At 71.2% G+C, this 47724-nt stretch carries 41 protein-coding genes and 3 pseudogenes; 25 read left to right on the top strand and 19 right to left on the bottom strand.

Features of this window, described 5'->3' with window-relative positions:
* Positions 1-3: 3 nt before the first annotated feature.
* The coding region (locus tag MW084_RS06055; RefSeq protein ID WP_275563503.1) for a lysophospholipid acyltransferase family protein at positions 4-872 on the top strand (869 nt) is incomplete at its 5' end.
* A 219-nt stretch (positions 873-1091) separates the two neighbouring features.
* Here the strand turns inward: MW084_RS06055 and MW084_RS06050 are convergent.
* From MW084_RS06050 to MW084_RS06040, 3 genes are all read right to left on the bottom strand, one after another.
* The coding region (locus MW084_RS06050; protein WP_275563502.1) for a DUF5667 domain-containing protein at positions 1092-2183 on the bottom strand (1092 nt) is incomplete at its 3' end.
* 237 nt (positions 2184-2420) lie between these two features.
* A complete protein-coding gene (locus tag MW084_RS06045) occupies positions 2421-3203 on the bottom strand; it encodes an ECF subfamily RNA polymerase sigma factor, BldN family (protein ID WP_010470010.1) in 783 nt (260 codons plus the stop codon).
* Between the two features lie 385 nt (positions 3204-3588).
* The gene (locus MW084_RS06040; protein ID WP_029553432.1) at positions 3589-4521 is read right to left on the bottom strand and encodes an HAD family hydrolase; all 933 of its coding nucleotides are present in this window, start codon (positions 4519-4521) and stop codon (positions 3589-3591) included.
* Positions 4522-4624: 103 nt separating this feature from the next.
* Between MW084_RS06040 and MW084_RS06035 the strand changes: the two genes are divergently transcribed.
* The 6 genes from MW084_RS06035 to MW084_RS06010 all read left to right on the top strand — a co-directional run bounded on the left by MW084_RS06035 (position 4625) and on the right by MW084_RS06010 (position 11018).
* On the top strand, positions 4625-4903 hold the full coding sequence (locus tag MW084_RS06035) for a glutaredoxin family protein (protein ID WP_029553431.1): 279 nt from the start codon (positions 4625-4627) through the stop codon (positions 4901-4903).
* Between the two features lie 318 nt (positions 4904-5221).
* The gene (locus MW084_RS06030) at positions 5222-6025 is read left to right on the top strand and encodes a redox-sensing transcriptional repressor Rex (protein ID WP_010470002.1); all 804 of its coding nucleotides are present in this window, start codon (positions 5222-5224) and stop codon (positions 6023-6025) included.
* A complete protein-coding gene (locus MW084_RS06025; RefSeq protein WP_010470001.1) occupies positions 6022-7377 on the top strand; it encodes a glutamyl-tRNA reductase in 1356 nt (451 codons plus the stop codon). The genes MW084_RS06030 and MW084_RS06025 overlap by 4 nt, the downstream gene beginning before the upstream one ends.
* Complete coding sequence (gene hemC / locus MW084_RS06020) at positions 7374-8366, top strand: hydroxymethylbilane synthase (RefSeq protein ID WP_029553430.1); 993 nt, start codon at positions 7374-7376, stop codon at positions 8364-8366. Before MW084_RS06025 ends, hemC begins: the two co-directional genes overlap by 4 nt.
* Complete coding sequence (locus tag MW084_RS06015; protein WP_010469996.1) at positions 8363-10030, top strand: bifunctional uroporphyrinogen-III C-methyltransferase/uroporphyrinogen-III synthase; 1668 nt, start codon at positions 8363-8365, stop codon at positions 10028-10030. Before hemC ends, MW084_RS06015 begins: the two co-directional genes overlap by 4 nt.
* A gap of 403 nt (positions 10031-10433) precedes the next feature.
* Entirely contained in the window at positions 10434-11018 is a 585-nt protein-coding gene (locus MW084_RS06010) for a hypothetical protein (RefSeq protein WP_010469993.1), read from the top strand.
* Positions 11019-11331: 313 nt separating this feature from the next.
* On the opposite strand, the gene MW084_RS06005 is transcribed toward MW084_RS06010, so the two are convergent.
* Both MW084_RS06005 and MW084_RS06000 read right to left on the bottom strand, forming a co-directional pair.
* Positions 11332-12381 (bottom strand): serine hydrolase domain-containing protein, encoded by a 1050-nt coding sequence (locus MW084_RS06005; RefSeq protein WP_010469991.1) that lies wholly within the window; start codon positions 12379-12381, stop codon positions 11332-11334.
* Positions 12378-12608 carry a hypothetical protein gene (locus MW084_RS06000; RefSeq protein WP_010469990.1) on the bottom strand — a complete coding sequence of 77 codons (231 nt, stop codon included), beginning with the start codon at positions 12606-12608 and terminating at the stop codon, positions 12378-12380. The genes MW084_RS06005 and MW084_RS06000 overlap by 4 nt, the downstream gene beginning before the upstream one ends.
* A gap of 48 nt (positions 12609-12656) precedes the next feature.
* On the opposite strand from MW084_RS06000, the pseudogene MW084_RS24310 reads away from it, so the two are divergent.
* The 4 genes and pseudogenes from MW084_RS24310 to MW084_RS05980 all read left to right on the top strand — a co-directional run.
* Positions 12657-14156: pseudogene (locus MW084_RS24310) on the top strand (type I restriction endonuclease); the annotation flags it as partial.
* Between the two features lie 91 nt (positions 14157-14247).
* Positions 14248-16641 (top strand): DEAD/DEAH box helicase family protein, encoded by a 2394-nt coding sequence (locus tag MW084_RS05990; protein ID WP_010469984.1) that lies wholly within the window; start codon positions 14248-14250, stop codon positions 16639-16641.
* Positions 16638-18107, top strand: coding sequence for a restriction endonuclease subunit S (locus MW084_RS05985; protein ID WP_078571529.1), 1470 nt, complete (start codon positions 16638-16640; stop codon positions 18105-18107). Before MW084_RS05990 ends, MW084_RS05985 begins: the two co-directional genes overlap by 4 nt.
* On the top strand, positions 18104-19663 hold the full coding sequence (locus tag MW084_RS05980; protein ID WP_010469980.1) for a class I SAM-dependent DNA methyltransferase: 1560 nt from the start codon (positions 18104-18106) through the stop codon (positions 19661-19663). The genes MW084_RS05985 and MW084_RS05980 overlap by 4 nt, the downstream gene beginning before the upstream one ends.
* Positions 19664-19718: 55 nt before the next feature.
* Here MW084_RS05980 and MW084_RS05975 read toward each other — a convergent pair.
* Both MW084_RS05975 and MW084_RS05970 read right to left on the bottom strand, forming a co-directional pair.
* A pseudogene (locus MW084_RS05975) lies at positions 19719-19984 on the bottom strand (DUF397 domain-containing protein).
* Complete coding sequence (locus tag MW084_RS05970) at positions 19981-20814, bottom strand: helix-turn-helix domain-containing protein (protein WP_010469975.1); 834 nt, start codon at positions 20812-20814, stop codon at positions 19981-19983. The pseudogene MW084_RS05975 and the gene MW084_RS05970 overlap by 4 nt, the downstream one beginning before the upstream one ends.
* A 252-nt stretch (positions 20815-21066) precedes the next feature.
* Between MW084_RS05970 and MW084_RS05965 the strand changes: the two genes are divergently transcribed.
* On the top strand, positions 21067-21505 hold a 439-nt coding region (locus MW084_RS05965; protein WP_420833730.1), incomplete at its 5' end, for an ATP-binding protein.
* 23 nt (positions 21506-21528) lie between these two features.
* Here MW084_RS05965 and MW084_RS05960 read toward each other — a convergent pair.
* Complete coding sequence (locus tag MW084_RS05960) at positions 21529-21957, bottom strand: pentapeptide repeat-containing protein (RefSeq protein ID WP_010469971.1); 429 nt, start codon at positions 21955-21957, stop codon at positions 21529-21531.
* Positions 21958-22037: 80 nt separating this feature from the next.
* A pseudogene (gene amcA / locus MW084_RS24480) lies at positions 22038-22208 on the bottom strand (multiple cyclophane-containing RiPP AmcA); the annotation flags it as partial.
* Positions 22209-22631: 423 nt separating this feature from the next.
* Between amcA and MW084_RS05955 the strand changes: the two are divergent.
* Together MW084_RS05955 and MW084_RS05950 are read left to right on the top strand one after the other, a co-directional pair.
* Positions 22632-23090 (top strand): lactococcin 972 family bacteriocin, encoded by a 459-nt coding sequence (locus tag MW084_RS05955; protein ID WP_010469969.1) that lies wholly within the window; start codon positions 22632-22634, stop codon positions 23088-23090.
* A 169-nt stretch (positions 23091-23259) separates the two neighbouring features.
* Positions 23260-23886, top strand: a complete 627-nt coding sequence (locus MW084_RS05950) for a hypothetical protein (RefSeq protein WP_010469967.1) — start codon at positions 23260-23262, stop codon at positions 23884-23886.
* 208 nt (positions 23887-24094) lie between these two features.
* Here the strand turns inward: MW084_RS05950 and MW084_RS05945 are convergent, their stop codons facing one another.
* Positions 24095-24934 carry a hypothetical protein gene (locus tag MW084_RS05945; protein ID WP_029553427.1) on the bottom strand — a complete coding sequence of 280 codons (840 nt, stop codon included), beginning with the start codon at positions 24932-24934 and terminating at the stop codon, positions 24095-24097.
* A 1066-nt stretch (positions 24935-26000) separates the two neighbouring features.
* On the opposite strand from MW084_RS05945, the gene MW084_RS05935 reads away from it, so the two are divergent.
* From MW084_RS05935 to MW084_RS05920, 4 genes are all read left to right on the top strand, one after another.
* Positions 26001-26921: a serine hydrolase gene (locus MW084_RS05935; protein WP_029553426.1), complete on the top strand. Its 921-nt coding sequence runs from the start codon at positions 26001-26003 to the stop codon at positions 26919-26921.
* A gap of 363 nt (positions 26922-27284) precedes the next feature.
* Positions 27285-27779, top strand: coding sequence for a hypothetical protein (locus tag MW084_RS05930; RefSeq protein ID WP_338057684.1), 495 nt, complete (start codon positions 27285-27287; stop codon positions 27777-27779).
* A 9-nt stretch (positions 27780-27788) separates the two neighbouring features.
* Complete coding sequence (locus MW084_RS05925; protein WP_010469962.1) at positions 27789-29579, top strand: alpha/beta hydrolase; 1791 nt, start codon at positions 27789-27791, stop codon at positions 29577-29579.
* 69 nt (positions 29580-29648) lie between these two features.
* Entirely contained in the window at positions 29649-30176 is a 528-nt protein-coding gene (locus MW084_RS05920; RefSeq protein WP_010469961.1) for a hypothetical protein, read from the top strand.
* 89 nt (positions 30177-30265) lie between these two features.
* Here MW084_RS05920 and MW084_RS05915 read toward each other — a convergent pair whose 3' ends face one another.
* Positions 30266-31102: a transposase family protein gene (locus MW084_RS05915; protein WP_029553424.1), complete on the bottom strand. Its 837-nt coding sequence runs from the start codon at positions 31100-31102 to the stop codon at positions 30266-30268.
* Between the two features lie 295 nt (positions 31103-31397).
* On the opposite strand from MW084_RS05915, the gene MW084_RS05910 reads away from it, so the two are divergent.
* Positions 31398-31850 (top strand): hypothetical protein, encoded by a 453-nt coding sequence (locus MW084_RS05910; RefSeq protein WP_010469959.1) that lies wholly within the window; start codon positions 31398-31400, stop codon positions 31848-31850.
* A gap of 319 nt (positions 31851-32169) precedes the next feature.
* On the opposite strand, the gene MW084_RS05905 is transcribed toward MW084_RS05910, so the two are convergent.
* The 3 genes from MW084_RS05905 to MW084_RS05895 all read right to left on the bottom strand — a co-directional run bounded on the left by MW084_RS05905 (position 32170) and on the right by MW084_RS05895 (position 35518).
* Entirely contained in the window at positions 32170-34347 is a 2178-nt protein-coding gene (locus MW084_RS05905; protein ID WP_078571545.1) for an FtsX-like permease family protein, read from the bottom strand.
* A gap of 23 nt (positions 34348-34370) precedes the next feature.
* A complete protein-coding gene (locus MW084_RS05900; protein ID WP_275563501.1) occupies positions 34371-35045 on the bottom strand; it encodes an ABC transporter ATP-binding protein in 675 nt (224 codons plus the stop codon).
* Between the two features lie 185 nt (positions 35046-35230).
* On the bottom strand, positions 35231-35518 hold the full coding sequence (locus MW084_RS05895; protein ID WP_010469953.1) for a hypothetical protein: 288 nt from the start codon (positions 35516-35518) through the stop codon (positions 35231-35233).
* 809 nt (positions 35519-36327) lie between these two features.
* Between MW084_RS05895 and MW084_RS05890 the strand changes: the two genes are divergently transcribed.
* From MW084_RS05890 to MW084_RS05875, 4 genes are all read left to right on the top strand, one after another.
* On the top strand, positions 36328-36789 hold the full coding sequence (locus MW084_RS05890) for a hypothetical protein (protein WP_010469951.1): 462 nt from the start codon (positions 36328-36330) through the stop codon (positions 36787-36789).
* A 268-nt stretch (positions 36790-37057) separates the two neighbouring features.
* On the top strand, positions 37058-37267 hold the full coding sequence (locus MW084_RS05885; RefSeq protein ID WP_158684309.1) for a hypothetical protein: 210 nt from the start codon (positions 37058-37060) through the stop codon (positions 37265-37267).
* A 962-nt stretch (positions 37268-38229) separates the two neighbouring features.
* Positions 38230-38652 (top strand): hypothetical protein, encoded by a 423-nt coding sequence (locus MW084_RS05880; protein WP_010469947.1) that lies wholly within the window; start codon positions 38230-38232, stop codon positions 38650-38652.
* A gap of 80 nt (positions 38653-38732) precedes the next feature.
* The gene (locus tag MW084_RS05875; protein ID WP_010469946.1) at positions 38733-39104 is read left to right on the top strand and encodes a VOC family protein; all 372 of its coding nucleotides are present in this window, start codon (positions 38733-38735) and stop codon (positions 39102-39104) included.
* A gap of 415 nt (positions 39105-39519) precedes the next feature.
* On the opposite strand, the gene MW084_RS05870 is transcribed toward MW084_RS05875, so the two are convergent.
* Positions 39520-39912 (bottom strand): hypothetical protein, encoded by a 393-nt coding sequence (locus MW084_RS05870; RefSeq protein ID WP_010469943.1) that lies wholly within the window; start codon positions 39910-39912, stop codon positions 39520-39522.
* A gap of 896 nt (positions 39913-40808) precedes the next feature.
* Positions 40809-41354 (bottom strand): DinB family protein, encoded by a 546-nt coding sequence (locus tag MW084_RS05865; protein ID WP_010469942.1) that lies wholly within the window; start codon positions 41352-41354, stop codon positions 40809-40811.
* A gap of 99 nt (positions 41355-41453) precedes the next feature.
* On the opposite strand from MW084_RS05865, the gene MW084_RS05860 reads away from it, so the two are divergent.
* Entirely contained in the window at positions 41454-42416 is a 963-nt protein-coding gene (locus tag MW084_RS05860; RefSeq protein ID WP_010469940.1) for a helix-turn-helix transcriptional regulator, read from the top strand.
* Positions 42417-42664: 248 nt separating this feature from the next.
* Here MW084_RS05860 and MW084_RS05855 read toward each other — a convergent pair whose 3' ends face one another.
* From MW084_RS05855 to MW084_RS05845, 3 genes are all read right to left on the bottom strand, one after another.
* Positions 42665-43102, bottom strand: a complete 438-nt coding sequence (locus MW084_RS05855; RefSeq protein ID WP_010469939.1) for a hypothetical protein — start codon at positions 43100-43102, stop codon at positions 42665-42667.
* Between the two features lie 652 nt (positions 43103-43754).
* Positions 43755-44726, bottom strand: a complete 972-nt coding sequence (locus MW084_RS05850) for a DUF6891 domain-containing protein (RefSeq protein ID WP_010469937.1) — start codon at positions 44724-44726, stop codon at positions 43755-43757.
* A 142-nt stretch (positions 44727-44868) separates the two neighbouring features.
* On the bottom strand, positions 44869-45357 hold the full coding sequence (locus tag MW084_RS05845; protein ID WP_010469936.1) for a DUF1203 domain-containing protein: 489 nt from the start codon (positions 45355-45357) through the stop codon (positions 44869-44871).
* A gap of 632 nt (positions 45358-45989) precedes the next feature.
* Between MW084_RS05845 and MW084_RS05840 the strand changes: the two genes are divergently transcribed.
* On the top strand, positions 45990-47252 hold the full coding sequence (locus MW084_RS05840) for a helix-turn-helix domain-containing protein (RefSeq protein WP_010469934.1): 1263 nt from the start codon (positions 45990-45992) through the stop codon (positions 47250-47252).
* Positions 47253-47724 lie beyond the last annotated feature (472 nt).

The following is a 47724-nucleotide window of genomic DNA, read 5'->3' as shown; positions in this document are numbered from 1 at the left end:
CGNGTGCCGCGGGGGCGGAGGCGGCCGGGGACGACGGCTGGGAGCGGCGGATCGCGGGCGGGCTGGCGTTCCTGCGGCGCCGCCTCACCGGCGAGTACGAGGTCGACGAGTTCGGCTTCGACGAGGAGCTGACCGACCAGGTCCTGATGTCGTTGCTGCGGCCCCTGTTCGAGAAGTACTTCCGGGTGGAGGTGCGGGGGGTGGAGAACATCCCGTCGGAGGGCGGGGCGCTGGTCGTGGCGAACCACTCGGGCACGCTGCCGCTGGACGCGCTGATGATGCAGGTCGCCGTCCACGACCGCCATCCGGCGGGCCGTCATCTCCGGCTGCTCGCCGCGGATCTGGTGTTCGTGCTGCCCGTCGTCAGCGAGCTGGCCCGGAAGGCCGGGCACACGCTGGCGTGCGCGGAGGACGCGGAGCTGCTGCTCCGGCGCGGCGAGGTCGTCGGGGTGATGCCGGAGGGCTTCAAGGGGATCGGGAAGCCGTTCGGCGAGCGGTACAAGCTCCAGCGGTTCGGGCGGGGCGGTTTCGTGTCGACGGCGCTGCGTGCCGGTGTGCCGATCGTGCCGTGCGCGATCGTCGGCGCGGAGGAGACGTACCCCATGATCGGGAACTCCAGGACGCTGGCGCGGCTGCTGGGTCTGCCGTACTTCCCGATCACGCCGACGTTCCCGTGGCTGGGGCCGCTGGGCGCGCTGCCGCTGCCGACGAAGTGGACGATCCAGTTCGGCGAGCCGATCCCGACGGACGGGTACGCGCCGGAGGCGGCGGAGGACCCGATGCTGATGTTCAACCTGACGGACCGGGTGCGGGAGCAGATCCAGCACACGCTGTACAAGCTGCTGGTGCGTCGGCGTTCGGTCTTCTTCTGACCGTACGGGTGCGGGTGTTTCCGCCCGTATGGGCACGGCGCCGGGCGCCGCTCCGTGGGGAGCGGCGCCCGGCGCCGTGTGGGTGCGGTGGTGTCAGCGGGTGCCGTCGCTGTCGATGTCGAGGCCGGGGAGGAGGCCGGGGAGCAGCGGCGGGAGGGTCACGTCGGGCGTGGGCGCGGGTGCGGGGGTGGTGGACTCCGGGGGGTCGCCCTGGGANNNGGGCGGTGCCGAGGTGGCGGGCCGGTCCGGTTCGAGCAGGCCGCCCGTGCCGCCGCCGAGGAGGCCGTCGCGGGTGGCCTCGCTCGAACCGCCGGACGGGCCGGGGGCGTGGTCCGTGCCGCCCGTGGACGGGACGCGGGGGGTGGGCGGGGCCTGGCCGGACGGGCCAGGGGCGGTCGGGGCGGTGGTGGCGCCGGGTTCGCCGGGGCGGCGGTCGTCCTGGCCGGGGGCGTCGGGCAGTTGCGACTTGAGCGGGGCGACCTGCTGGTCTATGGCGTCGAAGACGGATGTCACCTGATCGCGCACGTCGGTCAGTTGCCGGGGGAGCCTGGCGCGCAGGCCGTCCCATGTGCCGCGGTGGTTACGGGCGAACGAGTCGAGCGTGGCGATGGGGTCGATGCGGCCGTCCCGCTCGTAGGCGAGGCGGAGCAGGCGGTGGCCCTCGGAGACGTCGCGGTGCATGCCGTCGAGCGTGCGGCGGATCTCGCCGAGCGATTCCTGGTCCAGTTCGCCGGACCGGCCGCGTTCCAGCAGGCGCCGGGTTTCGTTGAGCCGGGTGGAGGCGTGGGTGAGGTGGATCTCGCCGCGGTCGGTGTCGTCGTCGGCGAGGCCGAGCTTGAGGTCCTCCATGCCCCGCTTCAGCCCGTACAGGGTGTCACCGGGGAGGGCGTCGGAGCTGGCGGCGGCGACTCCGCCGAACGCGCCCGCCGCGACGCCCACGGTGAGGCCCCCGGCGGCCAGGCCCTTCGTCCAGCGGGTGCGGGGCCGCAGTCTTCGCAGGGCGGTGGCGCGGTGGGCGCCGCGGCCGTTCGGGTTCCGCTGTCCCGGGACCGCGGGGTCGGAGGACGCGCCGCCCGCGGCCGCGTCCTCCTGGGACATCGCTTCCATGGCGGCGACGAGCCGGGCTCGCTGCACCGCCTTCACTTCGGGGTCCAAGGTGGGCTTCGGCAGTTCGCCGAGGTTGTTCGCCAGGGTCAGGAGCCGGTTCTGCTCGCCGGGTTCGGCCGACGCCTCGGGCTGCTGGGCCGCCTGGTCTTCCAGGGCCTGGGCGAAGGCGTTCGCCCGCCGGTGCGCCGATACGTTCGCGATCACTGGCGGCACCTCCTCTCGTCATGACGGTCGACTCCCCAGGGGGTCCGGAAGGTTGCGCACGCCGAACGCATCCACACGAAGGAGTGGACGGGGGTGGACGAGGCGCGACCAGAGGGAGCCTGCAGCCCGCACAACGAGTGTCGCGGCGCCTGGGTTACGGACGGAAGATGATCGGACCAGCGCGTCATGGGGTGGTCACCGGGAGTGGGTCGGAGGGAGGAGGGCGGGCTCGGCGGGTCAGCGGGCGTCTTCGGGGAGGAGCCGGGCGAGCGTGCGCACGGCGCGGTACTGGAGGGTCTTGATCGCCCCTTCGTTCTTGCCCATCACGCGCGCGGTCTCGGCGACGGACATGCCGTGCAGGAACCGGAGCGTGACGCACTCCTGCTGCTGGGGGTTGAGCTTGCGGACGGCTTCGAGGAGGGTGGCGTTGGAGAGGGATTCCAGGACCGAGTCCTCGGGGCTGCGCTCGACCTCGTTGGCGTCGAGCATTTCGCCCGTGGTCACTTCCAGCCGGAACCGGCTCGACTTGAAGTGGTCGGCGACCAGGTTGCGCGCGATCGTGACCAGCCAGGCGCCGAAGTCGCGGCCCTGCCAGGTGAAGGTGGAGATCCGGCGGAGGGCGCGCAGGAAGGTCTCGCTGGTCAGGTCCTCGGCGGTCGCCTTGCCGCCGACGCGGTAGTAGATGTAGCGGTACACGGTGTCGCTGTACTGGTCGTAGAGGCGGCCGAAGGCCTCGGCCTCCCCGGCCTGGGCGCGTTCGACCAGTTCCATCATGCGTCCGCCGTCGCTGTCGGCGGCGGGCCGGCGGGCGGTGGTCGAGGTGCCCGCGCCGCTCCGCCCGCCCCTCCTGGCGACGGCGGCGGCGGCTCCGCCGGCCAGGGCGTAGCAGTGGCCGGCGGTGGCCGGTGCGGCGAGGGCGGGGACGGCGTACGCGGTGGGGACGAAGCCGCGCAGGTGGTCGAGGACCGTCGCGCGCAGCGCAGCCAGGCCCGAGGCGTCAACCCCGACGTGTGGGTACACGGGACTCCCAGAGGCAGAGCTTCCATCACGTGCAGTGCGGGACCGTTCACCCGTCGTGACGACGTGTGGGGGGTTCCGAGTGCGTTTGAGGAGAATAACGCTTTGTGCAGGGAGCGCTACACCGAGTTGCTCAAATCGTCGATTCAGTCGTTTTTGTTACGACTGGACGATGCAATCAGTCACATTCGGTGACCGCTTTTTGTTGAGGTGGTTCGGTTTTTGTTTACCCGGTGCTCTGATCTGCCCGAATGCGGTAGGGGGGACTGGGGTCCCGGCCAGGGGGGTAGGACCCCGTGAATGGCGCCCTCCGCCTCCGCGGACCGCGCGGCCCGGCCGCCGGGGCTACCGGTCGGCTCCCGGTGGGCTTCCGGTGGGCGGCTCCCGGTCAGCGGCGGCGCCGGTGCAGGGCCACCGCGGCGGCCGTGCCGCCCGCCAGCGCGCCCACGCCCGCCGCGGCGGGGATCCCGACCTTCGCGGCCTTGCGGCCCGTCCGGTAGTCGCGCAGCCGCCACTCCCGCTCCTTGGCGTACCGGCGCAGCTTCGCGTCCGGATTGATCGCGTAGGGGTGGCCGACCAGCGACAGCATCGGGATGTCGTTGTGCGAGTCGCTGTACGCCGCGCAGCGGTCCAGCTCCAGCCCCTCGGCGGCGGCCAGGGCCCGTACGGCCTCCGCCTTGGCCGGGCCGTGCAGCGGCTCGCCGACCAGGCGGCCCGTGTACACGCCGTCGATCGACTCGGCGACCGTGCCCAGCGCGCCGGTCAGCCCGAGCCGCCGGGCGATGATCGTCGCCGTCTCCACGGGCGCCGCCGTCACGAGCCAGACCTTCTGCCCGGCGTCCAGGTGGGCCTGGGCGAGGGCGCGGGTGCCGGGCCAGATGCGACCGGCCATGTACTCGTCGTAGATCTCCTCGCCGATGTCCATCAGCTCGGAGACGCGGTGGCCCTTCACGATCGACAGGGCGCTCTCGCGGGCCTCCTGCATGTGCTCCGGGTCCTCGACGCCGGCCAGCCGGAACCACGTCTGCTGCCAGGCGAACCGGGCCAGTTCGCGGCGCTGGAAGAACTTGCGCTTGTACAGGCCGCGGCCGAAGTGGAAGAGGGCCGCGCCCTGCATGACGGTGTTGTCCAGGTCGAAGAAGGCGGCGGCGCGGACGTCGCCGCGCACCGGGAACTCGACCGAGGGCTCCGCCAGTACCCGGTCCAGGAGCTCCAGCTGCCGGGAGGTCTTGCGCGCCGCCTCCGCGGCGGCCTCGCCGGCCAGCACGCTGCGCGCGGTGGCGGGGCGCCTACGGGGTGAGAGCCATGCGAGTGCGGCCATGGCGTGAGCATAGCCAGTACGCCCACCGTCGCCCGACTCGTGGGATGCCGACGTGTGAACCCCTCGCGGCGAAGGTGTGAAGCGGCGTGTCGGAGAGCGGACAATGGGGTGCATGTTCGGACGTGCGAGGAAGAGGCCGGCCGGTCCGCGGACCGTGACGCTCATCGGTAAGCCCGGGTGCCACCTGTGCGACGACGCGCGCGAGGTGGTGAGGCGCGTCTGCGCCGAGACGGGCGCCGTGTGGGAGGAGAAGGACATCACCGAGGACGGGGAGCTGCACCGCGCCTACTGGGAGCAGGTCCCCGTCGTGTTGGTGGACGGGGAGCAGCACACGTTCTGGCGGGTGGACGCGGGGCGGCTGCGGGCGGCGCTGCTGGGGTGACCCGGGCCCGGCCGGGGCCGCCGGGGAGCCGGCGATGGCGGCGGTGGTGGCCGAAGGCGGTTACCATCGGGTGTTTTTTGTTCGGTTTCGGGGGCGTCATCGTAGGGAGTGTGCACGGCTTTGCCCTATCTGGAGATCGAACGCACTGAGGCTCCCTTTGGTTCCACGGTGGCGCGAAGAGTGTGCGTGACCCCGGTCACTTTGAGGGGACAAAACAGACATCATCTTTGTGCACGTGTTCACAAAGACATAGCCTGCTATCGACGGGGCGGCCTTGGGACGGGCCGCCCGCAGCCCCGCTCATCCCGCAGGAGCACCGTGGCAACTGGCCGAACCCACCGACCGGCGACTCGCAGCCGAGGCATTCCCGAGGCCACCGTCGCCCGGCTCCCGCTGTACCTGCGGGCGCTCACCGCCCTGTCGGAGCGCTCCGTCCCCACGGTCTCCTCCGAGGAGCTCGCCGCGGCGGCCGGGGTGAACTCCGCCAAGCTGCGCAAGGACTTCAGCTACCTCGGCTCCTACGGCACGCGCGGCGTCGGCTACGACGTCGAGTACCTCGTGTACCAGATCTCCCGCGAGCTGGGCCTGACCCAGGACTGGCCGATCGTCATGGTCGGCATCGGCAACCTCGGCGCGGCCCTCGCCAACTACGGCGGCTTCGCCTCCCGCGGCTTCCGGGTGGCGGCGCTGCTCGACGCGGACCCGTCGCTGGTCGGCAAGCCCGTCGCGGGCATCCCCGTCCGGCACATCGACGACCTCGAGAGCATCGTCGAGGACAACGGCGTCTCCATCGGCGTCATCGCCACGCCCGCCGGGGCCGCCCAGCAGGTCTGCGACCGGCTCGTCGCCGCCGGGGTCACGTCCATCCTGAACTTCGCGCCGACCGTCCTGTCCGTCCCGGACGGCGTCGACGTGCGCAAGGTCGACCTGTCGATCGAACTCCAGATCCTCGCCTTCCACGAGCAGCGCAAGGCCGGCGAGGACGGTGCCGGGGGCGCGGTCGGTGCCGTTGACGGTGTGGGTCTCCCGGCCGTCGCGTCCGCCGCCGCGCAGGCCGCCCCCGCGACCGCCGCGGGCCGTGAGGGAACGGACGGGGACGTCCCCGCCGTGATGCCGGCATGAGCCTCCTCGTCGTCGGCCTCAGCCACCGCAGCGCCCCGGTCAGCGTGCTGGAGCGGGCCTCCCTCGACTCCGGCACGCAGGGCAAGCTGCTCCAGGACGTCCTGGCCGCCGAGCCGGCCGCCGAGGCCGCGGTCCTGGCGACCTGCAACCGCATCGAGCTCTACGCCGACGTGGACAAGTTCCACGCCGGCGTCGCCGAGCTGTCCACGCTGCTCGCCCGGCACAGCGGCCTCGGCCTGGAGGAGCTGACGCCCTTCCTGTACGTGCACTACGAGGACCGGGCCGTCCACCACCTGTTCTCCGTCGCCTGCGGCCTGGACTCGATGGTCGTCGGCGAGGGCCAGATCCTCGGCCAGATCAAGGACGCCCTCGCCCGCGCCCAGGAGCTGCACACCGCGGGCCGCCTGCTGAACGACCTGTTCCAGCAGGCCCTGCGGGTCGGCAAGCGCGCCCACAGCGAGACCGGGATCGACCGGGCCGGTCAGTCCCTGGTCACCTTCGGCCTGGAGCAGCTCGCCGCCGGCGCCGGGGGCGTGCCGGCGTGGGCGAGGGGCAAGCGCGCCCTGGTCGTCGGCGCCGGTTCCATGTCCTCGCTCGCCGCGGTGACCCTCGCGCGGGTCGGCGTCGGCGAGGTCGTCGTCGCCAACCGCACCGTCGAGCGCGCCGAGCGCCTCGCGCGGTCCCTCGCCGAGCCCGGCGGCACGGGCGTGTCCGCCCGCGCCGTCCGCATGGCCGAGGTCGGCCAGGAGCTGACCCGCGCCGACGTGGTCGTCTCCTGCACGGGGGCGACGGGCCTGGTCCTCACCGGCGTGGCCGTGGAGGCCGCCATGGCGGACCGCACGGCTCCGCTGGACATCCTCGACCTGGCCATGCCCCGCGACGTCGACGCCGCCGTGCACGGCATGGCGGACGTCCGGCTCGTCGACATCGAGTCCCTCGCCGAGGCGTCCGCCGACGCGCCGATGGCCAGCGACGTCGGCCGGGTCCGCACCATCGTCTCCGACGAGGTCGCCGCCTTCGGCGCCGCCCAGCGCGCCGCGCACATCACCCCGACCGTCGTCGCCCTGCGCGCGATGGCCGCCGACGTGGTGGCGACCGAGGTGGCCCGCCTGGAGGGGCGCCTGCCCGGCCTCGACACCAAGCAGCGCGCCGAGATCACCCGGACGGTGCGCCGCGTCGTCGACAAGCTGCTGCACGCGCCGACCGTGCGCGTGAAGGAGCTCGCCGGCGAGCCCGGCGGCGCCGGGTACGCCGACGCGCTGCGCACACTCTTCGACCTCGACCCGGAGGCGGTCGCCGCCGTCTCGCGGGCCGACCTGAATGACGCCGACGTGAACCGAGGGCGAGTATGACCGAGAGGGCCCAGAGCACCCAGAGGGCACTGAGGCTGGGAACCAGGCGCAGCAAGCTCGCCATGGCCCAGTCCGGGCAGGTCGCGGACGCCGTCCGCCGGCTGACCGGCCGCCCCGTGGAGCTCGTCGAGATCACCACGTACGGGGACGTCTCCCGCGAGCACCTCGCGCAGATCGGCGGCACGGGCGTCTTCGTCGCCGCGCTGCGCGACGCGCTGCTCGCCGGGGAGGTGGACTTCGCCGTCCACTCCCTCAAGGACCTGCCGACCACGCAGCACGAGGGCCTCGTGCTCGCCGCGATCCCGGTCCGCGAGGACCCGCGCGACGTGCTCGTCGCCCGCGACGGGCTGCCGCTCGCCGAGCTGGCCGCGTCCGCGCGCGGCGGCACGGCCCGCGTCGGCACCGGCTCGCCGCGGCGCATGGCGCAGCTCAACGCGTACGCCCGCGACCACGGCCTGCGGATCGAGACCGTCCCCATCCGGGGGAACGTCGACACCCGCGTGGGCTACGTCCGCGGCGGCGAGCTCGACGCGGTCGTCCTGGCCGCGGCGGGCCTCAGCCGCCTCGGCCGGATCGGCGAGGTCACCGAGTTCCTGCCGTTCGACACCGTCCTGCCCGCCCCGGGCCAGGGCGCCCTGGCGATCGAATGCGCGTCCGGCGACGACGACCTCGTCGCCGCGCTCGCCCCGCTCGACGACGCGCACACCCGCGCGGCCGTCACCGCCGAGCGGTCCCTGCTCGCCGCCCTGGAGGCCGGCTGCTCCGCCCCCGTGGGCGCGCTCGCCGACCTGCCGGCCGGCGGACAGGATGTTCATGAGATGCGCCTGCGCGGCGTCGTCGGCACGACCGACGGCTCCACGCTGGTGCAGTTGTCCACCACCGGTCCCGTACCCACGTCGCACCACGACGCGGTGGCCCTCGGCCGCGAACTCGCGGAGGAGATGCTCGCCAAGGGCGCGGCCGGTCTTATGGGGGAGCGAGCACTTTGAGCCCCATCACTGCATCCAAGGCTTCCTCGGCGTTCTCCGCGTACGGGCACGTCACCTTCCTCGGCGCCGGACCCGGGGATCCGGGGCTGCTTACTCTCCGCGCCGTCGAGGCGCTGGCGGGCGCGGACGTACTGATCGCCGAGCCCGATGTGCTCGACGTCGTACGCGGCCACGCGCGGGCGGGTGTGAGCACGCCCGAGCTGGCGGTTGTCGACGAGGCGTCACTGACCGCCGGGGTCCCGGTGTTGAGGGACGCCGCCAATCTTGTCATGGAGGCCGCGCGGGGCGGCAAGCGGGTGGTGCGTGCGCTCAGCGGCGACCCGGGCCTCGACGGCGACGCGGCGGCCGAGATGCTCGCCTGCGCCACCGCCGGCATCCCCTTCGAGGTGGTGCCCGGCATCGCCGCCGCGGTCGGCGTGCCCGCGTACGCGGGTGTCCCGCTGCGCGACGAGCGGGGCGCGGACGTCCGGTTCGTGGACGCCCGCACCGCGAGCGACCGCTGCTGGGCCGAGGTCGGCGCGTCCGACGGCACGGTGGTGGTGTCCACGACGCTGGACGCCGTCGCCGCGGCCGCCGGCGAGCTGGTCGCGGCCGGCCGCAAGCCGGAGACGCCGCTGACGGTGACCGTCGCCGGGACCACCACCCGGCAGCGGACGTGGTCCGCGACGCTCGGCACGATCGCGCAGACGCTGAAGCAGGCGAAGGCCCTGCCCTCCCCGGAGGGCCACCGGCCCGTCATAGCCGTGGTCGGGGAGCGCGGTACCGCCGCCCAGCGGGACCAGCTCGCGTGGTTCGAGTCCAAGCCGCTGTTCGGCTGGAAGGTCCTGGTGCCGCGCACCAAGGAGCAGGCGGCGTCGCTCTCCGACCAGCTCAGGTCGTACGGTGCCGTGCCCAGCGAGGTCCCCACCATCGCCGTGGAGCCGCCGCGCACCCCGCAGCAGATGGAGCGCGCGGTCAAGGGCCTGGTCACGGGCCGCTACGAGTGGATCGCCTTCACCTCGGTGAACGCGGTGAAGGCCGTCCGCGAGAAGTTCGAGGAGTACGGGCTCGACGCCCGCGCCTTCGCCGGGATCAAGGTCGCGGCGGTGGGCGAGCAGACCGCGAAGGCCCTGGTCGACTTCGGCGTCAAGCCGGACCTGGTGCCCAGCGGGGAGCAGTCCGCGGCGGGCCTCCTTGAGGACTGGCCGCCGTACGACCCGGTCTTCGACCCGATCGACCGGGTGTTCCTGCCGCGCGCGGACATCGCGACCGAGACGCTGGTGGCCGGGCTGATCGAGCTGGGCTGGGAGGTCGACGACGTCACGGCCTACCGGACGGTACGCGCGTCGCCGCCGCCGGCGGAGACCCGCGAGGCGATCAAGGGCGGCGGTTTCGACGCGGTGCTGTTCACGTCGTCGTCGACGGTGCGGAACCTCGTCGGCATCGCGGGCAAGCCGCACAACGTGACGGTGATCGCCTGCATCGGCCCGGCGACCGCGAAGACCGCCGAGGAGCACGGCCTGCGGGTGGACGTGCTGTCGCCGGAGCCGTCGGTGACCAGGCTGGCGGAGGCCCTGGCGGAGTTCGGCGCGAAGCGCCGGGCGGCGGCGCTGGAGGCGGGCGACCCGGTCACCCGGCCCTCCGAGCGGCGCCCGGGCGCGCGGCGGAGGCGGACGACGACCTGACCGGTCCCGGCCCGGCCGGGCCGGNTCCCGAGCGGTGGCGGGGCGGAGGGGCACCTGGCGGGTGCCCTCCGCCCCGCCGGTGCGTGACCGGGGGAGGCGGCGGCGGGGCCCGCCGTCCGGCACGGGCCCCGTGCGGTCCCCGCGGACCGGCCCCGTGGGTTCGCTCAAGGCGCCGCGGGTCCGCAGGGGCCTCGCGGCCGACCGGTGCCGAGGGGCGCGGCCCGTGGGGGCCGGGCGGGCGAGGCCGCGTCCGGCTCCGGACCGGGGTACTCCTCCGGTAGTACCGCCGTGTCGTCCGCGCGGTGGAGCGGAGTGGCCCGTGGGCCGATGCCCGGCCGCCCCCTCGCCTGCGACCTTGGTGCCGAGGGGCCGGACGGCGGCCCGCCGGAGCCGAGGAGCGCGCATGCGGACGACTCTCCCCCCGCCGGAACCGGCCTCCGCCCGCCCGGGGCGGTTCCGCGCCGCGTGGCGGGCGGCCCACCAGCCCGCCGAGGGGGTGTCCCGGCGGATGCGGCTCATCGCGTACGCCGTGCCGCTGGCGGTCCTCCCGTCCGGTGTCTGGCGGCTGCCCGCCGCGTTCTCCTACGGGGTCCCGCCCGGCGAGTGGGTGTACATCGCCTTCCTGTCGATCGTGTCCGAGGCCCTCGCGTTCACCGCGATCGGGCTGGTCGCCCGCTGGGGCGAGGTGTTCCCGCGCTGGGTCCCCCTCCTGCGCGGCCGCCGGGTCCCGGTGAAGGCGGCCGTCGTGCCCGCCGCCGTCGGGGCCGTGGTCCTCACCCTCCTGTGGACCGTGGCGGTCCCCGTCACCGAGGTCATGGACGTGACGATCCGGGGCGGCGAGGTGCCGTCCGACTACCCGGGCAGGGCCGGGGGCTGGGAGGCCGCGTGGTTCTACCTCTGCTACGCGCCGCTGGTCCTGTGGGGGCCGCTGCTGGGCGTGCTGACCGTCGCCTACGCCAGGCGCCGCCGGGCGGCCCCGAGGAGCTGACCTTCGTTCCGGAGCCTCGCCGCGGCACGTCCGGGGCGCGGGAGTTCCCTGCCCGTGGGCGCCGGGCGCCCCGCGCTCGTCGGGGAACGCGGCCCCCGGCGGGCGGGAAGCGCGGCGCGGCGGCTCCGGGGAGGGCCGCGGGTACGGGCGCCGCGGCCCCGGCGCCCGCCNCCGTCGGCGGCGGGTGCCGTCCCCGCCGACGAGGCGTACGCGTCACACGACGGGCCGGTACGGGACGGGGCAGGCGCCCGTGGCGGCCGGGACGGGGCCGGGGTCCGGGTCCGGGCTCGGGTACGGGTCGGGGCCGCCCCGGTCAGGCGCCGGTGGCGGCCGGGACCGGGTCCGGGCCGGGACCCGGGTCGGGTGCGGAGGCGATGAGCTGGGTGAGCAGGTCGAGGCCGGGGCGGTCCACGGACCGGGCGTTGGCGCTGAGGACGACGACCGCGGCCCGGTGTTCGGGGGCCACGGCCAGCAGGCTGCGGTAGCCGCCGGTGCCGCCGTTGTGGAACAGGATCCGGTGCCGCGTACGGGGCAGGGGGATCGAGAGCCAGCCGGGGTGGACGGTGACCCTGGTGCCGACGCGGTGGGCGGTGGCGCGGGTGAGGGCGACGGCCTCGCCGAGTTCCCCGGGTACCGGGTCGAACTGGGTCCGGGCCAGGGCGAGCAGGTCGGGCACGGTGGAGTGCAGCCCGCCGGCGCCGGCGAGGGCGGCCAGGTGCCAGGGCGGCCGGGGGCGGCCGGTGCGGGAGTGGCCTCCGGCCAGTCGCGCGGCGCGTTCCGGGTCGAGGACGACGCGGGTGTCGGTCATGCCGAGGGGCTCGCAGACCTCGGTCCGTACGAGGGTGTCGTAGTCGGTGCCCGCCCGGCGGGCCAGGGCGAACCCGAGCAGGCCGGCGCCGAGGTTGGAGTAGTGGAAGCGGGTGCCGGGCACCGACCGCAGGCGGGTGCGCCGCAACCCGTCCAGCAGGAACTCGCCCGTGCAGCCCGCGTAGGGGTCCGACCGGAACAGGCCCCGCCACAGAAGGCCCTTGGGCAGCCGGGGCAGGCCGGAGGTGTGGCAGGCCAGGTGCGCCAGGGTGACGGCCGCGCCGCCGCGTTCGGGGACCGTGATGTCGCCGGGCAGCAGGTCGCGCAGCGGCTGGTCCAGCCGTACGGCGCCGCGCGCGGCGAACCGGGCCAGGACCAGCGAGGTGAGTGTCTTGGTGACGGAGCCGATCTCGAACAGCGTGCCCGGGTCCGCGCCGTGCAGGGCGGACCGCCCGCCCAGGACGGCGCCCACCGCGACGGCGCCGCGCTGCCGCGCGCCGAGCCGCTCCGCCGTGCGCCGTACCAGGTCGTCGAGGGATGAGGTCACGGTCGTCACGCCTCCGTCCGGCCGAACAGGCGCCGGCCGCCGTACTTCTTGTGCACGGCCTGCTTCGAGACGCCCAGCGCCTCGGCGATCTGCGTCCACGTCGCCCCCGCCGTCCGCGCCCGGTACACCAGGACTTCCTCCTGGCCCTCCAGGCGGCGGCGCAGCGCGGCCGTCTCGCGCAGCGCTTCGAGGGGGTCGGCGTTCCCGGTGATGGGTGAGAGGTCTACTCCGGTCATGCGTCAACCGTAGTTGACTCTCCTCTCGATCGTCAACAAAGATTGACCATGCTGGTGGGAGTGGTGACGAGGCTCCCGACCGCCCCGCCCCCGACGGCCCCTGTCCGGGTCGCCCGCGTCCCGCCGCCCCGGCTGTCCGGGCTGTCCGGGCCGCCCCCGCTGTCCGGGCTGTCCGGGGCGCAGGATCGGCACCCGGTCGCTCCCGGCCCGGAGGCGTCCGATATTCCGCAAAACCCTTCCCCTGCCCGCCCGTTCATGTATCCTGCAAGGCTTTGCCCGGAGCGATGGCGTCACATCCGGGCGCCACATCCAGGCGTCACATCCAGGCGCCACATTCAGTGGGGGGAGACCACGGTGAGCGGTACAACGGGAAACCGTCCGGGAGAGCCCGGAGAGCCCGGAGAGTCCAAGCAGCCCGGCCAGCCCGGCCAGCCCGGCCAGCCCGGCCAGCCCGGACGGCCCGGACGGCCCGGCGAGTACGACGAGCAGGTCGCGCGTCTGGCCGCGGGCTCGGCCAACTTCGGCCACCTCCTGCGCCACGAGCCTTTACTGGTGACGCTCGGCTGCTCCGCGGAGTCGTACGTCCACACCGACCCGCACGCGGCCATGGTGAAGGCCCGCCTCTTCGGCGAGGTCCTGGCCCGGCACCTGGTCACCCTCCTCGGCGTCACCGTCCCCGGGAACCGGCAGGTCGACCGGATCAACGCCCTGGTCCGGGCCGAGGTGCTGGTCCCGCAGGTGCGCGGCTGGTTCGAGGCGATCCGCGCCACGGGCAACCGCGCGGTCCACGAGTACTACGCCAACGTCCGCGAGGCGCTGCGCTGCGTCGAGACGTGCTTCCGCCTCGGCGACTGGCTCCACCGCGCCTCGGACCCCTCCGACACCGCCCACCGGGTGTTCCTGGCTCCCGCGCCGCCCTCCGCCGCGCCCGTGCCGGCGACCGCCGCCGACCTGCACGAGCTGGAGCAGCTGCGCACCGAGCTCGACGCGTACCGCCGCAGGCTGGAGGAGGCCCGCCTCCGGTACGACGGCAAGCAGAGCCGCCTGGAGCGCGAGCGGGCCGCCCGCGAGCAGGCCGAGGCGGAACTGGCCCGCGCGGAGGCCGAACGGGCCGCGCTGCACGACCTGGTCGCCGAACTGAGCGAGAAGATCACCGAGCTGGCGGCGCCGGACATGGAGTCCCGCTCGGCCGCCCGCCCGCTGGACGGGGCGTCGCGGCGCGACGAGTTCATCGCGCACGCGCAGAAGGCCGCCCGCCCGCCGATGAGCGAGGCCCAGGTCCGGGCCGAGCTGGACCGGACGCTGGAGCGGGCGGGCTGGTCCGTCCAGGACGACGCGACCAAGAACCTTTTCGCGGGCCGGGGCGTCGCCGTCCGGGAGGTCTCCACCGCCGTCGGCCGCGCCGACTACCTCCTCTACGTCGACCAGCGCCTCGTCGGCGTCATAGAGGCCAAGCGGGAGGGCGCCGACCTGGAGGCCGCCATGCGGCAGGCCGCCCGCTACGCCACCGGCCTCACCCGCAGCCAGCAGCTCAGCGCCTGGCGCGCCAGCCTGCCCTTCCGGTACGTCGCCGACGGCAACACCGTCCGCTTCCACAACGCGCTCGACCCCTCCCCCCCGCACCCGCGAGGTCTTCGCCGTGCACCGGCCGGAGACGGTCGCCCGCTGGGTCGAGGAGGCCGAGGCCGACCCGGAGGCGCCCACACTGCGCGCCCGGATGCGCCGCCTGCCGCGGACCTTCCTCGACCCCGCGCCCCTGCGCCCCGCGCAGCTCACCGCCATCACCGGCCTGGAACGCTCCCTCGCCAAGGACGACCCGCGCGCCCTGATCCAGATGGCGACCGGCGCCGGCAAGACGTACACGGTGGTCAGCGAGAGCTACCGGCTCCTGAAGCACGCCGGCGCCCGGCGCATCCTGTTCCTCGTCGACCGCAACAACCTCGGCGGGCAGGCCGCCACCGAGTTCGAGAACTTCGACACCCCCGACGACGGCCGCAAGTTCACCGAGCTGTACGTCGTGCAGCGCCTCGCCGGGGACACCGTCCTGGGCTCCGCGCACGTGGTCGTCTCCACCGTGCAGCGCCTGTGGATGGCGCTGACCGGCCGCGACGTGCCGAGCGCCGACCGCGAGGACGCGGCCCTGGACCGCTACGACCTGGTGAAGGAGCCCGTCCAGGTCGGCTACAACCCGGACCTCCCGCCGGAGACCTTCGACCTCATCGTCGTCGACGAGTGCCACCGCTCCATCTACGGCAAGTGGCGCGCGGTCCTGGAGTACTTCGACGCCCACCTGGTCGGCCTGACCGCCACCCCCGTCAAGCAGACCTTCGGCTTCTTCTACCAGAACCTGGTCAGCGAGTACCCGTACGAGCAGGCCGTCGCCGACCGCGTCAACGTCGACTTCGACGTCTTCCGCATCCGCACCGAACTGGGCGAGAACGGCGGGACCATCCCGGCGGAGACGGTCGTCCCGATGCGGGAGCGCAAGACGCGCCGCGAGCGGTACCAGGAGCTTGAGGAGGACCTGGAGTGGAAGGCGTCCCAGCTCGGCCGGCAGGTCATCAGCAAGGGCCAGTTGAAGCTGGTCGTGGAGACCTTCCGCAAGCACCTGTTCACGGACGTCTTCCCGCCGGTGGGGGAGGGTGAGGCCCGGCGGGCGCGCACCCACGTGCCCAAGACGCTGATCTTCGCCGTGGACGACAACCACGCCGACGAGATCGTGGAGACGGTCCGGCAGGTCTTCGGCGAGAGCGACGACTTCTGCCGGAAGATCACCCACGCGGCGAAGCGGCCCGCCGAGCTGATCAAGGCGTTCCGCAACAGCCCCGAACTGCGCATCGCGGTCACCGTCGACATGATCGCCACCGGTACCGACATCCCGCCGCTGGAGTGCGTGTTCTTCCTGCGGGACGTGAAGAGCTGGGCGTACTTCGAGCAGATGAAGGGGCGCGGTTCGCGCACGGTGGACCCGGCGGAGTTCCAGGCCGTCACCCCCGACGCGCAGGTCAAGGAGCGGTTCGTGATCGTCGACGCGGTCGGCGTGACGGACTCGCCCCGCGTGGACGCCCGCCCCCTCAACCGAATCTCCGAACGGAAGATCCCGCTGGAGCGGCTGATGGCCAAGACGGCGGGCCTGGCGATGACCGAGGACGAGATCGCCACCCTCGCGGGCCGCCTGGCCCGCCTCGACCAGCAGCTCACCGCCGAAGAACGCGAGGAGGTCGCGGAGCTGGCGGGCCGGCCGCTGACGGAGATCGTCGGCGACCTGGTCCGGTCCGTCGACCCCGACCAGCAGGAACGGGCCCGCCGGATCGGCGGCGAGGCACAGGTACGGCGGGAGATGCTGGACGCGCTGAAGCCGATCGCCGCCAACCGCGAACTGCGCGACCGGCTGATGTCCATGCGCCGCGCCCACGACATCGTCATAGACGAGGTGAGCGTGGACGAGGTGAGGGAGGTGCGCGGCATCACGGCGGACGAGCTGGCGATGCGGCGCGTGACCTCCTGGAAGCAGTACCTGGAGGAGCACCGGGACGAGACCACCGCGTTCGAGGTCGCCTTCCGCGAGCGGAAGGACCCCAGGGAGGTCTACCGGCGGCTGAAGGACCTGGCCCGGAGGATCGAGCGGCCCCCGTTCCAGTGGACCCCGGCGCGGCTGTACGACGCGTACGTGCAGCTCGGCAAGGCCGCCCGGCACCCGCGCGGCTCGGCCGGCGTGGTCGACCTGATCGGCCTGCTGCGCTTCGAGCTGGGCCTGGACCATGAGGTACGGCCGTACCGGACGCTGGTGGAGGAACGGTACGCCGCGTGGCGGGCCCGCCAGGAGCAGGCGGGAGCGGTGTTCACGGAGGACCAGACGTGGTGGCTCGACCGCATGGTCGACGTGATCGCCACGGACGCCGCGATCGAACCCGCGCATTTGAAGGACGTACCCTTCATCGAGCGCGGGGGCGTGGACGGATTCCTGAGGGAGTTCGGTCCGGACCGCGCGGCGGAGATTCTGGATGAACTGGGACGGGAGTTGGGCGCGTGAGTTTGGAAGATGACGCCCCTTGGGAGTTGCCGAAGGGCTGGACCTGGGCAAGCTTCGGAGACGTGGCTCATGTAGCCAGCAATCTTGTGTCCCCTCTCGATTATCCTGACCTGCCGCATATTGCGCCGAACCATATCGAGTCAGAGACGGGACGTCTGTTGCCCTTCTCTACTGTGGCTGAGGACGGCGTAAAGAGCCCGAAGCATCGTTTCTTTGAGGGGTGCATCCTCTACTCGAAAATCCGCCCGTATCTTGCCAAGGTGGTCGTAGCAAAATTTGGCGGCCTGTGTAGTGCGGACATGTACCCAGTCTCCACCGAATTGGATCATGGGTATCTTGCTCTTTGGCTGCGTAGTCCGGCGTTTACGGAATTTGCTGCCGGGTGTCAGGGTCGATCCGTTCTGCCCAAGATTAATAAAGAGGCCCTGGTGAAGCTCCCTGTCCCAGTTCCTCCTCTGGAGGAGCAGGGGCGCATCGTCGCCGTGCTCGAAGAGCAGTTGTCGCGACTTGACGCAGCCAGCGAAACTCTTCGCCTCAGTGAGCGTCGCATTGACCGGTACCTCCAGTCGGTTTTGTATCAGATGACTTCCGGTTTTGACACGGCTTGCCTGGGTGATGTTCTAGCTTCTGGCTTGACAAACGGGCGATCCGTTCCAACCCGATCGGGCGGGTTTCCTGTCCTTCGCCTCACAGCCCTGTCTGACTCTTACGTCGATCTGGCGCAACATAAAGAAGGTGACTGGGAGGAATCGGAGGCTTCATCCTTCCTTGTTCAGCGAGGAGATTTCCTCATCGCTCGTGGAAATGGTTCACTCTCTCTCGTTGGCCGTGGCTCGCTTGTTGCCGATGCTGCATTCCCGGTTGCCTATCCTGATACCATGATTCGGGCGCGACCTGACGCCGACGAACTTCTCCCAGAGTATCTGCGCATTATTTGGTCTTCTCTTTCCGTAAGGCGTCAGATTGAGAGCAGGGCGCGCACGACTGCCGGTATCTACAAGGTAAATCAGAGAATTCTTGGGGAAATCGAGTTCCCGCTTCCTGATGTGTCTACTCAGCGAGAGCTATGTGCTCGATGGGCCGCCATCGAACAGCATGCTCGGCATCTCATGCACACTGTGTCTGCCAGCAAGCAGCGAAGTAACGCCCTCCGCCGGTCCCTCCTGACCGAAGCTTTCGCCGGACGCCTCGTCCCCCAGGACCCCGCTGACGAGCCCGCTACCGCCCTGCTCGACCGCATTCGTACGGAGCGGGAGGCGGCCGGGGCCGCCAAGTCCGGGCGCCGGGGCCCGCGTCGGGCGCCCGCCCAGCGGAAGCGCACGCCCGGCACCGCGCCCAGCACCGCACCCGACACCACACCCGGCACCGCGCCCGCAGCGGACGACGCGCCCCCGCCGCCCCGGGCCGACGGCCCGGCCCTCGCCACCGCCACCCAGCCCACCCTTGACCTGGAGATGCCCTCGTGACCACGACCGAGGCCCGTCGGCTCGTCGACAAGCTCTGGAGCTACTGCCACGTCCTGCGCGACGACGGCGTCTCCACCATCGACTACGTCGAGCAGTTGACGCTCCTCGTGTTCCTGAAGATGGCGCACGAGGCGCAGTCCCGCCCCCCGATGTTCCGCGAGCAGATCATGCCCGAGGGCACGGTCTGGGAGGGCCGTGGCTGGCCCGAGCTGCTGAACAACGACGGCGCCGAGCTCGAAGCCGCCTACACCCAGCTCCTCGAAGACCTCGGCGCCCAGCGCAAGGACACCACCTTCCATCTGATCTTCAACGGGGCGAGGAACCGCATCCACGACCCCGCGAAGCTCAAGCGGCTGGTCAAGGACCTGATCGACAAGGAGAACTGGTCGGGTCAGAAGACCGACATCAAGGGCGACGCCTACGAGGAACTGCTCTCCCGCGGCGCGGAGGACATCAAGTCCGGCGCGGGCCAGTACTTCACGCCGCGCCCGCTGATCCAGGCCATCGTCGACTGCGTCCGCCCCACCCCGGACGACACGATCACTGACCCCGCCTGCGGCACCGGCGGCTTCCTGCTGTCCGCCGCCGAGTACATCCTCGACGAGTACGGCAACCGCCTCACCCCCGAGCAGCGCGAACACCTCAGCAGCGGCGGCATCTGGGGCACCGAGCTGGTCAGGAACACCGCCCGCCTCGCCGCGATGAACCTCTTCCTCCACGGCATCGGCCAGCCCACCGGCAAGGCCCTCGTCCGCACCCGGGACGCCCTCGCCGCCCCGCCCGACAAGCGCGCGAGCCTGGTCCTGGCCAACCCGCCCTTCGGCAAGAAGTCGTCCATCACCGTCTACGGCGACGACGGTTCGGCGGCCCGCGAGGCGATCGCGTACGAGCGCCGCGACTTCTGGGTCACCACGACGAACAAGCAGCTCAACTTCATGCAGCACATCGCCTCGCTGCTGGAGATCAACGGCCGGGCGGCGGTCGTCGTCCCCGACAACGTCCTCTTCGAGGGCGGCGCGGGCGAGACCATCCGCCGCCGGCTGCTGAAGGAGTACGACGTCCACACGCTGCTGCGCCTGCCCACCGGCATCTTCTACGCGGGCGGCGTCAAGGCCAACGTGCTCTTCTTCGAACGCAGGCAGGCCCGCCCCAACCAGCCGTGGACCGAGAAGCTGTGGGTCTACGACTTCCGCACCGCCCAGCACTTCACCCTCAAGCAGAACCCGCTCACCCGGGCCCACCTCGAAGACTTCGTGCAGTGCTACCGCCCCGGCGAGGACCGCTCCAAGCGCGTCGAGACGGAGCGCTTCAAGGCGTACACGTACGAGGAGCTGACCGCCCGCGACAAGGCCAACCTCGACATCACCTGGCTCCGGGACCCCAGCCTGGACGACGCGGACAACCTGCCCGCGCCCGAGGTGCTGGCCGCCGAGATCGTCGAGGATCTCCAGGCCGCGCTGGAGGAGTTCGCCGCGATCGCGGAGACCTTGCAGCAGGCCCGGGGCGGCGCCCCGGCGGAGGAGGCGGCGGAGGAGTCGGCGCCGGTCACCGACTGAGCGCAGACTGGCCCGCACCCGTCAACTCGGGTGCGGGCCGGTCGAGTTCGCCGAGTCAGCGCCCGGAGGCGTACGGCAGGAAGGCCGCCCAGGTGGTCGGGGCGAGGGCGAGGCGAGGCGAGGCCCGGCAGGGTTCTTGGAGTCCCGTACGAGGATCTGGTCGGGGGCGGTCGCTACCTCGACGCAGTCGGGTCCTTCAGCAGTGCTGTAACTGCTCTTGATCCAGGCGACCTCGACGCAGGAGGGGCCGTCGTCCGAGCTGTAACTACTCTTTATCCACTCCAGCTTGTTGTCGGCTCCGTCAGAGTGCTTGAGGGTCATGGCTCTCCCAGCATGTCTTCGATGAAGGCCAGCGACTCTCGTGGGGTGAGAGCCTGCGCCCGGATGATGCCATAGCGCATGTCGAGGACCGTGGTCTCTTTCGGGTCGGTGATCACGCGATGGGTGAGCTGGACCTCGTTCAGTCCCACGGCTGCTCCGTCCTTGAGCTTGAGCAGTCGGAAGGGGCCGCCGAGGCCCGAGTTCTCATCGCTGCTCAGAGGCAGCACCTGAAGGTCGACGTTTCGTAGCTGAGCCACTTCCGACAACCGTTTGAGCTGGTTGCGCATCACCATTGCGTCCCCGATCAAGCGGCGCAGCGTCGCCTCACACAGCACAAAGCTGAGGACGGGACGGGTTGTTGGGGCGCAGAAGATCTGCTGACGATCGAGGCGGGCGACTACCCGTTGCTCCAGTTCCTCTTCCGTGAACTGAGGTCGCCGGGAGCTGAATACGGCCCGCGCGTACTCCTCCGTCTGCAACAGTCCGTCGATGACAGAGTTGTTGTAGGAGCAGATCTCGACCGCTTCGGCCTCCAGGCGCCTCACGTCCCGTACCTTCTTCGGGTACCGCGCCTCCGCAACATCTCCCTTCATCGCGGCGATCCTGCCGCCCGCGGCCAGCACCTCGTCCGCCGCGTCCAGGTACTCCGGGCGGGGGATGCGGCGCCCGCGCTCCACCGACGAGACCAGTTCCTCCCCGTACCCGATGGCCGCGCCGAACTCCGCCTGCGTCAGCCCGGCCGCCTCGCGCCAGAGCTTGAGTTGACGGGCCACGGCCTTGATGACCGCCCCGGCCTCGTCGTCCTCCAGTCCCGCGTCCCAGTCGCTCATGTCCCGCCCCTCCCGTCGAGCCCTTTCCCGTTCAACTCCGTACGCCCGTACGGGGACACGCTCGTACTGCCCGGACGGAACCGGACAACGTTCGGACGGCTGTCCTCCGCACGGGTCGTCTTGCTTCACAGGCTATGCATGTGCGGACACGCTGGGTGATGTGAATCACCAAATCACCTCCACGGCCACCCCCGCCGAGCCGACCGCTCCCCCCGCCGAGTCGGCTCGGCGGNGNNTATAAGNCGAGNCGGNCGCCCCCGCCGCCGAGCCGGCGGCTCCCGTCCCGTCGCACCGGTTCTCCGTGCCGCTGCCCGCCACCCGGCGCGGTGCGCGTCTCGCCCGGCTGCTCGCGGCCCGGCAGTTGCGGGAGTGGGGACTGCCACCGGACCCGGCCCGGCTCGTCGTGGCCGAACTCGCGGCGAACGCCGCGCTGCACGGCCGGGTACCCGGCCGGGACTTCCGCCTGGCACTGTCCGTCACCGCGTCGGGGACGCTGCGGGTGGAGGTCACCGACACGCGGGACGACCGGATGCCCGCGCGGGGAGGCCCGGCCGCCGGGGCGCCGGGCGAGTCCGGGTACGGGTTGCTGCTGGTGCAGGAGCTGGCGGACCGCTGGGGCGTCCGGCACGGCCCGGTCCCCTGCAAGACCGTGTGGGCCGAACTGGACCCGTCCCCCGACGACGGCCCCTGAGCGACGGCGCCCGGGCGTCCGGGTCAGGTGTCCCCGACGGTGATGCCGAGTTCGTCGACGAGGGCCTGGGCGAGGTCCGCCCGCCCGCCGGGGCCGATGCGGACCCCGGCCGGGTTGGCGACGCCGCGGACCTGGGAGAGGTCGCTGCCGCCCAGGTCCGTGTCCCGGTACCGGCCGCCGCCGAACGCGGTCAGCCTGAGGCGGCAGTCCGAGAAGACGGCGCCGGACAGGTCGCGGCCGGTGAACACCGCCTCGGTGAGGGCGCAGCCGACGAAGGCGACCGGGACGGCGACGCGGACCTTCTCGAAGCTCGCGTAGTCGAGGCGGCGGTTCTCGAAGAGCACGTCGTCCAGGACGAGGCCGTCCAGCGTCCGGGCCACCGACAGGTACGGGCCGGGCTCGTCGAGGTCGGGGGTGGCCACGGTGACGCGGCCGAGGACACGGCGGGCCATGGGGCTCCTTCGACGCGGTACCGGGCGGCCCGGCCCGCGGTCACCGGCGGGCCGGGCCGTCGGGACTCCTTGTTCTTCCAATCGTCCCAGGTGGGGCGGTTGTCGAACGTGGGCGTGGGGTCGTCCCGGGTCGACCGGTTGTCGAACGTACCGGTGACAGGCCCGGGGCGTGCGGCCTTCAGGAGGGACGTGAATCCCGAGGACGAGTCCGTCACGAGCGCGGTGGCGTCAGGGGCGATGCTCACGGACATGGCGTGTGACTCCTTCGAGTAGGGCGATCTCGGCAGTTGTGCAGTACCGGGTCCTGGTGCCGTCGAACCGGCCGTCGTGCTCGAAGTACCGGTTGGCCGCGTGGGCGCCTCCACAGAACGCGAGAGTGGGACAGGCGGTGCGACAGGCGTCCACGCCGTCCCAGAACCCGGTGATCCAGGGGCGTGCGCTCCTCGGCCTCGGCCACGAGGACGTCCAGGCCGGTGTGGAGCACGTTGCCGGTGGTGAAGTCGCCGAAGCGACTGTCCTCGAACCCGGCCGGCTCCGGGCTGGCCCGAGGGCATGCGACTTCAAGTCGATATCAGGAATTTTTGGCCAACCAACCGGATTCTTCTTCACAGGTGAGCGTGATTTTGACGATGATCTTCTCCGGCCCCCACGGGGGGCGAACGAGAGGATGACGCATGCGCAAGTTCGGTGGGATGGTATTCGCCGCCACGATCGCCCTGGCTTCCGGTACTTTCGCCACACCGGCCGCGGCCGGCGAAGCCGGTGTCAACCCGGTAATGAGCAGTACTGTTTCCGTCCATACCCGCGGAGACGGCACCCAGCCGCCTGCGGAGTTGGGTGACCCCAAGGAGTGGGGGGTCGTGGAGCTCACGCTTGCCGATTTAGCAGAAAGTGACGTCAGGCCGCTGACCGTCGTTCAGGTCGGTGGTGGAACGTGGAGCTACGGTTGGCAAGCCCGAAACGACATGAAATACTGCTACTCGAACTACTATCATGGTGGCGTGACGCACGGTTCCACCGTGAACATGGTCGGGCGCATAGTGAAGGACGTCAAGCCCGCCGGGCAGACTTCGAACGCCAACTACACGGCGGGGCTGGCCTACACGTGCTACACCTACTACGCCAAGTACTGAACCCCCGCTCTTCGATGTCCGGCGTGTCCGGAAACTTGATACGGCATCGAAAATCAGCGGGGCGCCGGCTGTGAATCAATGCGCCTGGGTTCCTGTGTGATCGCCGGCGCAGGAACCCGGGCGTTCACCACTTTGCTCCAGTGGAAAACCGCAGGATAAGGAAGTACAAGTGAGGTTTCCGCGTGCCCGCATCACGCCCGTTCTGGTCCCCCTCGGGGCAGGCGCGATTATCGGCGTGCTCGGCGCGCTGGCGGGAAGGTTCGACAGCCCGATTCTTCATGCGGTGAGCCTCGTATTCGCCGCCGGGTGGTCGTGGGCGTTGCTTGGCTTTCTGGTGGGTTGCTTCTGTCGATCGAAGGCCGGGGCGGCATTGCTTTCCTCTTCGGCATTGGCGGTCGGCGTGACCGTCTATTACATGCTCAAGGCTCTGAACCCGGACCCACCGATCGGAGTGAACGTCGTTCTGGAGTCAGGTGTCGAGAGCGCTTGGCCGAGGATCGCCGCCTGGGGAGTGATGGCTTTCGTTCTCGGTGCCCCGATGGGGTTCTTTGGTAACCTGGCTCGAACCTCTGGTCCTCTCGGCCTCCCGTTCCGTCTCCTCGTTCCACTGATCGCCTGTTGTGAGACCTCCTGGCGTCTGGGCGTGGAAGCGGCCGCCGCGGGACCGGGCGCCGAATCCACCTGGAGCGCGACTCGCGTCCTCGCCGTCCTCGCAGCCCTGGCTCTTGTTGGGCACGCGGTGTGGGAGTGGCGTACCCGGCGCAAGGGCCCGGAAGTCAGAGCCCATTCAGGCTGAGACCCTTTCGCCGGCTGCGGAAAGCTCCACACCGCCGCCTCACCCGTAAGCCGCACACCCCGTGAGCCTGCGGGGGACACCGCGCCCGGACCGCCGGGGCGGGCGCAGCCCGAGCCGACGCCGGCCATCTACGGGAGCTGATCAAAGCCTTGGCTTACGAGGTCGACGAGAACACGGTCCGGGAGTACAGGCGGCTTCTCAAATCCCGTCAGGCCGACTGAAGTTCTTTCAACAACCGTTCCGCCGTCTTCCGCGCGGGGACCAGGCGGGGGTCTTCGGGGTCGGCGTGCGGGCCGAGGATCTTCGCGGCGACGAACAGCGTCATCACCATGCCGTCCCGGCTCTCCAGATCCGCACGCCGCTCGCTGCGGACGCGGTCGGCCAGAGCCGGGACGGCGAGAGAAGCCCCCCACAGGCTTGCCGCATCCAGGCCGCGGGGGGCCATGCCCCAGTCCTCCCAGTTGAACACGCTGAACACCGGTGCCGTGAGGTTCGCCCAGTTGAAATCCGCATGGGCCGGCCGCCATTCGGCCACGGTCGTGTCGACGCCCGGGAACACGCTGTGGATCGTCCCCGTGACCAGTTCCCGCGTGAGGGTCTCGGTGTCCGGCGTCGCGACGCGGTTGGTGTGCTGTGCGGCCAGAGCGTCCAGCGAGGTGCTCAGGGCGTTCCACCACTCCTCGGGCAGGCGCGGGTCCTCCACCGCCACGGCGCTGCTCACCGGCGCCGCAGGCAGGAGCTCCGTCTCGTCCGCCCGCCACATCACCGGCTCCGCGTCGTCCCGCCACGCGACGCCCGTGAACCAGGCCGGTTTCGCGATCCCGTGAAGGGCCTCGGCGGACGCGGTGCCGTCCCCTCCCTGGACCCCGATCCGGTCGAGTCCGCGCCGCTCGATCCGCACCCACGTGTCGCGGTCCGTACGCGCCCCCAGGGACCGGCGCTTACGCACTACCGCCTTCCGGCTCAGGCGTACCCCAAGCGACCGTTCGACACGGTCCAGCACGTCTTCCACGGGCTCCTTGCGCAGATCCACCGAACGCGGTGCCATGCGCTCGAACGTACCGACTCCCGGCCCCGTCATGAAGGAAGACCGGGCTGGGCCGTGTATCGAAAGCGGATCTTGTCGCAGTCCGACGATGCATTCGGGAACGCCCACTTCGGGAGGCCACCCCGCCCTGCGGCAACCGTGCAACCTTCTGGACCAGAGCGGAGTCTGAGGGGGGAAACGCGGTCGTCGAAAGAAGGATGCCGGTGGACGAGGTCCTGGTACAGGCAGGGAAGTGGGCTGCTCGCGGTGCGGCACTCGTCCTCGACTACCTCAACCTACGCGCTGGCTTCGAGCAGTTCCGACGCGACGTTCGAAAGAGCCGTCGCTAGCGTCCAGCGCGGAGAACCTGGTCAGAGCCACTCGTCGAGGGTTGCGACCAGTACTGTCGCTTCGTAGCGGACGGCGAGTTTGTCGTACCGGGCAACGACGGCACGGTGGCGCTTGAGCCGGTTGATCCCGCACTCGACCGTGTGCCGCTGCTTGTAGTCGTCTCCGTCGAACTCCGGCGGCCGACCGCTTCGCGGCCCGCGTGTGAGGCGGTCGCGAACCCGGTCCGCAGGGACGAGGCCAGACAGGCGGCCGCCCCGCCCTGGCACCCTTCGGCAGCAATGGCTCCAGCACTGCCCACTGCTCGTCCGTGGGATCTCCCCGCCCCCTGAACCGTGATCATTCACAGTCCAAGATCCGCTTTCGATACACGGCCTGGGCGCGGCAGGTCGTGACCCGCGCCGGGCGAGGCGCCCGGGCCGGTGCCGAGGGCCGTCGGGGTCCGCCGTCGGGCGTCCGCTCCGGGGGTGGACCTCGGAGTCCTCCGGTCTCAGGAACCTCCGGTCCCGGGACCCGCTCCGTCGTCGGAACCCCCTTCGGCCCCGGAGCCCTCCGCCCTCGGAGCCCCCTCCGGTCCCGGAGACCTCCGCCCTCGGAACCCGCCTCCGGTCCTGGAGCCCCCCGCTCCCCGAACCCGCGTACAACCTCCGGTGGTCCCGGGGAGTCCCACCGGGCGATGCCCGGGCCGCTCGACGGCGCCCGGGAGGACGCCCGTAGGGACCTCGAAGGGGATTTCCGCATGACTCGCCGGACCATAGGCAGGGGTGGCGCGCTCGCGGCCGCCGTCAGCGCCGCGCTGCTCGTACCCGCCCTCACCCCGACCGCCGCCGTCGCCGCCACGCCCACCGTGAGCTGCACGTCGGCCCAGGCCGGCCTCGCCGCCAAGCTGACGAAGGACATCACGGCCGCCCTCGCGACCCGCAAGGGCACCGTCGCCGTCGGCCTGTACGACCGCACCACCAAGACCAGCTGCACCCTGCGGTCCGCCAACTCCTACGACTCGGCCAGCACCGTCAAGGTCACCGTGCTCGCCGCACTGCTGTGGGACGCCAAGAAGCACAACCGGTACCTGACGAGCACCGAGCAGGCACTCGCCACGGCCATGATCACCAAGTCCGACAACGCCGCGACCAGCACGCTCTGGAAGCAGCTCGGCGTGACGAAGATCAAGGGCTTCCTGAGCGCCGCCAACATGACCATGACCGTGCCGGGCAGCGGCGGCTACTGGGGCCTGACCCAGGTGAACGTCAGGGACAAGCAGAGACTGCTGTCGCTCATCACCGCCGGCAACAGCGTGCTGAGCGACAACGCCCGCGCCTACATCCAGAAGCTGATGGGCCAGGTCATCTCCTCGCAGCGTTGGGGAACCCCGGCCGGCGCCCCGTCCACCGTCACCGTGGGGGTCAAGAACGGCTGGCTGCAGCGCTCCACGCACGGCTGGCGCGTGCACAGCATGGGTACCTTCCAGGGCGCCGGCCACGACTACGGGATCACCGTGCTGACGCACGGCAACAGCACGATGACCTACGGCGTGACCACCATCCAGAACGTCTCCCAGGCCATCCACAAGGCCCTGGTACCGACCACGTCCAACATCACCCGCTTCACCCCGACCAGCCGGCCGAGCGAGGCCCTCGTCCCCGTCCCGCCCCAGGGCTGACGCCCCGCGAAGCGGTTTCCGGGCGTCACCGGCCGGCCCCCTGGTGCCGGGTACCCGCCCGGAAGCCGCACTCGCCGCCCCGTGCGGTTCCGTTCGGATCGGTTGGCCGCCGGTCCGGGTGAGGTGTCTTACGACACGGCTTACGGGGTTCGTGTGGGTCATGATGCTTCTCCATCCTCCTCAAGCGGAAGGACGATGATCTCGACCCGACCTGCGCCCACGACATCCGCCACCTGCCGACCCGCACAGCGGGAGGTGGTGACGCCACGTGTCACCGGTCCGTTGCGGCTTTGTGCGCAAATAAGTACGGGTACTCAGAATCCCCTCCTGGTTGGGCCGTTAGTGTGACGCGGGAGTACTGCTGTGGCACAGAACAGACCCGCTGTGGGGGCGCCGATGTCGTGGGACGAGTGGGAGCAGCTGAAGGCGGAAGCTGCCGGGCGGCGGGCAGATCGGATGCAGCTCAACCAGTTACCGGCTTCGGGCCCGTCCGGTGGCGGGAGTGGTGGCTCCTCCGGAGCGTTGAGGACGCAGAAGAAGGCCTGGAGCCAGGCGGGTGAGGGCGTCAACGGCCTGAAGTCCGACATCAGCCGGGGCCTGAAGAAGCTGGAGGACGGGCAGTCGGGTGTGGAGGACGCGTCCGGGTGCCGGTCGGCGGCGGCGCAGAAGGAGTTGTACGACTCCTGGAAGGCGTACGTCGGCAGGTTGAGCGGCCGCTGCGGCACGCTGGGTGGGCTGCTGGAGCGGGCCGGGCACGATCTGGCGATGACCGACAAGGCGATCGAGGAAGAGTTCGCGAAGGTCAAGGCGCAGTACCAGGACACCGAGGCCGTCGGCGGCCAGGCGAAGGGCCGGTGATCGACGGCCATGGATTTGGCGACGTTGAAGAAGCTCAAGCCGGCCGCGTACGAGGATGCGGCCGACGGTTACCGTGCCACCGGCGAGATGGCCGGCAAGGCCAAGGACGCGGTCGACACCCGGATCTCCTCGGGCATGCGCGCCCAGCTGGAAGGCGAGGCGGCGACCGCGGCTCTGAACGAGCTGAAGGAGCTGTCGAAGAACTTCCACTACGTGCAGACCGAGTGCGGGCTGGTGAGCACCGCGCTCAACGGCTTCGCGCACGACATGGCCGCGGCCAAGCGGAAGCTGGACGCGGCCGTGGCGGACGCGCAGGCCGCCGGTTGCACGGTGAACCCGGACGGCTCGGTCGGCTTCCCCTCAGGCGGCCAGGCGGTCGACGGCAAGGTCCCGGAGGGCGGCACCGTCAAGGGCTCAGGCGGCCCGACCTCTCCGACGGCCGACGCGCTCTACCGCCAGGCAGCCAACGCGCACCCGAACCCGAACTACGGCAAGGCGCTGGAGTTCGCGAACCGGATCGCCGATGCGGTGAAGGAGGCCACGGACGCGGACGCGAAATGGGCCCCGAAGCTCCGCGCGCTGAAGGCCGACGACGACCTGACCGTCTCCGACCGCGACTGGGTCGACACGCAGTCCGACGCGGGCGGTGTCCGCGACGCGGGCAAGGGGTACCTCGACTCCCTGCCGGAGCCGCCGAAGAGCGGTACCCCGAAGGACAACGCGGCCTGGTGGAAAGGCCTGACACCCGAGGAGCAGTCCGCGTACATGTCGCTGAACGCGGCGCAGGTCGGCGCGCTGGACGGACTACCCTCCGCCACCCGAGACGAAGCCAACCGCATGGTCTTCGACCAGAAGTACGCGCAGTACCGGCTGGAGCTGGCTTCGATCGCGAAACCACCCGCCAACGGGTGGACCTGGATCACTGCGGGCAGGTTCCCGTCCAAGGTCCACACCGACGAGTGGATGGACTGGCACAAGCAGTACGGCGAGCGGTACGAGCACCTCACCAAGTCCCTCAACGGCATGGACAGCATTCAGAAGCGCTTCGACCAGACGGAGACGGGCCCGGGGGGCTTGCCGAGGGCGTATCTCCTGGGGTTCAGCGCAGAGGGCAACGGCCGGGCGATCATCGCCAACGGAAACCCAGACACAGCCGACCACCAGGCGGTCTACGTACCGGGAACGACGTCCAATCTAAGCAACATAGAGGGCAATGTCGACCGAATGGTCAGTACATGGCATGTGGCCGACAGCGAAGCCGACGGAAAGAGCGTATCCACGATCACCTGGCTCGGGTATGACGCCCCACAGGACATCTACAAGGATGCGCCTTTCAGGCACTACGCGGATGACGGCGCACCCGCCTTCAACCGGTTCCTCGACGGCTTGGAGGCGTCGCACGCCGGAAGTTCGGAGGCCCACCGGACCGTAATCGGACACTCCTACGGCACGACCCTCGTGGGTTCCGCAGCCGACCACGGCACGCTCAACGCGGACGACGTGATCACCGTGGGCAGTCCTGGTGTGACGGTGGCCAGAGCCGAGGACTTGGACGTGCCCAAGGGGCACGTCTGGAATCAGGAGGCAGACGGGGATGTCGTCCCTGACATCGGCCGCTGGGGGCACGGCGGTCACGAATGGAGAAATTACTGGGTGATTCCCAGTGATGAAGGGTTCGGCGCCCATCAGCTGGCCACGGACACCGAAGGTCACAGCGACTACTGGGAGGAAGGCTCTCAGAGCTTGCGGAACCAAGGCCTGGTAGTGGCAGGAAAGTACGACGACATAAAACTCAAGTAGCTCCCTTGGGCGCGGCCCTGACCGCCTGATCACCCCGCGCCCTAAACCGAATAAGCGAGGCATCTCGGTTTGAAGGCCACACTGGGCGCGCCGGCGCTCCTCGTCCCCATCGCCCTGACACTCCTCACTGGATGCAGTATGAATGACACCGAGAACACTGTCCCCTCTGCAGGCACCAGCACGTCCCGGGCCGCAGCCGACGAGATGAAGAAGCTGTCCAGCCAGATCTACGATCTCGTCGGTGTCAAGGGGAAGGCATCTGACACGAGCCCCGGAACCATGGACTGCGCGGGAAGGGGCCGGGAGAAGTACTTCCGGATCTTCCACTCATGGAGTTTCTACCCCGCCTCGCCCAGCCAGCTGGACGAAGCTATGGAGCGGCTCAAGGCGGAGCTGCCGAAGAACGGGTGGAAGATCTCCGAATATGGCCCGGACACCAGCAAGAACAAAAACCTTTCATTGACAGCCGAAAACGATGCGAAGAAGACAAGCGTCAACGTGTCTCAACGCGCCAAGAACGACCCTCCCAAGCTCAGCCTGATGCTCGTGTCCGGCTGTTACGAGGTCCCAGCCGGTCAGGAGGTCGAGCGCTTCTGAGCCGGGTAGCCGGTTCGCCGGGATCGGTTCGCGCCCATCGGTTCGTGCCCCGGCGGAGAGAGCAGCCACTGAGGTTTTCTCGGCGATGATCACTTCCAGATTCTGTTGAGGGCGAGGGTTGCTCGGGCGATGTCGCCGATCCGGTTGGGGCTGAGCGTGACGTGTTGCAGGGCCCGCCATCGCTGCTTGAGTTCGGCGGCGGTGCGCTCGCCCAGGGCCCGGACATGCCGCAGCGGCATGTTGGGCATGCGGGTATCGGCGTGAAGTGCTTCTTCGGACTGGCCCTTTGGGCGGCGGACCGGGATGCGGATGCCGATGCCCGCGCCGGTGTAGTCCTTGTCCGCCAGGGTCGGAAGGCCCTCGGCGGCGGCCTTGTAGAGGGCGGGCAGGGCGTGCAGGCGGGCGGCGGTGATGTCGGGGACGCTGCCGGGCTCGACGTCGGAGACCCACAAAGGGGTGCCGTCCGGAGCGGACAGGAACTGGATGTTGCCGCCGAACGCCTTGTGCTTCTGGCTGAACCACAGGTCGTTGCCGTTGTCCCGGAGGCCGGCGAGGCGGTCGGACTCGATCAGTGTGCCGTCGAGGATCACGTGTGTCATGCCCTCACCTCGGCAGCGGGAGAGGACCTCGTGCAGGTCCGGGGCCTTCTCGGAGAGGACGTCGATGCCTTCGTGCAGGTAGCGGTAGCCGGTGGCCTGGGGGATTCCGGCGTCGCGGGCCAGGCAGTGCACGCAGCCGCGCTCGCGGAACCGGCGCAGGACCAGCACGGCCTGGCGGAACGGGCCCAGCGCCCGCGAGCCCTTCGGCGTGCCGATGCGTCGTCGGTGTGCGGCCGGCAGGCGGGACAGGTACTCCACGACATGGCGTGGGACATCGAGCGTGGCAACAGAGGTGACCCACGTGAAGCCTCTGGTGGTTACGGACATGATCTTGTGGTGAGACCTGTCCTACCAGGGGCTCTACGTCTGTCCGGAGCCGGGGCCGCCCGGCCCGATCCACCCGGACCTGCACCGATCAGCCCGATTCGCAGAGATTATTTCACTGAGAAAACCTCATTGAGCATCGAGAACCAGGCCAATGTGGTCGCCGGACAGTACGACAGGGTGCAACGTGGCTGATACGCGAAGTGCGGTCGGTTGCCGCGTTGTCTCCGGTGTAAGGGCCCTGGTTCTTGCGGTCGTCATCGTTTCGCTGTCAGCACTGACTGTGGGGTGTTCGAACATGAAGGAACTCGACTACACGCCGGTGCGGATGGATCCCGGCCCGGCACGCGCGAAGGCGAAGGAGGTCTCCAGCCGCCTGTTCGAGATGACCGGGGTCAAGGGCAAGGTTACCGAGCCCGGTCCGAGCATCTCGCGCTGCGACGAGTACGGCGACGACCTGTTCTCCACGTCGCACCCCTGGTCGGTGTACGGCCTGACCGACGACCAGGTCGACGCCGGTATGCGGAACCTGCGCAAGACGCTCGGCACGAACGGCTGGAAGATCACCAAGGACGGCAAGGCCCCCAGCAAGAACCAGGATCCCGAGATCTACGCCGAGAACAAGAGCGAGCAGTTCGCCCTGCACGTCACCGCGTACAAGGACGGAGGCGACCAGACCATGCTCCACTTCAAGGTCGTCTCGGCGTGCTTCCGCGCGGAATCGGCCTCCGCGCTCGACGGCGAGTACTGACCCCCGCGCCCGTACGCACGGGTGCCGCAGCGCACCCGCGGAGGAGCCTTCCCGCTGCCGGTTTCCCGGCCGCATCCCGGCGCCCCCGGCCGCCCCGGTCCGCCGCAGATACAGGGGTGGCCGCGTATAAGGGTGGCCGCGCCTGCGCCCTCGTGGCCACCGCCGGACGGCGGTCCGGCCCGGTGGTAGCCGCGGGCTCCCGCCCGGNNAACCCCGCCCGCCGCGTCGGCGACGCCGCGGGCGGGGGCCACCGGCACGCGGGGCGACCGGATGCCCGTGCGGCAGGGCGTCGCGATCGGTGCGCCGGGGGAGGGGCCGGTCATTCGCCGCGGGGGCGCCAGGCGGCGGCCTGCCGGACGGACACGAGCGCGCCCCAGATCCACCCCGCGATCCCGAGCGCGGTCGCAACGGCGGCGCAGGAGACGAGAACGTCGTTCGTGATGTACGAGGCTCCGCCTTGCGTCTTGGGGAACGCGAGCCAGGTGCCCACCACGCAGCCCGCCGCTCCGGCGAGCGTCAGGGGCAGGAGGATGCTCAGGGCGGCCGTGGACCAGAACACGCGGCGGTTGCCCGTGAGCGTGGCCACGGGTGCCAGGGCGCGGCCGTTGCGGAGGAACTCCGCGAGTCCCGCCAGGGCGGCGGCCGTCGCGAGCATGCCGATGCCCGCGAGGCCGAACAGGGTGATCCACCTGCCGTGCAGTTGGACGACCCTGCTACTGGTCGGCCATTCACCACCGATCGTGCTGACGTCGGCTCCCATGGGGAAGACGCGGTACGCCTGTCGTTTGACGTCTTCGGCCGAGAGGTCTCTGCCGTCACGCGAGACGAGCACGGTCTGGCCGAAACCGCCCTGGTCGTCCAGGGACGTGAGCGGTTCGCCCTGTTCGATCCTCACGGCGGTCCGGATCCCGCCGTTCCAGCCGACCAGTTCCCGAAGGCGCTGGTCGGTCGGTGCTCCCATGAGGGTCGACGGCCGGGGGGCGCAGTCCAACCGCAGGGCCCGCAGCGCGGCGCACGGGCCCCGCAGCGTGAGCCGGTTCGCCTCGGGCGTCGTGGTCAGTGAGAGGACCGAGACGTGAGCGGGCAGAGCCCGGTCGAAGGTTCTCAGCTGCTCGGCGGTCGCTGCCCGCGGCCGGACGACGAGCGCGGTGGAACCGATACGGTCCACGGTGGCCTGCGCCGCCCTGGCGTTCTGCCCCAGTTGCCCCTGCCAGGCCACCACTTGCAGGAGCAGCCCGATGGCGACCACGACCCCCGCCGTCATGCGCGCCATGGGCCCGGGGTGGGCGGCCGCGCGCCGACCGGAGATGATCAGCCCCGGCAGGCCGTAACGCCGGCCTGCCTCGGCCAGGCGCTTCCCGAGCAGGCCCGTCACGACCGCCACCGCGGCGGGCAGGGTGGCGAGCGTTCCGGCGGCCGCCACCCAGTTGGTCATGACGAACGCGGCGGTACCCGAGGGGAACAGTTCCGGCCCCCGTACGGCGACCAGCAGCAGGAGGGGGCACAGTAGCGCCCAGGGCCGAAGGGACCGGCTCCGCCCGCGGATGCGGGTACTGGAGGTGCGCCGCTTTCCAGGCCGGTCGGAGAGCACGACGACGGCCAGGACGAGGATCATCACCGCGAGCAGCGCGGACAGGAACGCCCACCACCGGCCGCGGACGTCACCGGCTACGAGGACGTGTCCGGTCCAGGGCAACCGCAGGTCGATGAAGGACGCCGCCCCCACGGCGCACAGGGCGAGGACCGTGCCGACCGCGACAGGGAGGAGGGCCTCGCCCACGACGATGAGACCGCGGTCGCGGGGCGTGGCTCCGAGGACCTCGGCCAGAGCGGTGCGGCGGTCCCTGGCGTGCGAGCCGGTGCGGGCGGCGACCGTCAGCAGGATCGCCGCCGGTAGGAGGCCGAGGAGCGCCACCATGGACAGGAAGACCCACTCGGGCTGTGCGTAGTCGGTCTGCCCGACGGTGTAGAAGACGGGGCCGGCGCCCGGCCCGTACCCCGTGACGGGCCTGACGCTCTCCCCCTTCAGCGGGGCTGCCGGGACGACGTAGGCGAAGAGTTCGTCCGGCGACTGCAGTCCCTCTTCGCCGATGGTCGCCACGGTTCTGCCGTAGCGCTCCGTGATGTCCTTCGCGGCAGGGTGGTCCCGCAGGGCGGGAGAGAGCGCCGCCTCACCCGCTCGGGGCCAGGCGGACAGCCCGGGCGGCAGAGGGGCGTCACCGGTCAGCGGCGCGATGAAGACGACCTGGAACGGGCCGCTGCCCGGCACCGAATCGCCGGCCACACTCCACAGCGCCTTGGCGGCGCTGCCGGGTACGTCCTCCTGGAAGACCGGGGTCCGGGCGTCCCCGCGTGTGGCCTGGCCCTGGTAGGTGGCATGGGCGGCGATCAACGCGGCCACGGCCAGGGACAGTGCCAGCGTGGCGCAGAGCAGTGCCGCGAAGCGGATGCGTCCTGCTTCCGCCCGGCGCCCGGCGGCCGCGCCCACTGCCAGCATCCGGCGTACCACACCGTGCCCGGTCACCGGCCGGCCACCTGCTCGTCGCCGCTCGGCACGAGCCTGCCCCGGGCGAGGCCGAGCACGCGGTCCGCGCGGCGCGCCACCGCCGGGTCATGGGTGACCAGCAGCAGGCCGCAGCCGTGCCGCCTCGGCATGTCGAAGAGGGTGTCCGCCACCTTCTCCCTGGTGGCCTCGTCCAGCGCACCGGTCGGTTCGTCCGCCAGGAGCAGGGCCGGCGAGTTGATCACCGCCCGGGCGACCGCGGTCCGCTGCCGCTCCCCACCCGACAGCTCCGCACTGGACTCCGCGAGCGGAACACCGAGATCCACCAGGAGGTTCCGCGCCCGGTCGTACGCCGCCCCGCGGTCCGTCCCGGCCAGCAGCGCGGCCAGGGCGACGTTGTCGACGGGGGAGAGCTCCGGCAGCAGCTCCCCGAACTGGAAGACCATGCCGATGTGCCGGGCGCGGTGGCGCGCCAGCGCCGCCCCTCGCAGGCCGCCGATGTCGACGCCGGCCACCTCGACCGACCCGGCTTCGGGGCGCACCAGCCCCAACGCGCACGAAAGCAGGGTGGACTTGCCGGAACCGCTGGGCCCGGTCACCGCGACGGACTCCCCGGCGGCGACATCGAGGTCCAGCCCGTCGAACAAGGTCCGTCCCGGCACCCCGTACGACAGCCCTCCAAGCGATAACACCGACTGGCTCACAGCACCCCTGCCCTCACCCTGCGGAACACTCGTCCTCGTTCGTATGAAGACGGGGCGGGGGACCAGCGCCCCCGCCCCGCCGAGCACTCAACGGCCATTCAACCGCGTGAGCCGTTACCGGTAGGACCAACCCGAGCAGGGGTCGGGCATGAAGTCCTCTTCCTGGCACGCCTTCAGCGCACGCACGTAGTTGGTCGTGTCGTTGTTGCTGTAGACGGTCGTGCCGGCGCCGCTCTTGTTGCGGAGCTCGTGGTTGTCGCTGGTACGACGCTGGTACGACGGTGGTACGGCGCGTAGGTCTCGTCGCCGTCAGCGGAGTTGTCCTTGACCGCGACCTGGCCGTTGGCACCCCTGCTCCAGGCTTCGGCGCCGCCCATCTTGCCGTACATGTCACCAGCCATCGCGGGCGTGGCGGTCAGCAGGGTGATACCGGTGAACACCACAACGGCGATCTTCTGCATCCGCTTCATGTTCATCCCTCCCCGATTCGTAGCCCATATGGGGCTCGGCAAACACGACTTCACAGGCCGTCGAGAGCGGCCTGGCTGTCGCGTTCCCTCGTCCTTTGCGGATCGAAGTCAGGCGATCAAGGGAGGTGGCCCACGTCGACCGGTTTGCATCCTGGGGAAAATGGGTGGAATTGTTTCACGGCAAAAAATCGCTTCTTCGGTGCAAGTGGATGTGTGCCGCATCAGTGTGACAGGTAGCTGTGGCTGTATATACGGCGAATCGCAGCGTTGAAGTGGAGGGCTTCAAAACGGCTGAAAACAAATCACGGGATCGACTCGTCTTCCGTGATCAGTTTCTTGGGAAGTGGCTTGATCATCCCCGGTGTTCAGCGGCCCGACGACCAACCTCATGCCGTCTCCCGGAGGAGTCGGAGCCCCGCATGGTCCGGTCAAGAGCTTCGCTCCCCGTCGAAGTCCTGTACTGAGCCGAGGCCCGCGGGCCGCTGGTCCCGGAAGGATCACGGGGGGATAGTCCCTGCCGCAGACCTCCGGTACCACTACGGCCGTGCTCGTCGTGCCGTCGATCGGGTCGGGCCCGACGATTTCCGCCGCAACCGGGCCCAGGACGGCGGACCGGGTCCCGAAGCCCTTGGTGATCTGACCGGGCGTGCGTCGGTGGCCTCGGTGCCAGGGTCGCCCACCAGCTGGCCCTCCGGCGACGGCCGGGCGCCCGGGAACCGCACCGGCCGCCCCGGGCGGGTTTGCTTGGATCAGTCGACCGTCGGTCCAGGGTCGATGTCTTGAAAACGGAGAGTTACATAATGGTCACATGGCGCAGCGCCTGTTCCTACGCGTTGACCGTCGTCATCGGCTCCTGGGTCACCGGGGCCGCGGTCGGCCTCGCGTGGTCGGTGGTCATGGGCGGTCTCGGGTTCTGGGTGTCCCTCTGGGTGACGAACCCCGCGTCCTACGTCTTCCTGGCCGGAGCCACGCTCACCCTCGTCGCGACCCGCCGCTTCACCCGCCCCCTGCCGGTGTGGCGCGCCGTACTGGTCGACGGAGGGGCCTACCTGCTGGTCCTGCTGCTGTGGGCCGGCCTCTACGCATGGTGGGGCGGGGCCGCGGTGCCGGTCGACGACGCGTTCGCCGTGGCGGGATTCGCCATGCTCCACCTCCAGCTCCCGGCCGCCTGGGTGCTGAGCTTCTGGCGCGCCCGCCACCTCCACGCCGTTCCCCGCCACGACGGCGGTCCCGCAGCGGCGGCCCCGGCGGCCGGGCCGTGACCGCGCACCGCGCGGTGCCCGCCGCGAGTACGAAGGGTGGGGCGGGACCGCGGGGTTCGGCGGCGGCATCGAGTGGTGGAATGAGGTGCTGCCGTTCGGAACGGTATTCGGAACGGTACGAAGATCGGACGCCCCCTCCGCTGGGGCCTTCGGCGCCGATGCCGTGGGCAGCGGTTCCGAGCGCCATGCCGACCACTGGGGGGACCACTCGTTGAGCAGCGAAGACCGGGCCGATGCGGTCGCCGGGCGGGGTACGGCGGGGTGCGGCATGGCTGACGTGCGGAGCGCGGTCGGCCGCCGCGCCGCCTCCGGAGTGAAGGTCCTGGCCCTCGCGGTCGCCATCGCGTCGCTGTCGGCGCTGACCGCGGGGTGTGCGAGCACGAGGGAACTCGACTACGCACCGGTGCGGATGGATCCCGGCCCGGCACGCGTCCTCTTCGAGTGGCCACGGAGCGACAAGGCCACCTCGGCGCCGTAGTTCCGCCGTGAATGCGTCGCCCGGTCCTCGCCGCGGAGGGCCGGGCGACGCGCGTCCTCCCTGAGGAGTCAGCCGAGATGCGGCCGAAAGGGACGACAGCGCGATGACGACAGCGCGATCGTGGGCGGGTGAGCGGCGCCTCCGGGAGGGCACCGAGCGCCGTCCGCCCACGTCGGACCGGACCACGGCCCATGGCGGCACCCCGGCGGTGGAGGCCCGTGAGGTCACCGCCCGCGTGGACCTCCAGGCGCGGGCCGAGCATCCGGACGTTCAGGCCGAGGACCAGCCCGAGGAGGGACGGACGGTGCCGCGTGGCGTCACCGAGGACCAGGTCCCCGGCCCAGGGGGGAGGGCGGAACGTACGGGACGATGCTTGGGGCGCTCGTCGAGCCGTGATCAATCTGCGGCATGTGCCCGTGTGACACGGGCCGATCCGATGAACCCTCTTGTACGGCGCGGGTGAGACCGGCGGATTCGGAAGGCTCAAGGCATGGCGAGGAATCGCCCCCCGATACGGAAAGACCCCGACAGCCACTCCCGGCAGCCACTCCCCGGCAACTTCGCCGGCCTGCATTCCCGCGCTTCGACGACCTGGGTGGAAGATCTCACCCGGGCCGACCGGTGGCCACGATTCGATACGTGCCCCGGTCTTCGTCAACAGGCCTTTCGTGCTCCGACCTCGCCTTGTGGCCGTGGTCACCCGGATCCCCTACTGTTTGGGCCCCGCCAGTCAACGGACAGTCCGGGAGGCTTCGTTGTCCTCGGCATCGCCATCTCCGCACAGTGGCCCCGACCCGTCCCCCGCCCCGACCTCCGACTCGCGTCCCGACTCGAGTGCCGGGCCGGAGCCCCCACTCCCACGGCGATCGCGCACCCGCAGGTTACGGAGGTGGTTCGGCGGTCTGAGCGAGGCCGGCAAGGTCGCTCTCGTCACAGCTGTGCTCACGACCTCCATCGGAGGGGTGTTCAGCGTCGTCACCACCGCCACTTCCGTATGGGTCGGTAAGGACGGACGGGCCGGCGACGGAACACCGCAGAAGACCGGTCCTGTCGTCACGCCTTCCGCGCACGACACGACTGAGGGTGAGCCGGGCGCACCGGACGCCGACGCGTCCGCCGGTTCCCCCCGATGCGAGATCCGCTTGGACCACGGCCTCTACTGCACGGGTACGGCGGGGATCACGACGTACAGCCACCGCGACCGCGCGTCCCGCGCCGCCCCGCCGCTCGGCCCCGAAACCCTCTTCGTGTGCTGGGGGAGGAGCGAAGACGGCGAGGTCTGGTACTGGGTGGAATTCAAGAAGAGGGACGAGCCCTGGGGCAATGTTCCGGCGAGGATCGTGAGTACGGATCCGATCCCCGCCATCGGCCTGAACGAGTGCTAGTGCCGTATCAGGCAACGTTCGCCTCGTGGTTGGGATGCGGTCCGCGCCGTGGGTTTGTCGGTGTCTGCCAGAATCGGCGGATGCTGAGCATCGGAACAATCGTGATGGGGGCCGCTGATGTGCGGCGGGCCGCGGAGTTCTGGAGTCGGGCACTGGGCTATGTCCCTCGCGATGGTGAGGTGAAGGACGACTGGGCGGTACTGGTGCCGCCCCACGGCTCCGGTGCCGCACTGGCCCTCGGCCTCAGTACGACGCCCGTGCAGGAACACCCGAGAATCCACCTCGACCTCTATGCCGGCGACGCCGCCGATCAGGAAGCCGAAGTGGCGCGACTGATCTCCCTGGGCGCTGAACGCGTCGACTGGGACCTTTATCCGGACGATGCTGACTTTGTCGTGCTCGCCGATCCCGAGGGCAGCCGCTTCTGCGTCATCGACACCAGTCACAGCTGACGGACCTGGGGGCTGGGATGGCGGAACGCGTACGGGTGCGGGAGATCGACGGCGACGAAGGGCGGCGGCTGCTGCGGATCATCCGCCCCGGCACGTGTTCCGTGACTCTCGTGGTCGCTCGCCCGGGTCCGGTTCGGCCCGACGAGCCGGGTCGAGGCGGTGAGTCGCCCCAGAACCAGACAAGCCGGCCCGTGGGCGGCGGCCCACCGGCCTCCGCACCGGAATACGGGACAACCCTCGGGTCCGGCCTTTACGGGCCGGGTCCGCGCCTTCCCGTCGCAACGCGGTGACCGGCTCGCCGAACCGACGGGCACCCAGCGGGGCGAACGGGTCGATTCGGAATGGCTCCGGCCCCGTGACCGCACCGGCCACACCGAAATCGCCTCACTCGTGACCGGCGGTTGCGCGCCGATCCTCAGGCGAAGACCTTCTTCCAGGCGAGCCCGCCGAAGACGAAAACGAAGAACACGTATCCGGTGTACAGAGCCCAGATCAGCAGTATCCCGCCCCACTCGCCCCACGTCGCGGCCACCGCCATCACCGTGAACAACGCCAGAAGGGCGAATGCCAGCCCGGCTCCCGGCCAGAAGTCGGAGCGCAGACCGTCATGGCGTCGGAAGGCCGCCACCACGCCGACGACCTCACCGATCAGCAACACCGGCACCAACGCCATCCGGGTACCGAACGTGAGGAACAGTCCGTCCGATCCCGTCGAGAATCCCCACAGCGCACCCGTCGCCGTGGCCAGCAGCCACGGCACCGCAGCCACCCAGAAGGCCAGCGGTAACACCACATGCCTGATCGGCATCACAGAATCCCCCGAAAGACATTGATCACAAAATCCACACTACCCCCGGCGTCTACCCGGCCCGGCGCCGCCCGCCACAACGCAAGGGGCGGGGAGAGGCCATAAATCTTCGGTGCAAGACCGTGGGAACTGCGCGAACGATAAATCGTTCGGTGTTGTTTCCGATCGTGGAGGACGCATTGCGCGAGCGGTGCGAACGCGGCTGTCGAGACGGTGACCTCTGCACAGGCGGGAGCCCGCAGTCGACCGGCGGGAGCGGCCGGCCAAGCGGCTGCCGGACTCGATGTTCGAAGGCGGCACGACCGATCATCTCGGCCACGACAAGCGCGATCCGGCCAGGAAGAACGGCGGCACGTCCCGCAACGGCGAGCGGGGTGGACGGCGCCGGCCGACGTCGGCCGGTCAGGATCGCCGTGCCCCGGGACCGGGGCGGCGCTTTGGACCCGAGGGGCGTCCGCAAGCGGCGAAAGCGCCTGACCGACGTTGTGTGCTGCCAGCGGTCACGATCCATGCGGCGACCCGCGGCCACCAGCTGTTCTGATGTCTTCACACCCTGGTGACCACGGGTGGCCGTACCCATGCCCGGACCCGGCCTCCACCAGCAAGGCCACGATCTACGGCTGGAGTACTACGTGCGGAGCGATCGGGAGCTTCGCGGCGCCGCGCGCCCGTGCCCACCGGGGACGGCCTTCCGCCGAGCGGGGATGCCATGGGGATCGAACGTCGCCTGCGGTGAGTTCGGCGTCGACACCGTGGAGGACGGCTCCGAGGCGGCTCGGCCCCGGGCCCCCGCGGCCACCGCCGTACGGGGGCCGGGCCACCGCTGGGCGGCGCCCCGGTCCGGCGGTGGCCTCGGGGCCCCGTCCGGGTGCTCCCGAGGGGCCGGGCGGCCCCGTTCACCCCATGGTCTTGGCGCCGTCCAGGGACTCGCGGATGATGTCGGCGTGCCCGGCGTGCTGCGCGGTCTCGGCGATGACGTGCAGCAGCACCCGGCGGGCCGACCACCGCGTGCCGGGCTCGAACCACGGCGCGTCCGGCAGCGGATGGCTCATGTCCAGGTCGGGCAGGGTGGCGACCAGCTCGTCGGTCCGGCGGGCCACCTCCTCGTACTCGGCCAGGACGCCCGCCAGCGTCTCGTCGGGCAGCAGTCGGAACGCGTCCGCCCGCTCGGCGAGGTCGGCCTCGGTCATGGTGGCGAAGTCGGGCATGATCGACGGGCCGTTCAGGATGAACTCCACCCACATGCGTTCCATCTCGGCGACGTGTTTGACCAGGCCGCCCAGGCACAGCTCGCTGGCGGTGGTCCGCATCCGGGCCTGCTCGTCGGTGAGGCCCTTGGTGGTGAAGCGCAGGAACTCCCGGTGCAGGCCCAGCGTCTGCAGCAGGTCGGCGCGCTCGCCGGTGAGGGTGGCCGACTCGCCCGGCTTGAGGGTCTCGGTCATGGTCTTCCGCCTCCGGTTGGTTCCGTGTTCCTCGGTCTACGTCGACAGTAGGAGCCGTAGCGGTCAGTTTCCGTCCTGAATCGCGGGAGGATCGGAGGCATGGCGAACACCAGCACCCGAATGCTGCGACTGCTGTCCCTCCTGCAGACCCACCGCTACTGGCCGGGCGCCGAGCTGGCCGACCGGCTCGGCGTCTCGGTCCGCACACTGCGCCGGGACGTCGACCGGCTGCGCGAACTCGGCTACCCGGTGGAGGCGCAGCGCGGCGTCGACGGCGGCTACCAGCTCGCCGCGGGCGCCGCGCTGCCGCCGCTGGTGATCGACGACGACGAGGCGGTCGCCCTGGCCGTCGGGCTGCACGCCGCCGCGGAGGGCGCGGTGGAGGGCATAGCCGAGTCCTCGGTGCGGGCACTGGCGAAGGTGGCGCAGGTGATGCCGGTCCGGCTGCGCCGCCGGGTCGAGGCGCTGCGCGCGATGACCGTACCCGCCGGCTGGGGCAGCCCGGACCGGGCGGGCGTCGACCCGGGCGTGCTCACCACGCTCGCCCTGGCCTGCCGGGACGGCGAACGGCTCCGCTTCGGGTACACCGCCGCCGACGGCCGCCGCACCGACCGGCAGGTCGAACCGCACCGGCTGGTCCGCCTCGCGCGCCGCTGGTACCTGGTCGCGTACGACCTCACCCGGCAGGACTGGCGCAGCTTCCGGGTCGACCGGCTCACCGCGCCGGAGGGCACCGGCACGCCGTTCCGCCCGCGGCCCCTGCCCGCCGCCGACGCCGCCGAGTTCGTCCGCGCCGGGATCGGCAACCTGCCCCACTCGTACCGGGTGACGGTCCTGGCGTACGCCCCGGCCGCGACCGTACGGGAACGGATCGGGCACTGGAGCACGGTCGAGGAGGTGGACGCCGAGCACTGCCGGGTCCACATGACCAGCGACTCCCTGGACTGGCCGACCCTGGCCCTGGGCTCCCTCGGCGCCGAGTTCCGCGTACTCGAACCGCCCGAACTGGTCGACCACCTCCGCGACTGGGCGGCCCGTTTCGACCGCGCGGCACGGGATTGACGCGCGGTACGGGACGGGACTGACGCGCGGTACGGGACGGGACTGACGCGCGGTACGGGACGGGCGGCCCGGCCGGGCCGGGGCGCCCGGTCCGGAACCGGAAGGCGAGGCCGCGCCGCGCGAACGGGCTGCCGATCCGGAAGCGGAAGGCGAGGCCACGCCGTACGAACGGGGCGCCCGGTCCGGAACCAGAACGCGAGGCCACGCCGTACGAACGGGGCGCCCGGTCCCGTGCGGTCACACGGACGTCATGCCTCCCCGGGCGCGGTGCTCGTCCGCCCCGGGGAGCGGACACGTCGAGCGTGCCGCCAGTTCCGGAACGTGTGACCCACCAGGGCCAGCGCGACGACGCACGCGGCACCTCGGACCACGTGCCAGGTGACCGCGACGACCGGGCCCTGTCCGCTCGCCTCCACCGTCAGCCGCATGGAGGTCTCGAAGAAGGCCACGAACGGGACGAGGAGCCGAAAGGGGAGGCCGCCGACACCCGGCACCCGCGCCAGATTGCCCAGGAGTCCCACGGGCCCTCCGAGGACGAACGCCGCTGCTCCCCACGTGAGGATCCGGGAGAGCAGACCCTCTCCGGAAGCACCGGAAACCAGCCCTGCGGGGACGGTCGGGTTCATGTCCTTGAAGGTGTAGTACGCGATCACGCCGACGGCCAGGCCCAGAGCGGACAGCAGCATCGACTCTGTTTTCGACCGGCGAAGAAAGCCCACCGTGAACGCGTAGCAGGCCCACGACCACCCGCCGGAGAAAACGGTGCTCAAGGCGACGCAGACGGGGTCATCCCCTTTCCCCGCAAGGGGGCCCGCCAGGCCGATCAGCAGGCCCGACCCGAGGACCGCCGCGAGCGGCGCGAGGCGAGTGCGCAGAAAATGTGTGATCTCTCTTCCTCATCTCGTGATTCCGTGATCCCGTGATCCCGTGACCGGGCCGAGGCCGGGGAGGCCCCCCTCCGAAGGCCGCGCGGAGGACCGTACAGGCTCGGCAACAGTTTGGTGCAGCCGCTGCCGACGACGCTTCACCGTTCCTGTTGCACATCGGCCGATTCGCTGTCCGGACTCGTCGTCACGCATGGAGCGGTGTGGTGGATGCGGATTCGCCGGTACGACACATGAGGCGGCGCGTCGGAACGTGACTCATCCGGTCCGCCCGGCCCGCGCGGCTCGCCTGGCTCACCCGGCTCGTCTGGCCTGCACGGCCGGTCAGGCTCACCCGGCGGTACATCCACCACCGATCGAGCCCGGACCGGCCGTCGGTGGAGGCGGAGGGCGCAGCGGACACGGGAACCACGACCCGCGGCCGGGCATGGGGAGCACGCCCGCGGCCGGAGCGTCAACCGGCCAGGCGGCGGCGCCAGTCCAGGGGGGTGACGACGATGGCCCAGTCGGGGTCGCCGTCCCATTCGGTGCGGAGGCCGACCGCTTCGAGGGCCGCCACGACCTCGCGGCCGACGGTCGCGGCGGTCTCGCGGGAGTCGTCGAACCCGCCGTAGAAGAGCGTCAGTCCGTGGCCGGCCGCGGCGGCGTCCGTGCACTGGGTGTGGAAGTAGACGTAGCCGCGGGCACCGGGCTCGCCCGCGTCGCCGATCTCGGCGTCACCGCAGGTGCTGCAGCAGGTGAAGTTCTCGTGGGCGGTGATGCCGGACTCCCGCAGGGCGGTGAAGGCGCGGGTGATCCGCTCGGGGTCGGTCTCGCCCTGCCACTCGGTCTGCTCCGCGACGCGCTCCAGCCACAGCCGGTCGGCCAGCGCCCGCGCCTGCTCGGGCGAGACGGGACGGCGCTTCGCGGTGGCCAGGTAGTCCTCGGCGTACTCGGCCAGTTCGGCGCGGGAGACATAGCCGCCGACCAGCACCTCGCGTACGTACTCCTCCAGCCTCTCGCGCTCGCCGTCGGGGAGGTCGAGCGGCGGCACCTCTCCCGCAGGGCCGGTGTCCAGCGGCGACCAGGCCAGACCGGCGTCCCAGCCGTCCTCCCGGCGCGCCCAGCCGATGATCGCCCTGACGACGGCCCAGGGGCTGTCGGTCAGCGCCCGGAAGTACCGCTCGGGGGTTCCGTCGTGGTGCTCCACCGCGTAGGGGCGGCCGGTCCTGCGCGAGACCCGGAGGAAGACGTCCGACGGGTCGGATATCCGCCGCACCAGCAGGGGGCGCTCGCCGTCACCGCCGTCACCGCCGTCACCACTGCCACCGCCGCCCTTGCCACCATTGCCGTCGTCTCCGGCGCGCCGGACCAGCCGGACCAACTCCCTGGCGGACACGCGGACATGCCGCTCGTCGCCCCCCGCCTCCACCGAGATCTCGAACATGTACGGACTTTCGCACACCCCTCTGACAACGGCCCCGGCCCGCCCCACGGACGGCCGGGGCGTCGGCGGACGGCCGGGGCGTCGACGGACGGCCGGGGCTTCGCGACGCTGCGACGGGCGCCGCCGGTCGGTCGCTTCGACTTCACTCGGGGCGGGTGACGGCGAACATGTAGCAACCCCAGGCGATGTTGCGACTGTGGACGCGCACGACTCCGGGCTCCGCGAGCAGTTCGGTGATCGCCTTCTCCGGGTCCCGGCCGTCGTGCGTCGTGGTCGCGTCGTGGATCCGGCCGCGCTCGTCGTACGCCCGCAGCACCTGTGGCCGTCCGCGCCAGTCCGGCGGGTAGCGGGTGGTGTCGGCCGGGCCCGTACAGGGTCCGGCGTGGACGAACACGGGTCCGGTCTCACGATAGGGACCGGCGGGAAGCGGCGGCCGGTAGCCGAAGAGCAGCAGCTCATCGCCGGGTTCGGCATCGCGCAGGCAGCACCGGACGGGTTCTCCGCCCGCGGCGGTGAGGCGCTCGGCACGGTCGCCCGAGGCGTCGATCCCGCTGGTGCGTACCTCGTCCAGTTCCTCGGCGGGGATCGCGTGGACGCGGAAGGTCGCGGCCGGTGTCGAGGTCGTTGTCACGGCTGGGGGCACGGGTGGAGTCACGGGTGGTGTCGCGGCTGGTGTCGCGGCTGGGGTCACGGGTGGTGTCGCGGCTGGTGTCGCGGCTGGGGTCACGGGTGGTGTCGCGGCTGGTGTCGCGGCTGGGGTCACGGGTGGTGTCGCGGCTGGTGTCGCGGCTGGGGTCACGGGTGGTGTCGCGGCTGGGGTCACGGGTGGGGTCATGGTCACGCGTCCAGGGTTCCGAGTCCGCGCGGTTCGCGCTGGCAGGTATCCGACATGAGGTTCACCGGCGCACGGTCGGTGCGTGGGAGGCGGGGAGGGTCCGCACCGGCCTTCGGAGAGGCTCTGCCCCGGTCCTCGGGGAGCTTCGCACCGGAGCCCGGAAACGCGGGCGTCGGTGGGGCGAGAGTCGGAGCGGCGGGCGGTAAAAGACCAAAGAACCCAGGAAAAAACCCTGAGAAAAACCCCCGCCTCCCCACCAAACCTCGCGGACATCACTCGGTCGGGTGAAACCGGATGAACCGGCTGGTGCGGGGGTGGTCCGAGCGGGCAGGCTCAGGCAAGTCCACCCCGCATATGCAATCGGCCCCCGCCGGGACGGCAATCCCAGTGCGAGGGCCTGACCAAAGAGGAAGACAACACCTTCCCCCATGGCTGAGAAGAAGCCTAGCGCCGCCGCGAGCCCGAAGAGGGACGTTCGGCGGACCGCCACCCACTTCGGTGTCATCCACGTACGGGCGTACCACTCCGGCCGGTACACCGTGATCGGCAACCACCTCGCCCAGCACCGCGAGTTGTCGCTGACCGCGATCGGGCTGGCCGCCCACATCCTGTCGCTGCCGGAGGGCGCCCCGGTCGACATCCGCAGCCTCGCCGAGCGCTTCCCCGAGGGGCGCGACCGGATCGCCTTCGCGTTACGGGAGTTGGAGGCGCACGGGTACGTGGAGCGGGTGCGCGAACGCACGGCGACAGGCCGGATGATCACCCGTACGTACGCCCACCACGCCCCGGAACGAGCGGACGGGACGGCGACCGCTCCCGCCCGCGGGGACGGGACCACCGCGGCACCCGCCTCACCGGGCGGCAGGGGAGCCGTACGGGCGGACGGCCGGGGAGCCGGAGCCGGAGTGGGAGCCGGAGCAGGAGCCGTACGGGCGGACGGTCAGGCGGACGGCCGGAGGCCTGAGCGGGCGGTGACCCCGCCGGCGCCCGTGGCGGTCGCGCCGCCCGTGGCGGCGGGGCCCGCGCCAGCGACACCGTTCGTGGCTGCGGTACTTGAGCCGGCCACCTCCGTGTCGGCGGTGTTCGAGCCGGCGGTGTCCGAGCCGGTCGCGGTTGCTTCGTCCGTACCCGAGCAGGTCGGAGCCGTGTTGGTTGGGGCCGAGCCGGTCGTACCGGTGTCGGTGGGGGCCGACCCGTCCGTATCCGAGCAGGCCGTACCCGACCCGTCCGTGTCCGAGCCGGTGGCGTCGGGGCGGGGCGCGTCCGGGCCGGGCGAGCCGCGAGGGCCGTTCCGCGCGGGGGCCGCCGACCTCCTCGCCGGGCTGCGCCGTACCGACGGGCGCCTGATCCTGTCGCAGCGGGACGTGGAGCGTCTCGTTCCGGCCGTCACCGCCTGGTTCGAACGCGGGGTACCGGCCACCGCCGTCCACCGCGTCCTCACCACGGACCTCCCCCCGGTGGTCCCGCACCCGGGCGGACTGGTCGCCTACCGCCTCCGGGCCCTGCTGCCGCCACCCCTCCCCACCGGCCCCGTACCTCCGCCCGACACCGGGACGGATGTCGGAGCGGCCCGGCCCCAGCCGTTCCAGACGTGCGAGGGGTGCGAGCGGGCGTTCCGCGCCCCGGAACCGGGCCACTGCCGCGACTGCCGGTCCGGGAGAGCCGCGGCGGATCCGCCGTACGCCGCCTGACCGCCCGGCCGCCTGACCGCCTGACCGCCCGGCTGTCGGCTGTCCGGCCGTTCCGGGCCGGGGCGGAAGGCGGAGGACGGGGGGCGGAGGGCGGAGCCCGGTACGTACGCACAGCCGGGCGCCGTTCACCTGAACGGTCCTCTCCCAGGCGTCAGCGGTCCGCCTCCGCCGTAGCGTCGGGGCAGTGACCACGTCGAACGGCTGGTGAAGGAGGTGGGTCGGATGCGCCGTGCCGCCGCCGCAGGAGTGCTGGCAGCGTTCGCCTCGATCGTGGCGTTGCCCGGAACCGCGTACGCCCAGGACCTGGACTGCCGTCACTTCGCGTACCAGGAGGACGCCCAAGCGGAGTTCAACCGCGACCCCAGCGACCCCCACCGCCTCGACGAGGACCAGGGCCCGGACGACGGCATCGCCTGCGAGGTGCTTCCCCGGCGCGCCACCTCCTCCGCCTCGCCCGTCCCGCCCCCGACCG

The organism is Streptomyces sudanensis (genome assembly GCF_023614315.1).
GTDB lineage: Bacteria > Actinomycetota > Actinomycetes > Streptomycetales > Streptomycetaceae > Streptomyces > Streptomyces sudanensis.
Note: the sequence above shows the minus strand (reverse complement) of the source record. Positions and strands in the feature narration are given on the sequence as shown.

Bases quoted from the DNA above. Each gene is read 5' to 3' on its own strand.
- MW084_RS06040 (WP_029553432.1), bottom strand. From the start codon at position 4,521: ATGGCCGCACTCGCATGGCTCTCACCCCGTAGGCGCCCCGCCACCGCG.
- MW084_RS06035 (WP_029553431.1), top strand. From the start codon at position 4,625: ATGGGGTGCATGTTCGGACGTGCGAGGAAGAGGCCGGCCGGTCCGCGG.
- MW084_RS06025 (WP_010470001.1), top strand. From the start codon at position 6,022: ATGAGCCTCCTCGTCGTCGGCCTCAGCCACCGCAGCGCCCCGGTCAGC.
- hemC (WP_029553430.1), top strand. From the start codon at position 7,374: ATGACCGAGAGGGCCCAGAGCACCCAGAGGGCACTGAGGCTGGGAACC.
- MW084_RS06010 (WP_010469993.1), top strand. From the start codon at position 10,434: ATGCGGACGACTCTCCCCCCGCCGGAACCGGCCTCCGCCCGCCCGGGG.
- MW084_RS06000 (WP_010469990.1), bottom strand. From the start codon at position 12,608: ATGACCGGAGTAGACCTCTCACCCATCACCGGGAACGCCGACCCCCTC.
- MW084_RS05970 (WP_010469975.1), bottom strand. From the start codon at position 20,814: ATGAGCGACTGGGACGCGGGACTGGAGGACGACGAGGCCGGGGCGGTC.
- MW084_RS05960 (WP_010469971.1), bottom strand. From the start codon at position 21,957: ATGGCCCGCCGTGTCCTCGGCCGCGTCACCGTGGCCACCCCCGACCTC.
- MW084_RS05955 (WP_010469969.1), top strand. From the start codon at position 22,632: ATGCGCAAGTTCGGTGGGATGGTATTCGCCGCCACGATCGCCCTGGCT.
- MW084_RS05945 (WP_029553427.1), bottom strand. From the start codon at position 24,934: ATGGCACCGCGTTCGGTGGATCTGCGCAAGGAGCCCGTGGAAGACGTG.
- MW084_RS05935 (WP_029553426.1), top strand. From the start codon at position 26,001: ATGACTCGCCGGACCATAGGCAGGGGTGGCGCGCTCGCGGCCGCCGTC.
- MW084_RS05925 (WP_010469962.1), top strand. From the start codon at position 27,789: ATGGATTTGGCGACGTTGAAGAAGCTCAAGCCGGCCGCGTACGAGGAT.
- MW084_RS05915 (WP_029553424.1), bottom strand. From the start codon at position 31,102: ATGTCCGTAACCACCAGAGGCTTCACGTGGGTCACCTCTGTTGCCACG.
- MW084_RS05910 (WP_010469959.1), top strand. From the start codon at position 31,398: ATGAAGGAACTCGACTACACGCCGGTGCGGATGGATCCCGGCCCGGCA.
- MW084_RS05905 (WP_078571545.1), bottom strand. From the start codon at position 34,347: ATGCTGGCAGTGGGCGCGGCCGCCGGGCGCCGGGCGGAAGCAGGACGC.
- MW084_RS05895 (WP_010469953.1), bottom strand. From the start codon at position 35,518: ATGCAGAAGATCGCCGTTGTGGTGTTCACCGGTATCACCCTGCTGACC.
- MW084_RS05890 (WP_010469951.1), top strand. From the start codon at position 36,328: ATGGTCACATGGCGCAGCGCCTGTTCCTACGCGTTGACCGTCGTCATC.
- MW084_RS05885 (WP_158684309.1), top strand. From the start codon at position 37,058: ATGGCTGACGTGCGGAGCGCGGTCGGCCGCCGCGCCGCCTCCGGAGTG.
- MW084_RS05875 (WP_010469946.1), top strand. From the start codon at position 38,733: ATGCTGAGCATCGGAACAATCGTGATGGGGGCCGCTGATGTGCGGCGG.
- MW084_RS05870 (WP_010469943.1), bottom strand. From the start codon at position 39,912: ATGCCGATCAGGCATGTGGTGTTACCGCTGGCCTTCTGGGTGGCTGCG.
- MW084_RS05865 (WP_010469942.1), bottom strand. From the start codon at position 41,354: ATGACCGAGACCCTCAAGCCGGGCGAGTCGGCCACCCTCACCGGCGAG.
- MW084_RS05860 (WP_010469940.1), top strand. From the start codon at position 41,454: ATGGCGAACACCAGCACCCGAATGCTGCGACTGCTGTCCCTCCTGCAG.
- MW084_RS05855 (WP_010469939.1), bottom strand. From the start codon at position 43,102: ATGCTGCTGTCCGCTCTGGGCCTGGCCGTCGGCGTGATCGCGTACTAC.
- MW084_RS05850 (WP_010469937.1), bottom strand. From the start codon at position 44,726: ATGTTCGAGATCTCGGTGGAGGCGGGGGGCGACGAGCGGCATGTCCGC.
- MW084_RS05840 (WP_010469934.1), top strand. From the start codon at position 45,990: ATGGCTGAGAAGAAGCCTAGCGCCGCCGCGAGCCCGAAGAGGGACGTT.